Origin of the sequence: Mesorhizobium sp. M0136 (genome assembly GCF_040322515.1) — a bacterium.
In the GTDB taxonomy this organism is placed as follows: Bacteria; Pseudomonadota; Alphaproteobacteria; order Rhizobiales; family Rhizobiaceae; genus Mesorhizobium.
The window spans coordinates 1-53,063 of the sequence record NZ_JAMYTP010000023.1 but is presented as its reverse complement, the minus strand read 5'-3'; the positions used below and the strand labels follow the sequence as shown (position 1 = coordinate 53,063).

At 63.7% G+C, this 53,063-nt stretch carries 66 protein-coding genes (1 of these 66 running past the window's edge); 56 read left to right on the top strand and 10 right to left on the bottom strand.

Annotated features, from left to right (window positions below; translation table 11 throughout):
- Positions 1 to 189: the final stretch of a hypothetical protein gene (locus NKJ35_RS24425; protein WP_352649882.1), read on the top strand. The gene continues 198 nt to the left of window position 1, outside the view; only the last 189 of its 387 coding nucleotides appear in the window; its start codon lies beyond the left edge, outside the window; it ends in the stop codon at positions 187 to 189.
- 119 nt (positions 190 to 308) lie between these two features.
- On the opposite strand, the gene NKJ35_RS24420 is transcribed toward NKJ35_RS24425, so the two are convergent.
- Together NKJ35_RS24420 and NKJ35_RS24415 are read right to left on the bottom strand one after the other, a co-directional pair.
- Positions 309 to 578 carry a hypothetical protein gene (locus tag NKJ35_RS24420; RefSeq protein WP_352649881.1) on the bottom strand — a complete coding sequence of 90 codons (270 nt, stop codon included), beginning with the start codon at positions 576 to 578 and terminating at the stop codon, positions 309 to 311.
- 419 nt (positions 579 to 997) lie between these two features.
- On the bottom strand, positions 998 to 1,384 hold the full coding sequence (locus NKJ35_RS24415; RefSeq protein WP_352649880.1) for a helix-turn-helix domain-containing protein: 387 nt from the start codon (positions 1,382 to 1,384) through the stop codon (positions 998 to 1,000).
- Positions 1,385 to 1,457: 73 nt separating this feature from the next.
- On the opposite strand from NKJ35_RS24415, the gene NKJ35_RS24410 reads away from it, so the two are divergent.
- The 11 genes from NKJ35_RS24410 (at position 1,458) to NKJ35_RS24360 (ending at position 9,137) form a co-directional block, all read left to right on the top strand.
- Positions 1,458 to 1,748, top strand: coding sequence for a helix-turn-helix domain-containing protein (locus NKJ35_RS24410; protein WP_352649879.1), 291 nt, complete (start codon positions 1,458 to 1,460; stop codon positions 1,746 to 1,748).
- Complete coding sequence (locus NKJ35_RS24405; RefSeq protein ID WP_352649878.1) at positions 1,745 to 1,942, top strand: hypothetical protein; 198 nt, start codon at positions 1,745 to 1,747, stop codon at positions 1,940 to 1,942. Before NKJ35_RS24410 ends, NKJ35_RS24405 begins: the two co-directional genes overlap by 4 nt.
- A gap of 112 nt (positions 1,943 to 2,054) precedes the next feature.
- Positions 2,055 to 2,546 carry a hypothetical protein gene (locus NKJ35_RS24400; protein ID WP_352649877.1) on the top strand — a complete coding sequence of 164 codons (492 nt, stop codon included), beginning with the start codon at positions 2,055 to 2,057 and terminating at the stop codon, positions 2,544 to 2,546.
- Positions 2,543 to 3,046: a GcrA family cell cycle regulator gene (locus tag NKJ35_RS24395; RefSeq protein WP_352649876.1), complete on the top strand. Its 504-nt coding sequence runs from the start codon at positions 2,543 to 2,545 to the stop codon at positions 3,044 to 3,046. The genes NKJ35_RS24400 and NKJ35_RS24395 overlap by 4 nt, the downstream gene beginning before the upstream one ends.
- Positions 3,043 to 3,276, top strand: a complete 234-nt coding sequence (locus NKJ35_RS24390) for a hypothetical protein (RefSeq protein ID WP_352649875.1) — start codon at positions 3,043 to 3,045, stop codon at positions 3,274 to 3,276. The genes NKJ35_RS24395 and NKJ35_RS24390 overlap by 4 nt, the downstream gene beginning before the upstream one ends.
- Entirely contained in the window at positions 3,273 to 5,984 is a 2,712-nt protein-coding gene (locus tag NKJ35_RS24385; protein ID WP_352649874.1) for a DNA methyltransferase, read from the top strand. The genes NKJ35_RS24390 and NKJ35_RS24385 overlap by 4 nt, the downstream gene beginning before the upstream one ends.
- A complete protein-coding gene (locus NKJ35_RS24380; protein ID WP_352649873.1) occupies positions 5,981 to 6,241 on the top strand; it encodes a hypothetical protein in 261 nt (86 codons plus the stop codon). The genes NKJ35_RS24385 and NKJ35_RS24380 overlap by 4 nt, the downstream gene beginning before the upstream one ends.
- Complete coding sequence (locus tag NKJ35_RS24375; protein WP_352649872.1) at positions 6,234 to 6,533, top strand: hypothetical protein; 300 nt, start codon at positions 6,234 to 6,236, stop codon at positions 6,531 to 6,533. Before NKJ35_RS24380 ends, NKJ35_RS24375 begins: the two co-directional genes overlap by 8 nt.
- The gene (locus NKJ35_RS24370; protein ID WP_352649871.1) at positions 6,526 to 6,819 is read left to right on the top strand and encodes a hypothetical protein; all 294 of its coding nucleotides are present in this window, start codon (positions 6,526 to 6,528) and stop codon (positions 6,817 to 6,819) included. The genes NKJ35_RS24375 and NKJ35_RS24370 overlap by 8 nt, the downstream gene beginning before the upstream one ends.
- A complete protein-coding gene (locus NKJ35_RS24365) occupies positions 6,807 to 7,052 on the top strand; it encodes a hypothetical protein (RefSeq protein WP_352649869.1) in 246 nt (81 codons plus the stop codon). Before NKJ35_RS24370 ends, NKJ35_RS24365 begins: the two co-directional genes overlap by 13 nt.
- Positions 7,053 to 9,137, top strand: a complete 2,085-nt coding sequence (locus tag NKJ35_RS24360) for a DNA cytosine methyltransferase (RefSeq protein WP_352649868.1) — start codon at positions 7,053 to 7,055, stop codon at positions 9,135 to 9,137.
- 8 nt (positions 9,138 to 9,145) lie between these two features.
- On the opposite strand, the gene NKJ35_RS24355 is transcribed toward NKJ35_RS24360, so the two are convergent.
- Complete coding sequence (locus tag NKJ35_RS24355) at positions 9,146 to 10,126, bottom strand: DUF6161 domain-containing protein (RefSeq protein ID WP_352649867.1); 981 nt, start codon at positions 10,124 to 10,126, stop codon at positions 9,146 to 9,148.
- Between the two features lie 404 nt (positions 10,127 to 10,530).
- Between NKJ35_RS24355 and NKJ35_RS24350 the strand changes: the two genes are divergently transcribed.
- From NKJ35_RS24350 to NKJ35_RS24200, 31 genes are all read left to right on the top strand, one after another.
- Positions 10,531 to 11,775 (top strand): P4 alpha zinc-binding domain-containing protein, encoded by a 1,245-nt coding sequence (locus tag NKJ35_RS24350; protein ID WP_352649866.1) that lies wholly within the window; start codon positions 10,531 to 10,533, stop codon positions 11,773 to 11,775.
- A 17-nt stretch (positions 11,776 to 11,792) separates the two neighbouring features.
- Entirely contained in the window at positions 11,793 to 13,595 is a 1,803-nt protein-coding gene (locus NKJ35_RS24345) for a DNA primase family protein (protein ID WP_352649865.1), read from the top strand.
- A gap of 354 nt (positions 13,596 to 13,949) precedes the next feature.
- Positions 13,950 to 14,786, top strand: coding sequence for a hypothetical protein (locus NKJ35_RS24340; RefSeq protein WP_352649864.1), 837 nt, complete (start codon positions 13,950 to 13,952; stop codon positions 14,784 to 14,786).
- Between the two features lie 93 nt (positions 14,787 to 14,879).
- On the top strand, positions 14,880 to 15,416 hold the full coding sequence (locus NKJ35_RS24335; protein ID WP_352649863.1) for a phage tail protein: 537 nt from the start codon (positions 14,880 to 14,882) through the stop codon (positions 15,414 to 15,416).
- 142 nt (positions 15,417 to 15,558) lie between these two features.
- Positions 15,559 to 16,197: a hypothetical protein gene (locus NKJ35_RS24330; protein WP_352649862.1), complete on the top strand. Its 639-nt coding sequence runs from the start codon at positions 15,559 to 15,561 to the stop codon at positions 16,195 to 16,197.
- Positions 16,194 to 18,308 carry a phage terminase large subunit family protein gene (locus NKJ35_RS24325; protein ID WP_352649861.1) on the top strand — a complete coding sequence of 705 codons (2,115 nt, stop codon included), beginning with the start codon at positions 16,194 to 16,196 and terminating at the stop codon, positions 18,306 to 18,308. The genes NKJ35_RS24330 and NKJ35_RS24325 overlap by 4 nt, the downstream gene beginning before the upstream one ends.
- Positions 18,290 to 19,900 (top strand): phage portal protein, encoded by a 1,611-nt coding sequence (locus NKJ35_RS24320; RefSeq protein WP_352649860.1) that lies wholly within the window; start codon positions 18,290 to 18,292, stop codon positions 19,898 to 19,900. The genes NKJ35_RS24325 and NKJ35_RS24320 overlap by 19 nt, the downstream gene beginning before the upstream one ends.
- The gene (locus NKJ35_RS24315) at positions 19,900 to 20,187 is read left to right on the top strand and encodes a hypothetical protein (protein ID WP_352649859.1); all 288 of its coding nucleotides are present in this window, start codon (positions 19,900 to 19,902) and stop codon (positions 20,185 to 20,187) included. Before NKJ35_RS24320 ends, NKJ35_RS24315 begins: the two co-directional genes overlap by 1 nt.
- Complete coding sequence (locus tag NKJ35_RS24310) at positions 20,178 to 21,101, top strand: S49 family peptidase (RefSeq protein WP_352649858.1); 924 nt, start codon at positions 20,178 to 20,180, stop codon at positions 21,099 to 21,101. Before NKJ35_RS24315 ends, NKJ35_RS24310 begins: the two co-directional genes overlap by 10 nt.
- Before the next feature lie 137 nt (positions 21,102 to 21,238).
- On the top strand, positions 21,239 to 21,643 hold the full coding sequence (locus NKJ35_RS24305; RefSeq protein ID WP_352649857.1) for a hypothetical protein: 405 nt from the start codon (positions 21,239 to 21,241) through the stop codon (positions 21,641 to 21,643).
- A 46-nt stretch (positions 21,644 to 21,689) separates the two neighbouring features.
- Complete coding sequence (locus NKJ35_RS24300; RefSeq protein ID WP_352649856.1) at positions 21,690 to 22,358, top strand: head decoration protein; 669 nt, start codon at positions 21,690 to 21,692, stop codon at positions 22,356 to 22,358.
- 93 nt (positions 22,359 to 22,451) lie between these two features.
- Positions 22,452 to 23,480 carry a major capsid protein gene (locus NKJ35_RS24295; protein ID WP_352649855.1) on the top strand — a complete coding sequence of 343 codons (1,029 nt, stop codon included), beginning with the start codon at positions 22,452 to 22,454 and terminating at the stop codon, positions 23,478 to 23,480.
- A gap of 14 nt (positions 23,481 to 23,494) precedes the next feature.
- Positions 23,495 to 23,926 carry a hypothetical protein gene (locus tag NKJ35_RS24290; protein WP_352649854.1) on the top strand — a complete coding sequence of 144 codons (432 nt, stop codon included), beginning with the start codon at positions 23,495 to 23,497 and terminating at the stop codon, positions 23,924 to 23,926.
- Entirely contained in the window at positions 23,923 to 24,678 is a 756-nt protein-coding gene (locus NKJ35_RS24285) for a hypothetical protein (protein WP_352649853.1), read from the top strand. Before NKJ35_RS24290 ends, NKJ35_RS24285 begins: the two co-directional genes overlap by 4 nt.
- A gap of 3 nt (positions 24,679 to 24,681) precedes the next feature.
- On the top strand, positions 24,682 to 24,888 hold the full coding sequence (locus NKJ35_RS24280; RefSeq protein WP_352649852.1) for a hypothetical protein: 207 nt from the start codon (positions 24,682 to 24,684) through the stop codon (positions 24,886 to 24,888).
- A complete protein-coding gene (locus tag NKJ35_RS24275) occupies positions 24,888 to 26,402 on the top strand; it encodes a phage tail sheath subtilisin-like domain-containing protein (protein ID WP_352649851.1) in 1,515 nt (504 codons plus the stop codon). The genes NKJ35_RS24280 and NKJ35_RS24275 overlap by 1 nt, the downstream gene beginning before the upstream one ends.
- Before the next feature lie 36 nt (positions 26,403 to 26,438).
- On the top strand, positions 26,439 to 26,804 hold the full coding sequence (locus NKJ35_RS24270) for a phage tail tube protein (protein WP_352649850.1): 366 nt from the start codon (positions 26,439 to 26,441) through the stop codon (positions 26,802 to 26,804).
- 2 nt (positions 26,805 to 26,806) lie between these two features.
- On the top strand, positions 26,807 to 27,112 hold the full coding sequence (locus NKJ35_RS24265) for a hypothetical protein (protein WP_352649849.1): 306 nt from the start codon (positions 26,807 to 26,809) through the stop codon (positions 27,110 to 27,112).
- Between the two features lie 139 nt (positions 27,113 to 27,251).
- Positions 27,252 to 29,051: a phage tail tape measure protein gene (locus NKJ35_RS24260; protein ID WP_352649848.1), complete on the top strand. Its 1,800-nt coding sequence runs from the start codon at positions 27,252 to 27,254 to the stop codon at positions 29,049 to 29,051.
- Entirely contained in the window at positions 29,051 to 30,187 is a 1,137-nt protein-coding gene (locus NKJ35_RS24255) for a DNA circularization N-terminal domain-containing protein (RefSeq protein ID WP_352649847.1), read from the top strand. Before NKJ35_RS24260 ends, NKJ35_RS24255 begins: the two co-directional genes overlap by 1 nt.
- A gap of 48 nt (positions 30,188 to 30,235) precedes the next feature.
- A complete protein-coding gene (locus NKJ35_RS24250) occupies positions 30,236 to 31,297 on the top strand; it encodes a phage baseplate assembly protein (protein ID WP_352649846.1) in 1,062 nt (353 codons plus the stop codon).
- Entirely contained in the window at positions 31,294 to 31,743 is a 450-nt protein-coding gene (locus NKJ35_RS24245) for a phage baseplate assembly protein domain-containing protein (RefSeq protein ID WP_352649845.1), read from the top strand. The genes NKJ35_RS24250 and NKJ35_RS24245 overlap by 4 nt, the downstream gene beginning before the upstream one ends.
- Positions 31,743 to 32,282, top strand: a complete 540-nt coding sequence (locus NKJ35_RS24240; RefSeq protein WP_352649844.1) for a phage GP46 family protein — start codon at positions 31,743 to 31,745, stop codon at positions 32,280 to 32,282. Before NKJ35_RS24245 ends, NKJ35_RS24240 begins: the two co-directional genes overlap by 1 nt.
- Complete coding sequence (locus tag NKJ35_RS24235; protein WP_352649843.1) at positions 32,254 to 33,330, top strand: baseplate J/gp47 family protein; 1,077 nt, start codon at positions 32,254 to 32,256, stop codon at positions 33,328 to 33,330. Before NKJ35_RS24240 ends, NKJ35_RS24235 begins: the two co-directional genes overlap by 29 nt.
- On the top strand, positions 33,323 to 34,069 hold the full coding sequence (locus NKJ35_RS24230) for a putative phage tail protein (protein ID WP_352649841.1): 747 nt from the start codon (positions 33,323 to 33,325) through the stop codon (positions 34,067 to 34,069). Before NKJ35_RS24235 ends, NKJ35_RS24230 begins: the two co-directional genes overlap by 8 nt.
- A 111-nt stretch (positions 34,070 to 34,180) precedes the next feature.
- Positions 34,181 to 34,945 carry a phage tail protein gene (locus NKJ35_RS24225; RefSeq protein WP_352649840.1) on the top strand — a complete coding sequence of 255 codons (765 nt, stop codon included), beginning with the start codon at positions 34,181 to 34,183 and terminating at the stop codon, positions 34,943 to 34,945.
- 128 nt (positions 34,946 to 35,073) lie between these two features.
- Entirely contained in the window at positions 35,074 to 36,483 is a 1,410-nt protein-coding gene (locus tag NKJ35_RS24220; RefSeq protein WP_352649839.1) for a hypothetical protein, read from the top strand.
- Positions 36,484 to 36,864, top strand: coding sequence for a hypothetical protein (locus NKJ35_RS24215; RefSeq protein WP_352649838.1), 381 nt, complete (start codon positions 36,484 to 36,486; stop codon positions 36,862 to 36,864).
- A 3-nt stretch (positions 36,865 to 36,867) separates the two neighbouring features.
- Positions 36,868 to 37,230, top strand: coding sequence for a hypothetical protein (locus NKJ35_RS24210; protein ID WP_352649837.1), 363 nt, complete (start codon positions 36,868 to 36,870; stop codon positions 37,228 to 37,230).
- Between the two features lie 292 nt (positions 37,231 to 37,522).
- Positions 37,523 to 40,624 carry a hypothetical protein gene (locus tag NKJ35_RS24205; RefSeq protein WP_352649836.1) on the top strand — a complete coding sequence of 1,034 codons (3,102 nt, stop codon included), beginning with the start codon at positions 37,523 to 37,525 and terminating at the stop codon, positions 40,622 to 40,624.
- Positions 40,625 to 40,781: 157 nt separating this feature from the next.
- A complete protein-coding gene (locus NKJ35_RS24200) occupies positions 40,782 to 41,579 on the top strand; it encodes a hypothetical protein (protein WP_352649835.1) in 798 nt (265 codons plus the stop codon).
- Here the strand turns inward: NKJ35_RS24200 and NKJ35_RS24195 are convergent.
- Positions 41,539 to 42,744: an O-antigen ligase family protein gene (locus NKJ35_RS24195; RefSeq protein WP_352649834.1), complete on the bottom strand. Its 1,206-nt coding sequence runs from the start codon at positions 42,742 to 42,744 to the stop codon at positions 41,539 to 41,541. The genes NKJ35_RS24200 and NKJ35_RS24195 overlap by 41 nt on opposite strands.
- 679 nt (positions 42,745 to 43,423) lie before the next feature.
- On the opposite strand from NKJ35_RS24195, the gene NKJ35_RS24190 reads away from it, so the two are divergent.
- The 9 genes from NKJ35_RS24190 (at position 43,424) to NKJ35_RS24150 (ending at position 47,386) form a co-directional block, all read left to right on the top strand.
- Entirely contained in the window at positions 43,424 to 43,924 is a 501-nt protein-coding gene (locus NKJ35_RS24190; protein WP_352649833.1) for a TIGR02594 family protein, read from the top strand.
- A complete protein-coding gene (locus NKJ35_RS24185) occupies positions 43,921 to 44,247 on the top strand; it encodes a hypothetical protein (protein WP_352649832.1) in 327 nt (108 codons plus the stop codon). Before NKJ35_RS24190 ends, NKJ35_RS24185 begins: the two co-directional genes overlap by 4 nt.
- Complete coding sequence (locus NKJ35_RS24180) at positions 44,247 to 44,618, top strand: hypothetical protein (protein WP_352649831.1); 372 nt, start codon at positions 44,247 to 44,249, stop codon at positions 44,616 to 44,618. Before NKJ35_RS24185 ends, NKJ35_RS24180 begins: the two co-directional genes overlap by 1 nt.
- The gene (locus NKJ35_RS24175) at positions 44,599 to 44,844 is read left to right on the top strand and encodes a hypothetical protein (protein ID WP_352649830.1); all 246 of its coding nucleotides are present in this window, start codon (positions 44,599 to 44,601) and stop codon (positions 44,842 to 44,844) included. The genes NKJ35_RS24180 and NKJ35_RS24175 overlap by 20 nt, the downstream gene beginning before the upstream one ends.
- A gap of 61 nt (positions 44,845 to 44,905) precedes the next feature.
- Positions 44,906 to 45,235: a hypothetical protein gene (locus NKJ35_RS24170; protein WP_352649829.1), complete on the top strand. Its 330-nt coding sequence runs from the start codon at positions 44,906 to 44,908 to the stop codon at positions 45,233 to 45,235.
- Positions 45,232 to 45,744, top strand: coding sequence for a hypothetical protein (locus NKJ35_RS24165; protein ID WP_352649828.1), 513 nt, complete (start codon positions 45,232 to 45,234; stop codon positions 45,742 to 45,744). The genes NKJ35_RS24170 and NKJ35_RS24165 overlap by 4 nt, the downstream gene beginning before the upstream one ends.
- A 57-nt stretch (positions 45,745 to 45,801) precedes the next feature.
- Positions 45,802 to 45,987 carry a hypothetical protein gene (locus NKJ35_RS24160; protein WP_352649827.1) on the top strand — a complete coding sequence of 62 codons (186 nt, stop codon included), beginning with the start codon at positions 45,802 to 45,804 and terminating at the stop codon, positions 45,985 to 45,987.
- Positions 45,988 to 46,114: 127 nt separating this feature from the next.
- Positions 46,115 to 46,441: a hypothetical protein gene (locus NKJ35_RS24155; protein ID WP_352649826.1), complete on the top strand. Its 327-nt coding sequence runs from the start codon at positions 46,115 to 46,117 to the stop codon at positions 46,439 to 46,441.
- Positions 46,442 to 46,540: 99 nt separating this feature from the next.
- On the top strand, positions 46,541 to 47,386 hold the full coding sequence (locus tag NKJ35_RS24150) for an ATP-dependent DNA ligase (RefSeq protein ID WP_352649825.1): 846 nt from the start codon (positions 46,541 to 46,543) through the stop codon (positions 47,384 to 47,386).
- 1 nt (position 47,387) lies between these two features.
- Here NKJ35_RS24150 and NKJ35_RS24145 read toward each other — a convergent pair whose 3' ends face one another.
- Positions 47,388 to 47,600, bottom strand: a complete 213-nt coding sequence (locus tag NKJ35_RS24145) for a hypothetical protein (protein ID WP_502904671.1) — start codon at positions 47,598 to 47,600, stop codon at positions 47,388 to 47,390.
- A gap of 96 nt (positions 47,601 to 47,696) precedes the next feature.
- On the opposite strand from NKJ35_RS24145, the gene NKJ35_RS24140 reads away from it, so the two are divergent.
- Complete coding sequence (locus NKJ35_RS24140) at positions 47,697 to 47,933, top strand: hypothetical protein (RefSeq protein ID WP_352649824.1); 237 nt, start codon at positions 47,697 to 47,699, stop codon at positions 47,931 to 47,933.
- Complete coding sequence (locus NKJ35_RS24135) at positions 47,933 to 48,295, top strand: hypothetical protein (RefSeq protein ID WP_352649823.1); 363 nt, start codon at positions 47,933 to 47,935, stop codon at positions 48,293 to 48,295. The genes NKJ35_RS24140 and NKJ35_RS24135 overlap by 1 nt, the downstream gene beginning before the upstream one ends.
- Here the strand turns inward: NKJ35_RS24135 and NKJ35_RS24130 are convergent, their stop codons facing one another.
- Positions 48,296 to 48,661: a thermonuclease family protein gene (locus tag NKJ35_RS24130; protein WP_352649822.1), complete on the bottom strand. Its 366-nt coding sequence runs from the start codon at positions 48,659 to 48,661 to the stop codon at positions 48,296 to 48,298.
- 300 nt (positions 48,662 to 48,961) lie between these two features.
- A complete protein-coding gene (locus NKJ35_RS24125; protein ID WP_254817132.1) occupies positions 48,962 to 49,429 on the bottom strand; it encodes a YidB family protein in 468 nt (155 codons plus the stop codon).
- A 158-nt stretch (positions 49,430 to 49,587) separates the two neighbouring features.
- On the opposite strand from NKJ35_RS24125, the gene NKJ35_RS24120 reads away from it, so the two are divergent.
- On the top strand, positions 49,588 to 49,845 hold the full coding sequence (locus tag NKJ35_RS24120; RefSeq protein WP_254817133.1) for a GlsB/YeaQ/YmgE family stress response membrane protein: 258 nt from the start codon (positions 49,588 to 49,590) through the stop codon (positions 49,843 to 49,845).
- Between the two features lie 49 nt (positions 49,846 to 49,894).
- Here NKJ35_RS24120 and NKJ35_RS24115 read toward each other — a convergent pair whose 3' ends face one another.
- The 3 genes from NKJ35_RS24115 to NKJ35_RS24105 all read right to left on the bottom strand — a co-directional run bounded on the left by NKJ35_RS24115 (position 49,895) and on the right by NKJ35_RS24105 (position 52,044).
- The gene (locus NKJ35_RS24115; protein ID WP_352649821.1) at positions 49,895 to 50,554 is read right to left on the bottom strand and encodes an N-acetylmuramoyl-L-alanine amidase; all 660 of its coding nucleotides are present in this window, start codon (positions 50,552 to 50,554) and stop codon (positions 49,895 to 49,897) included.
- Positions 50,555 to 50,657: 103 nt separating this feature from the next.
- The gene (locus tag NKJ35_RS24110) at positions 50,658 to 51,113 is read right to left on the bottom strand and encodes a GFA family protein (RefSeq protein ID WP_352649820.1); all 456 of its coding nucleotides are present in this window, start codon (positions 51,111 to 51,113) and stop codon (positions 50,658 to 50,660) included.
- A 43-nt stretch (positions 51,114 to 51,156) separates the two neighbouring features.
- The gene (locus NKJ35_RS24105) at positions 51,157 to 52,044 is read right to left on the bottom strand and encodes a DMT family transporter (protein ID WP_352649819.1); all 888 of its coding nucleotides are present in this window, start codon (positions 52,042 to 52,044) and stop codon (positions 51,157 to 51,159) included.
- 271 nt (positions 52,045 to 52,315) lie between these two features.
- Between NKJ35_RS24105 and NKJ35_RS24100 the strand changes: the two genes are divergently transcribed.
- Positions 52,316 to 53,063: elongation factor Tu (locus tag NKJ35_RS24100; protein WP_352649818.1), on the top strand; the 748-nt coding region annotated here is incomplete at its 3' end.

Below are 53,063 nucleotides of genomic sequence, written 5' to 3'. Positions count from 1 at the left end.
GTTCGGGCCGGTGTGCACGAGACCGATCCGCAAATGGTCCTTCGGTTGATGGCCTGCATTGCCAAGAAGGGTGACCACGCGGTGATTGTCGGGCGTGCTGGCGTTGCCGCAAAGACCGTCCTGGTCATTGACGGGGAGCAGAAGGGCTGTCGCGGCTTTGTGACCGACGAGGATCTTGGATTGCGATGACACCGAGAGCGCTCCACCGTTGAGACGATGGGCAAAGTGTGAATTACTCACATCATAGTGTCAAGCGGAAATGTGATAAACTCACACTGCACGAAGCGGGAGTGAGAATCAGCTAGAGCTTATGGAGCGCGTTTGCGCGGCTTGGCCGCAAGCACGGCCGCCAGTTCGCTGGCTAGCCGCAACGCCTTTGTACGGTCTTCTTCGTCGAGCGGCGCCAGGTAAGCGGCGATGATCTCGCCGAACTGCATCGCGAGGTCTTCGCCGAAGGACCGCTCCAGCCTGTCGTTGACCTCGCGGTTGAGGCTCTTGCGCCCCCGAACCTCTTCCAGCCTCGACTTGAGTTCTGGCGACAGGCGGACATGGAAACTGGGGCGTGGCGGTCGTGACATGCCCCGACTTATCGCCGAAAGGTCAAGCCTTCGAAATGGTTCCAGATTTAGCCGAAAACTGGTACTACTTTCCCCGCTATTCACAGGGCATGGTTACAGGTTGAAATATTCTGGTGATGAAACGGCAACGGTTGTGTACGTATCAAAATGGGACAACCAGACGGCAGTAAAAACTGATTTGACAAAATCAGAGGAAATTGTTCCTATTTTCGCGCCGTTCGGTTTGGGAGAAGAGAGAAAGTGATCCAGTACGAATCGCGCGAAGCGGCGGGCGAGCAGGCGATGGCGAAGTTGCGCGCGATTGCGGAATCGCCGCATTCAAGGGCGGCGCTCATAGCCAAGCGGATCGACAGGGACACGCGATCGATCGCTGCGGCGATGAGGGAAATCCACGGCGGTCGCTGGCGCGTGCTGATCGATCACGATTCCGGGGTGGTTGCGGTTTCGCGGGATTTCTCGGCACCGCTCGGCTCGCCAAGCGCGAATCTGGCGTAGGTCAGCACGGCGGCCTGGACCTCCCGCGGCGCCGCCGCCAGACGCGTGAAAACCTCGCGCAACTCGTCGCTGCCATCGATATCCTGCGGTAAACCTTCGCCGGTAATGAGCCAGGCCTCCCTGACCTTATAGGCGCGAGCATAGTCCTTGGCCGCGCGGGTGATGCCGGTCCTGCCGCTCTCGTGCTGGATATAGGTATTGTAGTTAAAGCCGAAACGCTTCGCGGCGGCCTTCGCATTGTCGAAGCCGCGCATCTCGCGGGCCTGGCGTAGGCGCGCGGCCTGCTCGTCTATTCGGGTTACATCCGTCATGGCGTGACTTTTTCACATTTCCGCTGTGAGTTTCTACTTGACAGATTGATGTGACTTTCTCACACTACCGCTCATGTTGGATCATTCGTTCGAACTAGAGACGGACAAAGCAGTCGATGTGGTCGCCCTGCGGGGCGCGCTCGGTTGGACGCAGCAGCAGCTCGCGGACCATTGCGGCGTCGATCGTTCGACCGTCTCCACCTGGGAGACGCGGCCGCCGGCCAAGGGGCCGGCTCTGATCCTTCTGCGCCAGCTCCAGGCGTCGCTTTCCGATGCTGCTCGCCCCGGCGGCGTCGCGGCCGGTCCCGAAAAATTCCCCCAAGCCGGGACCGGCCACCCCCATTGCAGCGAGGCGGCCGAATGACCGCGCTCCGCTGCTCGCCTTCGCTGACGTTGCTGCCGCCGCCGGCAGAACCGGTGCGCCGGCTGCCGCCAAAGACGCTGCGGATGTTGAAGCTGCTGTCCGCCTTTGCCCGCGAGCACCCTGCCGATCTCTTGGCGCGCCTGTTGCGCGACGAGGCGAGGCGGATGCTGCGCCTGCCGAGAGAACCGCCGTGAGGCTGTGAATGCGGGTTTTCATGCCCGCGAGTTGAACCCTTTCCACTTCGTCCCGCCATGGGAAATGCAGCCCGCATTTCCCACGCCGGGAAAACTGTGCCCGGAGCCAGACATGGCCGAAATTTCCAGTCAGTGGTTTTACCGCCTCAAGGCAGCGCAGCGCGACCTGATCGAACGCTGCGGCACGATCGAGCGCGCCGCTTCCATCGCCTCGCTGTCGAAAAGCCAGATGGGCCGCTTCAACAATGCCGGCGATCCCGAGCTGATGCCGCTTTCGGCGGTGCTTCTGCTTGAAGCCGAGTGCGGCACGCCATTGGTCACCAGCGTCATGGCGGAACTGAACGGACGCCGTCTTGCGGATGCCGATGCGCCGGGTGCGGCCAACGCCACGATGATGGCGGCGCATGCCGATGTCGTCGTGCAGTTCGGCGAGCTGATCGCCGCCGCAGCCATGGCCTTCGCCGACGGAAGGCTGACGCCGGCCGAGCTTGCCGGCATCGACCGGGGCGCTTCGAAACTGGAAATCGCGGTTGCCGAACTGCGCAAGGCAGCGGCCGCGGCGCGCGGCGCCGGTGGCCTCAGCCTGGTCGGCGGTGCCGCATGAGCGACTGGTCCACCGAAGACCTGCAGGCGCTGCGCGATCTGGCAGGCCAAGGGCTTTCCGCCGCGCAGATTGCGGCTAGCCTGCCGGGTGATCGCAGCCGTAATGCCGTTATCGGCAAGCTCAAGCGCGGCAAGGGCAGGCTCGGTCAGTTGCTCGGCCAGCCGAAGAACCAGGCGATCGGGCGGGCCACGCCCAAGACCGAGAAGCCGCCAAAGCGGAAGTATCGGCCGGTCCGTCGCATCGTCAACGCGCCGTCGATCGAGGCGCCGGTCGAGCGGCTGTTCGAGGCCGAGCCGGTCGCCAATCTGCCGGCGACGCTGCCGATGACTTTTCTCGACGCGGTGATGACGAACCGCTGCCTGCACTTTGCTTGCGACTGGTTCGCGCCGGGCGGTCCCGACATGCCGGTCTGCGGGGCCGAACGCGCACAGGAAGTGCTGGAGACGCGCTACTGCCGCCGGCATTTGCTGAGTGAACGCCAGCCGAGGGTGGCGGCATGACCACAGCGATGCTCGCCGCGCTCAAATGGTTGCGCAACCGCAATGGCGATGGGGTCTTTGACCGCAACCAGGTGCTGGTCGCCGGCGGCGATCGCGCGCCGATCATGCGGGCCACCTGGAACAAGCTAGAGGCCGGCGGCCTGATCGAATTCTACCTCGATCGGCGGCGTGTGCGCGTCACCCAGGCTGGTTATCTCGCCGATCTTTCGCGTGTCGAGGAATCGGCATGACGGCGCATCCCGACTATGCCGAATTCCTGAAGGCCAAGGTGCGCCTGGCGCCGGCGCTCGGCTTCGATGTGGACCCGGCAACGGTCAACCCGCTGCTGAAGCCGATGACGCAGGCGATCGTGCCATGGGCCTGCCGCGGCGGCCGGCGCGCGCTGTTCCTGCGCTTCGGCCTGCACAAGACATCGACGCAGCTCGAGGTGATCCGGCAATGCCTGGTGCATGCCGGCGGCCATGGGCTGATCGTCGTGCCGCTTGGCGTGCGCCATGAATTCTTCCTCGAGGTCGAAAAGCGCCATCCGAACATCCGGCTGAAGTTCATCAACCGGCCCGGGCAGATGGAAGCGCCGAACGAGATCGGCGCCGAGACCGTGCTGATCCACCTGACCAATTACGAGACGATCCGCGACGGCAAGCTAGACCCCTGCCTGTTCACCGCTGCCTCGCTCGACGAGGCTGCCGTGCTGCGCGGCTTTGGCGGCACCAAGACGTTTCGCGAGTTCATGGCGACCTTTGCCGGCGACGATCGTAACACCGGCCGCAAGCACGCCGGCGTGCGCTATCGCTTCGTCGCCACCGCCGTGCCCGATCCGAACGAATATATCGAGCTGCTCGCCTATGCCGCCTTTCTCGGCGTCATGGATGTCGGCGAGGCCAAGACCCGGTTCTTCAAGCGCGACAGCGAGAAGGCCGATGCGCTCACCCTGCATCCGCACAAGGAGGAAGAGTTCTGGCTGTGGGTCGCGAGCTGGGCGCTGTTCGTCCAGAAGCCGTCAGACCTCGGCTATTCCGACGAAGGCTACGACCTGCCGCCGCTTGATATCCGCTGGCACGAGATCCCGTCCGACCATAGCGCTGCCGGCGAGGAGCGCGACGGGCAGGGCAGACTGTTCGCCAATTCGGCGCATGGCGTGACCGAGGCTGCGCGCGAGAAGAAGCGCAGCCTCGACGCTCGCATCGCCAAGGTCATGGAAATCCGCGCCGAGGATCCTGGCGCGCATCGCATCCTCTGGCACGATCTGGAGGCCGAGCGGCACGCGCTGGAGAAGGCGATCCCGACCGTCAAATCGGTCTGGGGAACGCTCGACGACGATACCAAGGAAGAGCGCGTCGTCGGCTTCGCCAGGGGTGAAATCGACGAGCTGGCGACCAAGCCGGTCATCAACGGCTCGGGCTGCAATTTCCAGAACTATTGCAGCTGGGCGATCTACACCGGCATCGGCTTCAAGTTTCACGACTTCATCCAGTCGGTGTTCCGCATCCAGAGATTCGGCCAGACGTTCGGCGTTCGCCTCGACCTGGTCTACACCGAGGCCGAGCGAGAGATGCGCCGCACGCTGGAACGGCGCTGGCGCCAGTTCGAGGCGCAGTCGGAAAAGATGGCGGAGATCATCCGCCGTTTCGGCCTGGCCGAACAGGCGATCGAGGGCGCGCTGAAGCGCTCGATGGGTGTTGTCAGGCGCGAGGTGCGCGGCGAAAACTACCTGGTCGTGCACAACGACACGGTCGAGGAAACCCGGTCGATGGCGTCCGACAGCGTCGATCTGATCGTCACCTCGATCCCGTTCTCGACGCAATACGAATACACCCCGTCCTTCAACGATTTCGGCCACACCGACGACGACGCGCATTTCTGGGCGCAGATGGATTTTTTGACGCCGCAGCTGCTGCGCGTTCTGAAGCCCGGCCGGCTCGCCGTCATCCATGTCAAGGACCGGATCGTGCCGGGCGGCGTCAACGGCTTCGGCTTCCAGACGGTCAATCCATTCTCCGACGATTGCTCCGCGCATTTCCGCCGGCACGGCTTCGCCCTCATGTCGCGCGTGACGATCGGCACCGACGTCGTGCGCGAAAACAACGGCACCTATCGGCTCGGCTGGAGCGAGCAATGCAAGGATGGCACCCGGCAGGGCAACGGCATGCCGGAATACACGCTGACCTTCCGCAAGCTGCCGACCGACCGCTCCAACGGCTACGCCGACCAGCCTGTAGTCAAGCAGAAGCCGCTGTCCTTCACCGATCACACCGAGCAGCCGGACAAGGCGCTGCCGCTGGGCGAGGGCGTGCGCACCCAGACGTTCGAACGCGCGCTGCGCAGCGTACCCGGCACCGGCTATTCGCGCGGCCGCTGGCAGATCGACGCGAACGGCGTGTGGCGCTCCAGCGGCGACCGGCCGCTGCTGCCCGACGAGCTGCGCCGCCTGGTCAAGCTCGACGCCAAGCAGATCTATCGCGGCTGGAAGAAATGGGCGGAAGAGAACGTCTACGACCACGCCCTGCATGTCGAATTCGCCGAGGTGCTCGACGCCGAAGGCAGGCTGCCTCCGACCTTCATGATCGCGCCGCCGCATAGCGACCATCCCGAGATCTGGACCGACGTGGCGCGCATGCGAACGCTCAACATGCTGCAGCAGCGCAAGGGCCGAGAGATGCATCTCTGCCCGCTGCAGTTCGACATCGTCGAGCGGGCGATCGAGCAGCATTCGATGCCCGGCGAGACGGTGTTCGACCCGTTCGGCGGCATCATGACCGTGCCCTATTGCGCGCTGCGCATGGGCCGCAAGGCTGTCGCGGTCGAGCTTAACCCTGACTATTTCGCCGACGGCGTCACCTATGCCGAGATCGCATCCGGAGGCGGGCAGGGGCCCGGCCTGTTCGACCTGATGGCGGCCGAGCAATCCGCTGCTGAAATGGATGAGGCTGCGGAATGAACCTCGCGCCGATCGTCACCGACGCCTTCGATCCCAGCCATGTCGATTTCGACGTGTTCGCCATGTTCCTCGAGGCGCGCCGCGTCCATCGCGGCAAGACGCAACGGCGCGTCGCCAAAGAGGCCGAAGTCGAGCTTGACGCCGTGCTGCGCGCCGCCCGCGGGCGCAATCCCGGCAGCTATGAGTTCTTCGCGTTGTGCGACTGGATCGGCGAGGAGCCGGCGCTCTTCCTGAAAAGGGAGTACCGGCATGGGTAGGCTGGCCCAATACGACTTTCGCGGGCTCGGCCGCCTGCTGCGCGCGCGGCTGGAGGATGACGGTCGCGGCTGGCGCGTCTGCGCCGCCGAGATCGGCGTCTGCGCGTCAGACCTGTCGCGCATCTGCAACGGCCAGAGCGTGTCGGCGCCCAAGGCCATCGCCGTCTGCGACTGGCTGAAGCTCTCCTTCCGCGCCTTTTACGACCCGCCGCAAACCGCCGATCCGGAGCGTGAAACACCGGATGTGTTTCACGGGAAGAGCACTGAAACGGAGGGGCGGGCAGATGGCTGATGATCCCAAGCGCTACGTCTATTGGGTGCAGCTGGTCAACGGTTTCGGGCCCAAATCAAGAGCCTTCGTCGTCGTCTTCGAATGCCTGCATGCCACGACGGCCGATATCGACCGCGAGATGCGCCAGCACGGTGTCGTCAACGGCTCGCGGCTCGACACGGTCGACGACGGCAAGGGCGGCCGGCTGATCCGCAACCGCGCCGATTTCATGTTCGGCGTCGCCGGCCTCGTCTCCATCCAATCCTATCACAAACCATGCTGGGAGCCCGACGAATGGCCACTATGACCAAGCCGCTGCCGGGTTTCGGCAAACCAGGCAGCATCGACCCGAAGCAGTTGTTCAAGCTGCCGCTCGCCATGCAGGCGGAGGGCATCCGGCTGCTGTTCGAGATGGGGCTCAGCCCGAACCAGGTGAAGGCGCGGCTCGGCCTGTCCGGCGGCACGATCGACCAGATCCTCGACAAGGCGCGCCCGTTCACGCGGGGCGGCGACATCAATGTCGTGGCGGAGGGCATGTGAATGCTGCTCGACTTCGAGGCGCCGCTTGCCCAGATCGACTATCCGCCCTTGATCCTCGACAGCTTTGCCGGTGGGGGAGGTGCTTCGACCGGCATCGAGATGGCGCTTGGCCGTTCGCCCGACATCGCCATCAACCACAATCCGGCGGCACTCGCGCTGCATGCGGCGAACCATCCCGAGACGCTGCACCTGTCGGAAAACGTCTACAAGGTCGACCCGCTCGACCATGTCGCTGGCAAGCATATCGGGCTCGGCTGGTTTTCGCCCGATTGCAAACACTTCTCGAAGGCCAAGGGCGGCAAGCCGGTCGAGCGCAACATTCGCGATCTCGCTTGGATCATTCCGGGCTGGGTCGAACGTATTCAGGAAAGCGGCGGCAGCATCGATGTCGTCATCCTGGAGAATGTCGAGGAGTTTCAGGATTGGGGACCGCTGCTCGATACCGAGCGCGGCCTCATGCCCGATCCCGAAGCGCGCGGGCTGACCTTCCAGAAGTGGTGTCGTGCTCTCCGGCGGCTTGGCGGACGGATCGAGCATCGCGAGCTCCGCGCCTGCGATTTCGGCGCGCCGACCATCCGCAAGCGGCTGTTCGTCATCGTCCGCTTCGACGGGCAAAAGATCGTCTGGCCGAAGCCGACGCATGGCAAGCCGGACGATCCGGACGTCATTGCCGGCCGCAAGCTGCCGTGGCGGACGGCTGCGGAAATCATCGACTGGTCGCTGCCATGCCCGTCGATCTTCGGCACGTCGGCGGAGATCATGGACAAGCTCGGGCTGCGCGCCGTGCGGCCGCTCGCCGATGCGACCATGAGCCGGGTGGCGCGTGGCGTCGACCGCTATGTGCTTAAGGCCAAGAGGCCGTTCCTGGTCGATGTCGCGCATGGCGAGGTCTCGCCATCCGGCGTGAAGAGATGGAGCAAGGGTTTCCGCTCGGTCGACGATCCGCTGTCGGTGGTGACCGCCGGCGGCATCAATCATGCGGTGGTCGCGCCATCGGTCATCCGCTTCAACACCGGCGCCACTGGCCACGATGCGCGCGAGCCGCTGGCAACGGTGACCGCCAACAGCTTCAAGAAGCGCCCAGGTGGTGCCGCGCCGCTCGGCGTGGTTGCTCCGGTGCTGACCTATGGCCAGCAAGGCGGCGCGAACCGTAGCGTCGAGGATCCGGCGCATACGATCACCGCCAGCAAGAAAGATCAGAACGCGGTGATCGCGCCGACATTGATCCAGATGGGCTATGGCGAGCGGGAGGGCCAAGCGCCTCGGGCGCTCGATATAAGCGCGCCGATCGGCACTGTCGTCGCCGGCGGCGTCAAGCACGCACTGGCGGTGCCGACGCTGATCGGATGCGGCGGGCGCGCCGGACAGAGCCGGCCACGCGGCGGCGACGAGCCGATGGCGACGCAGACCGCCAAGGCGGACGTTTGCGTCACGGCGGCCTTCCTTGCCCAGAACAACTATCAGGAACCGGGTCACGACGCTCGCGAACCGCTGTCGACGATCGTGCAGAAGGGCAGCACGCAAAGCGTCGTCGCGGCCTTCGTGTCGCGCCAGTTCGGCACCTCGGTCGGGCACGACATGGAAGAGCCGACACATACGGCGACGGCTAAGGTCAACAAGTCGATGCTCGTCGCGCCGTTCATGCAGAAATACTACGGGACCGGTGACGGCGCCCGCATCGATGATCCCTGCCACTCCGTCACCACGAAAGACCGCTTCGGCTTCGTCGAGGGCGAAATCGGCTGGCCGCCTTTCACCGAAGAGCAGGCCGCACGGGCGCGCCAGGTCGCCGACTTCATGCGGGTGCATGGCTTCTGGGATGAGCGCGAGTTCGTGACGCTCGACATCGATGGCGAGACCTTCACCATCGTCGACATAGGCATGCGCATGCTGACGCCGCGCGAGCTGTTTTCCGCCCAAGGCTTCCCGCCGGATTACATCATCGATCTCGACTTTAACGGCAAGCCGCTGCCCAAGAGCGACCAGATTGCCTGTTGCGGCAACAGCGTCTCGCCGCCGATGGCGGCGGCGCTGGTCGCGGCCAATTGCGGCCACCTGATGCGCTACCGGGAGGCGGCGGAGTGAAAACTACATCAGCTGGCCTTCGGTGCATTCTCTTGGCCATACCTGAGCAATTCGGTAAAGCTTGGGGCATCTACGCTGTCGGCTCCGTGACCGGGAGGGCGGCGGAACAATGCTTCCAAGATCACCCCTCTATCCTGTTTCACAGCGGCATCCTGCTCGATCAAGAACAGATAGGTGTTGAGCATGGTTACCCTCTGTCGCGCATCATCCATCAAGAGCAACGAGCGTGTGTTGTACCTGACCAGCAGTCGGATCAGCCAAACGACAAAGCCCAGAGGCGACGTAATGAGAACAAGTCTGCCGAGCGCACTGACCGTGGCTGCTACTTCGCTGTTTCCAGTCGCCCCTGCCACCATCGCGCTCTCGATGTTTTGCAGAAAATCAAGAATGCCTTGCCGGAACCAGAAAGCGCCGATTGGAATGCTGGCCAACGTCAAAATCAGAATAGTACCCGAAAGGTAGAATGCAAAAGCCGCCCAGGCCCCGTTTTTTCCCCACAGTTTGGTTGCTTCGCGCAGCTTAAGGCGTTCTTCGATCGAGGCCTTGAGGCCGTCAAACTCAGCATTGAGGCTCGCCACCTTATCGGTGAATTCGGGGCCATAGCGGGAGAGGCTTTCAAACCGTATTTGCAGGGCCGAGATGTTTTCCTTCTCGGTCTCGACGGCAGTGCTGAATGCGCCAAGCTGCGTCTCAAGTACTCCCAAACGGGCGGAGACTTTCGCAATGGGAAGGTCAAAATCGACCGGGTTCCCGTTGACGAGCAGGAAACTTTCAATCCGTGCGGATGCCATAGCAATACTCACGGAGAGCTGTCGAACATTGTTGTACAAGTCAATTGCAGCCCCGCTAAGCCTGGTTGCTCGCAAGTATGCCGCAATCATGAGAACTACCAATTCTTGGTAGAGGTTCTGACCCGCGTCTCGGCTATCAAGCCTCAAATCGGTAACGAACGCGACAACATCTTCGTCTGTCAGCACGGGAATGCTCAATCTATTTCGTACGATCCATTGCCCCCCCTCCGCATCATTCAAATCGAAGGGCACTCTCCCACTGTGAACCTCGGCAACATAGTTCCCGTTAAAAGCGTCAACTGCACCCTTGATCCCCGCACCATCCAAGGACCTGCTAGCCCAGCTGCTGACGCGGCTGAAGAGATTGGAATGAATTGTCCTTTGATCACGGGCAGCAGCTTCGGCCGCTGCCCTAGCATGCGGACCCTCGAAAACTCGATCTCTATACGTAAACAACTCAATAATTCTGCCGATTTCCCAGTTGCCAAGTGTGGGACCCGGTATTGGCGCTTGGATCGTAGAGGTATCCATAGCTTAACTTCCCCCGATATTTTGGGCGATGATATAGCTTCGGGCGGCATCGCGACAGCGGCAATGTCGCCATGAGCGAAGCGATCAAGCTCTTCATCGAAGACGCGCGCGCGGTGTCGATCGAGGATGCGGCCAAGATCCTCAACCTCAAGTTCAAGCTGCGCGGTGTCGAGCATCCGCAGCCCTGTCCGCATTGCGGCGGCACCGATACGTTCGCGTTCAACACGCGCAAGGAAAAATGGAACTGCCGCGCCGGCGGCATCGGCGGCAACGATTCTATCGGCATGGCCGCCCATTGCGAAGGCCTGGATGTCAGGCGACGCGATGGTCTCCTCGAGGCCTGCTCGATCGTGCTCGCCCGCGACATTCCGGACGAGGGCGAGCGTGAAAGCGATGAGAATCGCGCGGCGCGCAAGCAGCGGCTGGAAGAGCGTCGCCTGCAGAATGAGGCCGCCTTCGCCGAGCGGGCTGCCAGCCAGGGCGAGTTTCGGGAACGCGAGCGGCAGAAGGCGCGCGGCATCTATCAGTCGCTGACGGCCCTGCGCACGGCGGCACAGATGCATGGCCGCTTCTATCTGCAGCATCGTTGTGGCGGCTATCCCGACGCCACCTGGCTGCGCGTCGGCGCCGACGTGACCTACTGGCACGGCCAGGACGAGCGCGGTAGTCCGGCCGCGCTGTATTCGGGCCCGGCGATGGTCGCACCCTTCATCATGCCCGACCTGGTGCCGATCGGCTGCCATATCACCTGGATCGACCTTGATCGGCCGCCGAAGTTCCGACCGCAGCTGGTCGACCCGTCGACCGGCGAATTGCTGCCGGCCAAGAAGATGCGCGGCTCGAAGAAGGGCGGCCTGATCCCGATCGCCGGCCATCCGGACTGCAGCCGCTGGGTCGGTGGCGAAGGCATCGAGAACGGCGTCGCCTTCGGTGTCTGGGAAGGTTTTCGCGCCGACACCTTCTATTTCGCCGCCGGCGATCTCGGCAATCTGGCTGGTCCGGCCGAGGCCTCGTCGCGCTTTGCCCATCCGGCTCTGAAGAAGCCGGACGCCAAGGGCGTCTCGCGGCCGGTGATGATCGCCGGGCCGGTGCCGAAGGCTGACCAGGACGCCGATGATGCCATGTGGGTGGCGGACCACGTCGACGAGCTGGTGCTGCTGGCCGACGGCGATTCCGAGCGGGTGATGACGGCGGCCGCCATGGCCCGGGCCCGCGCTCGCCATGCGCGGCCGGGCCGGCTGATCCCGATCGTGTGGCCGCGCGAGGGGTATGATTTTTCGAGCATGGCGGCCGCGGCCGTTGCGGGGGATTTGTGACCAAAAAGAAGAAAAGCATGCCCGACGAGGTCGCGGCTGTTCTCGAAGAAGCTTCGCGCCAGGCGGCGGCCGCCGGCCTGCCCCGCACCCCGCTCGATCTCGATGCAGGTGTCGCGGAACTGGAGGATGGCGAGCCGGGCACCGGCCCGCGCCTTGGCAGCAAGGTCGATCTCGAGGTGGTCAAGGCCTGTGCCGGCCTCGATCACTCCGACACCGACAATGCCGAGCGGCTGCTTGCCCATTTCGGCGAGGATCTATTGGTGCGGGCCCAGTCCAAGGCGCGCAAGGCTGCCTATGCGGTCTGGACGGGCACGCATTGGGATATCGACACCGGCGAGCCGCGCGCGCTGGCGGTGGCGCAGAATGTCGGAGGCCGCATCGCGCTCGAGGTCGAATATATCGACCACACACCGGCGGAGAAGCACGCGATCGAGCGCGGCGCCGAGGCGTTGAAGATCGCCGAGGAGGAGCGCACGCCGGTGCAGCGCAAGCTCGCCAAGCTGGCCGCGACCGCCAACGCCAACCTCGCCAAGCGCGTCAGCCGGCGCATGAACCATGCCGTTTCCTCGAAGAACAAGGGCCGCCTCGAGGCAATGCTGGCCTGTGCTGCGCCACATATCCAGCGCGGGCCCGACGAATTCAACGCCGACCCGCTCAAGGTGGCGCTTGCCGGCCACACGTTGTGTTTCCGGCGCACCACGAAGCGCGTCCGCAACCCTGCCTTCGACGATCCCCCGGATTTCGAAGAACAGGACAGCCGCGACGACCTCCCAGAGTTTATCCACATCGCTGATGCCGAGCTCAAGGTTGTCGAGGGCCATCGGCGGCAGGATATGATCACGCAGCGCGTTCCGGTGCCCTATGACCCAAAAGCGAAATGCCCGCGCTGGGATGAATTCCTGCGCGACAAGCTGCCGCTCGACGAAGTGCGCCGCATGGTCCAGGTCGCCTCGGGCCTCGGCCTGGTCGGCGTCACCGTGCAGAAACTGTTCTTCCACTATGGCAAGGGCGCCAACGGCAAGTCGGTCTACATGGAAACGCTGTGCCGGCTGCTCGGCGAGGTCGCCGTCACCCTGCCATCGGAATCGTTCATCGGCGAGGGTAAGGCGGGCGGTGCCGCCAATCCCGACATGGCGCGGCTCTATGGCCGGCGCTTCCTGCGCGTCAAGGAACTGCCGGAAGGCGAGGATCTCCGGGAGAACCTGGTCAAGGACCTGACCGGCGGCGAGCACTTCACCGTGCGCGACCTGTTCGAGGGCTATTTCGACTTCAAGCCGGTGTTCACCGGCCATATGTCGGGCAACGGCTATCCCAAGATCACCGGCACCGACAACGGCATCTGGCGGCGCATGGCCGTCATCCACTGGTCGAAGATCATCGCCGAGGCCGACCAGCGCGAGTTCGAGGAAGTGGTGGCCGAGTTCGTGCCCGAATATCCGGGCATTCTCAACTGGCTGATCGAAGGGGTGATGATATTCCTGCGCGAAGGCCTGGTCATCCCGGACGCGGTGCGGCTGAAGACGCAGGAATACCGCGACGAGATGGATCGCACCTCGGCCTTCTGCGCCCGCTGCGTCGTGCCCGACGGCGCGGCCGAGCTGACCGCCAAGGAGTTCTATCAGGCCTATGTCGACTTCACCGTCGACGAGGGCGGCAAGCCGATCTCGCTGACCGCCTTCGGCCTGATCATGAAGAAGAAATACGACCGGATTGATGGCCGCATCGTCGTCTATCGCGGCGTCAGGCTGGTCGACGTGCCGGCCTCCAGACAGGGCAATCTTGGCTCGGGCTCCAGCGATTTCGAGGGCCATTTGCGATGATCCCCGCAACCCCTTCCAGACGTGTTGTGCGTGTCCGCAAACCCATGCGCGCCTTGAATTCATTACGTTTTAAGCCGCGACAGTTGCGATAGTCAGCGACACTCAGCGACAGTCTAGCCAGCGAGAATAGGTCAATGAAAACAAACGCTTGCACCAGTTTGCACCAGTTTTCCGCCGCCTATAGAGGTGGGGAAGGGGAGCGGGGAAACGAATTTCTTGCGCCTATGGGCAGCAATAACTGTCGCAACTCCCGCGTATTCCACACAACGGATTGAAATCCCTCAATAAACTACCCTCTACAACTATCGCTAAACTATCGCAAAACTCTCGAAAACTGTCGCAAGGGATAAGACAATGAAAACCGTGACCATTGAGGAATTGCTGACATGGGCCTTTGTCCATGAATTGCCGAAGGGCGGCGGGGTCGACGGGCTGGACAATGCCAATTCGGCCTGGCGGATGCTGGAGGCCTCGTCATGGGGCAAGATCACCAGCTTTGCCGAGCTTGGCGCGATTATCGACCGGGGCAGGGGCGATACCGAGAATTACTGGATCGAGCAGGGCGAGCCGCATGACGATGCGGTGGCAGTCGGGCGCGCGGTGGCCGGCCTGTCGCGCTGCGACGTGGCGGTACCGGCAGGCTGGAACGCCCTGGCCGACTGGCCGGACACCGAAGGCATGGCAGAGGCGGCCGTCGGCAAGGCCGTTGAGCGCTACATGGTCAGAACGCCGCAGCGTCGCGCTGCCGGAATCGTCAGCCTCGTCGTCGGCACGGCCATCCTCGGCCGCGAGCCCGACGTTGTCGCGGAGCCGTCCAAGGTCCGGATGATCGAACGCGGCGGCAAGCCCGCCTGGTTCGTGACCAAGCGGGTAACCGACATCAATGGCCAGACATACGATCTCGAGGTCCACGGCTATGATGAGCGCAAGCAAAGGCCGTTGAAGGGGGCCTATCGCAAATTCGAGTTCTCGACCGATCCGACCGGTGACATCCTCGGCCGGCTCGACTACCAGATCTGGGTCGCCGCGCTGCGCCGCCTCGAGGCCGAGATCGCGCTGCAGCTGACCGGGCACAGGCTGGTGTTCTCGGACCGCTCGATGACGCCGTGGCTGGATGCCGATCGACCGGGTGTAGCCATCGTCGAAAGGGCGGCAGACCGGCCCGCGAAAAAAACTGCTGCTGTCTGTTGACGTGCGGGAGAAACTTGACATACATCTGAACACGGTAAAAAAGAAATCACCCCGGCGCCCCAAGCGACCGGGGTTTTTCATTGGGAAAGCCGCGTGACCGTCGAGCTTCATGTCGATGCGTCCGACTTTGCGGATCTTGGACGCGCCATTGCGCGTCTGCCCGAGCAGATCAAGGCCAAGGCCGCTGCTCGCGCCATGCGCCGCGTCACCGAAATGGCGCGCAGCCGCATCATCAAGCGCGATGCCGAGCGCATCGATATCCCGCCATCGCGGGTCAGGGCGGTGACCACGGCGCAGTTCAATGCCGGCGGCAACACGTCGGATGTGATCGTCCGCTCTGGATGGATACCGCTCTATAAGCTCGGTGCGACCCAGACGGCCACCGGCGTGCGCGTGCGATTGAGAGGATCATATCGCTCCGCCTTCATCGCCGGCATGAAGAGCGGCCATGAGGGTGTGTTCAGACGGCAGGGCAAGGCAAGGCTGCCCATCCGGGAGCTGTTCGGGCCGAACCCGGCGCACGACATCACCAACAACCCGGAGGTCTACCTCCAAGTGCTGACCGAGATCATCGAACAGAACCTGATGCCTCGGTACCTGCATGAGGTCGATCGCCTCTTGCCCCGCTGACCCCACCCCCGGTGTAGGGACCGTACCAGCGTCTTCGACCCATACGGGCCCGGGGGAGCCCGGGATTTTTCTAGTAGGCGCGTCGGAAAGCGGTACACGCAAGAACGTGTGATGCACGCGTGCCGCACGGGACACTGCACGCATGGACATCGAGACCGACGCCGACGCCGGCGAGTGGATTTCGATCACGGATGCTGCGGCGCGTTTGAGCGCGGCCGGTGACCGGATCGACCGCTCGACCTTGTCGCGCTACCTGAAACAGCACGCACAAGCGTTGCCGACGCGAGAGGAGGGCAAGTCCCACCTGGTCGAGTTCGGCGCGCTGGTGGCGCACCGCGGCGAGAACATCCGCCTTCGCACGGTACCGCCGATTGCTGGTCAGCCGCCGGGTGTCGGCAGGCTGCCAGCCAAGCCGCCATCAAGGTTCGCCGGCAGCCAGTCCGACGGTTTCGCTCGCAAGGCGCAGGCCGATGCCGAGATGCGCGAGATGGACCTCGCCAAGCGCCGCGGCGAACTGACGCCGACGGCAGAGGTCGACAAAGCCGGCCGCGACGCGATCGCGCTCATGCAAAGCGCTTTCGACCGGGCGATCGAAAGCGAGGCGGCGAGCCTTTCGGTCAAGTATGGCTGGGACGAGCGCGTTGCGCGCATTGCGCTGAAAGGATTTGTCCGCGTCGGCCTCGACGACTTCAACCGAGAGATCCGCGAGCGTCTCGATCAGCGAGAGCGGGAGCGGGCGGCAGGCGACGTCGGTCCGTTCGACCAGGCGCCCCTGCAATGAGCTATCACGACGCGCGGCTTTCCTTTCCGGAGCTGCCGCATGGGGCGGAAGTCCTGTTCGCCGGCCTCGAGGCCGCAAGCCGGCCCGTCGCAGACCTGACGATCTCGGAATGGGCGGACCGATACCGCGTCGTCTCGCCGGAATCGGGGTCGCCTTGGCCCGGCCCGTTCAAGACCGACCGCGTTCCCTACCTGCGCGAGCCGCAGGATTGCCTGCATCCCGACCATCCGGCGCGGCGCGTCACCTGCCGCTGGGCGGCGCAGCTCGGCAAGTCGACGGCAATCGAGAACTGGTTCGGCTTCATCGTCGACCAGGCGCCCGGCTCGATGATGATCGTGCTGCCGACGCTCGAGGAAGCGACCAAGTTCAACCGGGTCAAGCTGCAGCCGACCATCGAGGCCAGCCCGCGCATCGCGCACAAGGTGATGCCGGTCAACAGCCGCGACGAGCAGGGGTCGACCACCTCGTTCAAGCGCTACGCGGGCGGCTTCTGCCAGATCGTCAACGCAGGCTCCTCCAAGGGCCTGCAGATGGTGTCGATCAAGTATCTCGCCATGGACGAGGTCACCGGCTACCCGCGCGATGTCGACGGCCGTGGCAGCCCGCGCGACCAGGCTCGGGCGCGCCAGAAGATGTATGGCGATCTCGCCAAGGAATGGGAGGGCTCGACCCCCGGCATAACCGGGGAATGCGCGATCTCCGGTGACTTCGAAGCCGGCGACCAGCGCTACACCTACGTGCCTTGTCCGCATTGCGGCATCTATCAGGCGCTTGAATTCGACCAGATGCGCGAGGCCGACCCGGCGGCCAATCTGCCGGTGCACATGGCCTGCATCGCCTGCAACGGCGCCATCCTCGACGGTCACAAGGCCGAGATGAATGCACGGGCGCACTGGATCGCCCGCCGCGTCCATGACGGCGAGGAGAAGGTGCCGGAGGCGATCGCGCCCGAAGATATCGGCCGGTGGCGCTGCGACCCGTGCGAGGGCCGCTGCCGCGAATGGCAGCCGAGCTACCATCTGTGGGCCGCCTACGCGCCGCGCGAACGCTTCGCCGACATCTGGCACCGCTTCAAGGACGCAGAAGGCGACACGACGAAGCTGCGCACCTTCTACCAGCAGGATCTGGCGCTGCCTTATGATCCCGGCGGCGTCGCCGTCGAATGGGAAAAGATCGTCGAGGCGGCGCGCAAGTTTCCGTTCCCGCAAGGGACCATCCCGGCCGAAGCGGGCATCATCGTCTCGGCCGCCGACGTCCAGGGCTACGGCATCAAATGGTCGGTCTGGGCGGTCGGGCCGCGCGACCGCGCCTGGCTGATCGACCGACAGATCTTCATGGGCGCGCCGGACCAGGTCGACGACGCCTGGATCGAACTTGCCGACGCGCTAGGCAAGACCTATCGGACGGCCGGCGGCGGCGAGAAGGGCATCGACATTTCTGGCGTCGATTCGGGCTTTGCCACCGATCGCGTCTACCGCTTCTGCGCCTCGCGCCCGAACGTCTACGCGCTCGACGGCCGCCACCAGATCGGCCTGCCATGGCTCGGCACGCCGGTGAAGAAGGACATTCGCGACCAGCGCAAGCGCATCATCGCCAAGGTGATGCTCTATCCGGTCGGGCTTTACGACATCAAGACCTCGGTGATGGCAGCACTTGCCAATTTCGTGCTCGGTCCCGACGAGAAGGGCAGCTGGCCGCGCAACACCATCCACCTGTCGAACGAGCTCTGCGACGACGAGTTCGCCAAGGAGATGACGGCCGAGCGGCTGGTCGATCCGGACGAGGAAGCGCGCGCCACGGTCTCGCGGCGGGCGCGCAACCTGATCAGCCCGAAGGCGCCGCGCGAGTGGAAGAAGATTTTAGGCCGCGCCAATGACTGGTTCGATACCACGGTCTACGCCTTCGCGCTGGCCTGGCATCTCAAGCACAAGCGCCGGCTCAATGCCGAGCGCTGGGCCGATCTGTTGACCGAACTGCACGGCAAGCCGGCCGAACCGGACCTGTTTGAAGCGGCCGAGGACGGGCCGTTCAAGGGCAAGACCAGAAAAGCCGATCCGGAGCGCGACGCGCGCCGCAAGGCAAACCGTGAAAAATGGGCGAAGCGAACGTGAAACTGATCGACCGGCTCCTGGGACGAAAGGCGGGCATGGATGTTTCCGCGCGTCCGCTTCCCGGCGCCGCGTTCCTGCGCGATTCTCGCTCGGCCATCATCAACACGCGCCCGGCGATCCTGCGCGACAGTCGCGATGAAATCCGCCTCGCCTGGCGACGCGCCGCCGGGCTGGCCATCGACCTGATCCAGAATTCCGGTCGGCTGAAGGGCGCCGCCGACCAGGTGCTTGCCGATACGGTCGGCGTCGAGCTGTTTCTCAACCCGACGCCGGACCTGTCTGGGCTCGGCTACAGCGATGCCGAGAAGGCGGAGCTGATCAAGCTCATCAAGCGGCGCTGGAAGCGCTATGCGTGGAACCCGCGCGAATGCGACATGCGCGGCAAGTTCACCGTGCCGCAGATGATCGACATCGCCTTGCGCTGGGACATGGCCTATGGCGAGGCCACCGGCGTGATCTCCTACATGCCCATCGCGCAACGCCGTGGCTACGGCATTTCGACCGGAACCAAGGTCTGCATGGTGCCGCCGACGGCGCTTGTGCAGGACACCAACGAGTATGAAGGCCTCTATCAGGGCGTCATCCATGAAGCGAACGGCAGGCCGATAGCCTATCGCTTCGAGGAGAAAGAGGGCGGCATCAGGACCAAGCGCGATTACCGCGCTTACGATGCGACGGGCCGGCTGCAGGTGATGCACGTCTTCGATCCATGGGACGCAACAGACGTGCGCGGCATCTCCCGCATCGCACCAGCCTTCCGCAAGCACATCCAGCACGAAATCCTGGTCGACGCCAAGATCCAGACTGGCATCCTGCAGACGGTTTTCGCCGCCGCTCTGACCAGCCCAAATCCGTCGAAGGAAGCCTTCGAGGCGATCGAGGCGCTGCCGGATGACAGCGAATTGCACGGCGATTTTTATGACTATTTCGCCGGCGCTCTCAGCCGCGCCGCGGAAGGCAAGATTTCGATCAGCGGCGATCCGCAGGTGTCGCATCTTGCGCCCGGCGAAGAACTCAAGCTGTTGACCACGCAGACGCCGGGGCCTGAATTTCTGCCGGTGTCCGACGAACTCTCGCGCGACATGGCGCGCGCCATCGGCATCACCTTCGGCGGCCTGACCATGAACCACACCGCGGCCACGTATTCGAGCGTGCGAATGGAGAATTCGTCGATCTGGCCCGTAGTCACCCGCCGCCGCGAGCGGATCGCCGCGCCGATCGCGCAGTCGATCTACGAAGCCTGGCTGGACGAGGAGATCGGCGAAGGCCGCATCCCGTTCAAGGGTGGCTATGAGGCATTCGCCGCCAATCGCGACCGCGTCAGCTGGGCGCTGTGGCAGGGACCGGCCAAGCCATCGGCCGACGACGGCAAGAGCGCCAAGGCGGCGACCGAGCGCCTGGTCAACGGCACCTCGACGCTGGCCAGCGAATGCGCCGAACTCGGCTACGATCCCGATGAGGTCTTCGAGCAGCGAGTGCGCGAGCACCAGAAATATGTCGCGGCAGAAATGCCTTCGCCCTTCGTGCCGCGCAATGCCGGCCCGCCCGACACCGCCGCGCCCGAAGAGCCGGTTAAAAAGGCCGCCGCATAATGCCAATTCTGGTCAAGATCGCCGGCGTCACTGTCGACGCGGAAGACCCGTGCGCGCTCTACCAGGCGCTCTATGCAGCCAAGTTGAAGCTGATCGCCGGTGAACGTGTCGAGGAAACCGAGGTGCGCTCGCCGGTCACCCATCAGCGCGTGCGCGTTTCGGTCGGCAGCGTCGCCGCCCTTGATGCCGAGCTGATGCGGCTTGCTGCGGCCTGCTCGGCCAAGAATGGCAAGCGTTCGCGCTACGCCAAGACGATACGCTTCGTCGGAGGCGGCTCATGTCAGTAGCCCTCGACAGGATTTGCGGGCAGGTGTTCGACCAGCCGCTGCTCTATCATCCGCAGAAGGCGGAGACGCTGGCGCGGTTGCTCGGGCCGCGCCTGACCGGTCATTCGATATCGCTGGTCAATGGTGAAGGCGCGGTCGATCACGTGGCCTTCGCCAACGGCCGCCCGTCGACCGGGGTGATCGGCGACGGCCTTGGCCGGGCCTTCGACCGCAAGGGCATTTCCACCTTCGACATGGTCGAGGGCGTGGCCATCATTCCGATCGAGGGCACGCTGGTCCACAAGGGCGGCTATATCGGCTCGTCTTCCGGCGAGACCTCTTATCAGGGCCTGCAGACGCAGATTGCCCGCGCCAAGAAACGCGCCGACGTCAAAGGCATCGTCTTCGAGGTCGACAGCTTCGGCGGGCAGGGCAACGGCGCTTTCGATACGGCCGATGCCATTCGCGACCTGTCGAAGGCCAAGCCGACGATCGCCATCCTGACCGACTTCGCCTATTCGGCTGGTTATATGCTGGCCAGCCAGGCGCGCCAGGTCATCATGCCGGAATTCGGCGGCGCCGGCTCGATCGGCGTGGTCATGCTGCATGCCGACTTTTCCGGCAACCTCGAGCAGGACGGCATCAAGGTTACCTTGATCCATGCCGGCAAGCACAAGGTCGACGGCAATCCCTACCAGCCGCTTCCGGCCGGCCTCGCTGAACGCTGGCAGGCCGAATGCGAGGTCATGCGCGACCGGTTCGCCGGCATCGTCGCGGCCGGGCGCGGCAAACGCTTCAACAAGGCGGCGGCGCTGAAGACCGAAGCCGAATGCTTCAACGCCGCAGAGGCCTTGCGGCTCGGCCTGGTCGACGCAATCGGCAACGGCCAGGAAGCCTTCGCCGCCTTCATCTCGGCAGTCAACGGAAAGGACTGATCATCATGTCCAGCATTCTGGCGGCGGTGCGCGAAGCCATGTCCGCACCGGCCGACGAAATTCCCCCGATCGGGGATGCCACCGGCGCGCAAGCGTCAATCGAAACCCAAAGCCCCCCGCGGGCGAAGGAGACCGGAATGTCCGGAAATCAGGCGCCCGCCGCAGCGGGCATTTCGCAGGCAGATCATGACGCAGCCGTCGCGGCGGCTGAGACCAAGGGCCATGCCGCCGGCATGGCCGCTTCCACCGCCCGCCTTACGGCGGCGCTTGGTGCCGACGGCGTCAAGGGCGATGCCGGCCGCATGTCGGCCGCCCTCGACCTGGCGGCGAAGTCGCCTTCTATGTCCGGCGCGGATGTCGCTGCCTTCGTCGTCGCCAATGTCGCGGCAACCAAGCCGGCAGGCGGCGCCGATGCCGCCGCCTATGAGCAGACCCGCCTGGCCGCTGCCAGCCTGGCGCAGCCCGGCAATGCTCCGAACCCCGCCGATGCTTCGGCCGGCTGGAAGAAGGCGGCGGACAGCATCAACAAGCGCAACGGCTGATCGAGCCTTTCGCGCACCATCCTCAAAATCGTGAAAGGCTGAAGCCATGACGACTGTTACCGAAGGCCGGCATGCCGGCGAATTCCTGCTCAGCGAGGCGAATTTCCACCGCTCGCGCGATAACGCCACCGTCGCCTTTTCGCAGACGCTTCTTGCCGGCACCGTGCTCGGCCGCATCGCGGTCGTTGCCGGTGTCGTCGCCACCGCGGCCGCCGATGCCGGCAACACCGCCGGCTCCGGCGCGCTGACGCTCGCCAATCCGGCCGTCTCGTCCAGGGTCAAGGACGGCGTCTACAACATCATTTGCACCGAGCCGGCGACCAATGGCGGCACCTTCGAGGTGACCGATCCGACGGGCAAGTCGATCGGCAAGGCGACGGTCGGCGTCGCCTTCAACAAGGAAATCAAATTCACCATCGCCGACGCCACCGACTTCGTCGCCGGCGACCGCTTCACCGTCACGGTCGCGGCCGACGCGGATGATTTCCAGTATGTCGCCTACAATCCGGCCGGCACGGACGGTTCCGAGGTCGCGGCGGCAATCGCGCTGTATCCCGTCGTCACGCCGGCCGACGCCACGGCGGCCATCGCCATCATCGCCCGCTCGGCGGAAGTCAACGGCCACCAGCTCGAATGGCCGGCCGGCATCGCCGCAGCCGACAAGGCCGACGCGGTCCAGGCGCTCGAGGCGCGCGGCATCATCATCCGCAACTGACGGTGCGGCGGGTGACCGCCGGCCTTTGAATTGAGCCCGCGGCCCGCCGCGCCGACCATCTCCTGCCAGCCAGGATTTCCAAGGAAACCCAAAATGGACAACATCCTCGACATCTTCAAGAATGACGCGTTCAGCTGCACGTCGCTGACCGATTTCGTCAATGACCTGAAATACCGGCCCGGCCGCATCGGCGAGATGGGCCTTTTTTCTTCGCATCCCGTCACCACCACGACCATCGCCATGGAGCGCGTTGGCGACATCCTGCAGCTGGTCAAGCCGACCCCGCGAGGCGGTCCCGGCGAGACCCGCGACATGCCCAAGCGCAAGATGACCGATTTCAAGGTGCCGCACTTCCAGCGCGACTGGGGCGTGCTCGCCGACCAGGTGCAGAACGTTCGCGCAAAAGGGACGTCTGACCAGTTGGCGACGGTGCAACAGATAGTCGGTGCCGTCATTGCGGCCAATACCTCGGACTTCGACCTGACCGAGGAGCAGGCCCGCCTTGGAGCCGTCACCGGCATCATCACCTATGCCGACGGCTCGACCCTCAATCTGTTCACCGAATTCGGCATCAGCCAGGTCGCCGAAGTCGATTTCGACCTGGATAACCCCACCCCTGCCGATGGCGCCCTTCGCCTTGCCTGTACGAAGGTGATCCGAGCTGAGAAGAAGGCCCTCGGCGCCGTGCCGTTCGCCTCCGTGCACTCCTTTGTCGGCGACACCTTCTTCGACCAGTTGCTGACCCATAAGGAGGTTCGCGATACCTACAAGGGATGGTCCGAAGCCCAGATCCTGCGAGACTCTTTCGTTGGCAAGAACCGCTCATCGAACCCGACGTTTGAATTCGGCGGTATCGTCTGGGAGAATTACGGCGAGATCGACGGCGAGGGCGTCGGCATCGCCACGACCAAGGCGCGCTTCTTCCCGGTCGGCGTGCCGAATCTGTTCAAGACCTACATCTCGCCGGCCGATTACATCGAGACCGTCAACACGCTCGGCGAGCGTCTCTACGCCAAGCAGTGGCAGATGCCGAACGACAAGGGCATCAATGGCGAGTTGCAGATGAACGCGCTGCAGCTCTGCACCCGCCCCGGCACGCTGATGGGCGCGCGCAACACCTGATTGGTGCTGACACAATGATCGACTGGAACGAGGCTTCGGCGGCGCTCGAAACGAACGTCGCCGAAATCTTCGACCGCGAGACTTTCCGCGTCCTGCCGACGGCGCGGCGCGTCGGCGTCAACGATACCCGCATGGCCGATCCAGACCGTGTCGGCTTTCCATTCCTCGGATCGATCCATTTCGGCCCGGCCGCACTGGCGCCGGGCTTCTCGCATCCCTCGACACTGTCATCGGACCGCGACCGGGCGCGTGAAATGCCGGCGCATGAGGCAGTCGTCACCGCGCTGTCGACCGACTGGCCCGAGCCGGTCAAGGTCGAAGACCAGATCGTCTGGCTGGACCTCGAGACCGGCGTTGAGAAGGGCCGATTTCTCGTCGCGGCTATTCCGGTCGACGGCGGCAAGCGTCTTGCCATCTTCGTCAACCGCACCAAGGGCCGGCCATGACAATTGCAGCCGAAATCACCCGGCTGGCCGCTGTCGAGAGCCTGTGCCCGACCGTCGCGATGCTGGCCGGCACCGCGCTGCCGACCTTGGCGCGCCATCGCGTCTTCGACAGCCGCCGTCCGGCGATCGACGAACTCGACGCTGGCGAGGAATACACGCCGGTGCTGTCGCTGTTCACCCGCAAGTCGGAATCGCCGCGCCGCGGCCAAGGGCAGGGCAGCGTCGCCCGAAACGGCCGCACCATGCTCGAGGTGGTGGCGGAGCTCTGCGTGTCGGCGCAGGACGAGGACGGCTCGCCTTATACCGACGCCATGGTCGGCTCCGATCCGAAAGCGCGCATCGTGCTCTCGGCGCTCTGTGCCCAGGTGCGCTACGTGCTGACGCAGGGGCCGACCGGCACTCTCTTTCGCCAGATCGTCATGGCCGTCGAGAGCATCGACGAGGAGGGCTTTGCCGTCCCCGAACTCGGCCTGCGCTGGCAGCGCACGACCATGCTGTTCGACTGCCAGATACCCGACGACGACTTTTCAGGCGGGGCAGGGCTGCCGCAGCCGGCCGCACGCATCGCGGCACTGCTGCCGGCGAACTCCTACGCCAGGGCGACACTCGACAACATGGCCGCGCAGTTCGCGGCCGCCGCTCCGCTGCCGATCATCGATACGATCGCCTTCGAAGTGAAGCAGGCAGGGCTGTCCGGCGAGATGGGGCCTGCAGCGTCTATCGCGCAGCCGTTTCCGGAAATCGAGGATTAGACCATGGCCAATCTTGTTCACGTCAAGCTCGCCGATTCCGGCCACCGCATGCCGCACCCGTTCAACCCCAGCGTCGACTTTCCGGCCGAAGGCCTGACCGTCGACCGTGAGGACCCGGCCTGGCTGCAGCTGATCAATGACGGCTCGCTGATCATCGACAAACCAATCGAAGCGCCTGCCTCGGCAGGAAAGCGCAAGGAGAAGAACTGATGGGCATCCTGTTCAACAACATTCCGGGCGCCGGCCTGGTCGCGCCGCTGTTTGCCTTTGAGGTCACCTCCGGCGGCTCCTACCAGTCGGCCTCGCGCCTGCTTCTGATCGGCCACAAGAACACCGGGGCGGCGATTGCCGACAATGTTCCGACGCCGGTCGGCTCGGCGCAGGAGGCTGTCGCGCTTGCCGGCGCCGGTTCGATGCTGGCTGAAATGGCGCGTGTCGCGTTCTTGAACGCGCCGACGCAGGAGACCTGGATCTTGGCGGCGCCGGCGACCGGCACCGCGCGCGTCGATACGATCAAGGTCAATTCGGTTCCGGCCGGCGGCGGTGTCGCCACCATCGAGATCGGCGGCGAGCCGGTGCAGGTGCAGATCGCGGCGGGCGACAGCGCCAATACCGTGGCCGCCGCCCTTGCTGCCGCCATCAACGCCTATTTCAACGCGCTGACAGGTGCGGCGCTGTCGGTCACCGCCACCGTTGCAACCGACACGGTGACCGTCACCGCCCGCCATCTCGGCCTGATCTTTGTCGACCACGACATCTATGTGCCGACGATCGTCGCCGGCAACGCCTTCGCCGGTGCGGCCGTCACCATCACCAACACCGTCGTGCCGACCGGAAGCCCGGATTTGTCGGCGGCCTTGGCGGCGCTCGGCGACGATCCCTTCGACTGGATCGTCTCGCCCTTCTCGGATGCGACCAACATCACCCGCTACACCACGGCGATGAACGACGTGTCCGGCCGCTGGGCGTATAATCGACAGGTCTATGGCCATGTCTTCACCACCGCGGCCGGCACGCTGTCGGCGCTGACCACGATCGGCCTGGCGCTCAACGACCGGCATCTGACAATTCATCCGCGCCTGCCTGTCGCCGCCGGCAACCCGACGCCCGCCTGGCTGGCCGCCGCTGCCCGCACGGCGCGCATCGTGCCATGGCTGTCCGACGATGCCACGGGCAACGTCTCGCGCAACCAGAAGGGCCTGGTCGTCCAGGGCGAGCGGCCGCCGCGCGACCGCTCGCTGGTGCCGACCTATGCCGGCCGCAACACCATGCTGCGCTCCGGCATTTCCAGCGTCATCGTCAACACCGATGGCGGCGTGGCGATCGACAAGATCGTCACCACCTACCAGAAGGACGCCAATTCGCAGCCGGACGAGACCTTCCGCGACATCCAGGCAATGGGTCAGCTCGTCGCCATACTGCGCTATTTCAGGGCGCAGCTTTCCTACGAGCATGGGCAGAAGTCGCTTGCCGACGAAAACCCCGGCGGCCTCGGCGCGATCTCGACGCCGAAGTCGATCAAGGCGACACTTGTGCACGCCGCCGACACGCTGGAAAACCGTGGCGTGCTGGAAGACGCCCGCGGCTTTGCCGACCGGCTGATCGTCCAGCGCAACAGCCAGAGCGCCAACCGCGTCGATATCATGGCGCCGATCGACCGCGTCAATCCGCTCGACGTGATCGCCGCGAACGCGATGCTCTACAGCCAGTATCGCGCCGCCTGATCGTCCAGCCATCAATTCAACTGAGAGGAAAAACCGATGCAGAATTTCGGCGGAGAAATGACGTTCGGTCTTTCGACCGGTGAGACGATCAAGGTGCGCGGCGCGGCCGAGATCATGCCGTCCAATGTCGATATATCAGGCGCCGCCAACCAGGACGGCTCGGTGTATCGCACGGTCGAGCCGACCGGCTTCAAGGCCAACCTCACCTTCGAGGATCTGCCGACCGACGACTGGAACCGGCTGATGCGCGCTTCCGGCTTCAACGTGACGTTGAACGAGGTTTTCAGCGGCGCCCAGCATTTGTGGACCGAAGCTGCCTTCACCGGCACGCCGACCATCAACCGGGCGACCGGCGAAGTCACCGGCGTGGCGCTGATCGCCCGCGTCTACCGGAAGATCTGACGATGGCGGAAACGGTTGTTCCGCTGTCGAAGCGCTATGAGGCGCATGGCGAAGTCTTCGAAAGCGTCACGCTGCGTGAGCCGCGCTTCGAGGATTTGCTGGCGCTGGGCGAACCCTACGAAATACAGCGCGCCGCCGGCAACAATGTCGTCATCGAGAACGTCGACACCGTCGCCGCCTATGTTCGCCGCTGTGTCGTGGCCCCGGGGATCGAGAAGCTGGGCGTGCTCGAGCTGGCCGATGCCAGGCAGGTGCGCGACGCGGTGATCGGTTTTTTTATGCGTACCGCGCCGGCGGTCACCGAGTAGGCGATGTCATCGGCATTCAGGCCGATGATCTGATGTTCTTCTTCAACTGGCAGCCCGGCACGGTGCTGCCGATGCCGTTTTCCGACATCGCCATGCTGCACAGGCGCGGCATTGAATTCCTGAAGCGTAGGTCGAAGACATGAGCAACCGCACGATCGAGGCCATATTGCGCCTGTCGGCGAAGCTCGGCCCGATGGGTGCCTTCGGCCAGCTGTCCAGCAAGCTCAACCAGGTCAATCAGAAGGCTCTGGCGTTCAACCGCACGCAAGGATTGATGGCGCGCAACAGCATGCTGGCGGCAAATGCCGTCCGCGGGCTCGTCGCCTATGGCCTGGTACGCGGCGCCGGGCAAATGGTGACGAACTTCGCCGGCGCCGAACGGCGGCTGAACCGAATCGCCATCAACGCCGATGCCGGCAAGGACAAGCTTGGCGAGATGTTCCGCACGGTCGATCGTGCTGCGCTCGACTATTCGATGACGCAGGACAGCATCACGGACGGTCTCGAATCGCTTGTCGCGTCTGGCCGCAGCCTCGACGATGCGCTTTCGTTCCTGCCCTCCGTCGCCGCCACGGCGCAGGCGGCCGGTGCTGAAATCGCCGACATAGCCACTACGGCCGACGCGATCGGCAACTCTTTCCACTTCGCCGGCAATAACATGCAGCGCGCCTTCGACATCCTTGTGACGTCGGGCAAGCAGGGCAAGTTCGAGCTGAAGGACATGGCCCAGTACCTGCCGTCGCTGGCGCCGGCCATGGCTTCGCTCGGCTATGAGGGTGAGAAGGGCTTGGGCAAGCTCGCCTCCATGCTGCAGACCGTTCGGCTGCAGACCGGTGACGCGAGTTCGGCCGCCACCAATTTGCAGAACGTCTTGCAGAAGATGGAATCGAACGAGACGGCGAAGAGTTTTTCGAAATTCGGCGTCGATCTGCGTAAGGAAATGGCCAAGGCACGCAAGGAAGGCCGCGACCTTATCGATGTGTTCATCGAACTCACCGAACGGGCGCTCAAAGGCGATCTGTCGAAGATCCCGCAACTGTTCACCGATGCGCAGTTCCAGCAGGGCATGCGCGCCCTTTTGCAGGGCCGCGACGCCATGGAAGGTTTCCAGAAGGCGCTCGAAAATGTCGACGGCGCGACGATGCGCGACCTCGGCCGCGTCCTTGATGACAACCAGTCGAAGATCGACCGCATGGGCGCATCGTGGGAGCGCATGGTGCGCGCGATCGGATCGGGTATTGCACCCGCCGCCACTGGCGCCATGGACTTCGTCAGCTCCAACATGGACAAGGCGCAGTTCATCAACGCCGAGCTCGACAAGCAGGGCATGGGCTGGTGGGAGAAGCGCATGTGGTGGCTGCGCAACGGCTTCGACAACCAGGACCAGGGGCTGACCGCGTTCAAGGGCGGATGGCGCTCGCCCGAAGGCCTGGTCGCCGCCAAGGGGCCGATGAGCGCCAGCCCGGAATTGCCGTCGCGCCGTCAGGACCAGCCGGGCCGCACGCCGATTCCGACACCACGTCCGGTAGCGCCGAGCGTGGCGGAGCAATACCGGCTCTACGGTCGCGGCCACGCTGCCGCCATGCGCAACAGTGTTCAGGTCGAGAAGCCGGCCGGATACTTCGGCAACGAAATCGATTTCAGCGCGATGGAACGAGCTACGGACGCCGCAGCCGCCGACCTGAAGGGTGCCGGCGTCGAGACGGCATCGTCCGTGGCTGACGGCGGCAAGCAGGCCGGCGACAGCATCAAGTCAGGTGCCGACACTCTGGCATCAGTCGCGGGCAAGCTGGAAGCGGCAATCGTCGCCGGCGCCAATGCGCTTGCCGGCGCTGCCCGCAGTGCTGCCGCCGACCTGTCGCGACCAATCGGCTCGTTTAAGGCGGTGCGCGCCGACACGGGCAAGTCCAATGCCGGCCATCTGATGGGGCCACGTTGATGCGCGACTGGCTGAAAGCCTTCCGGCCCGCGTCATTCCGCGGCGTGCCGTTCTTCGTCGAATACGAGACGGCCGAAGGCGGCCGGCGTGTCGCCATCTCGCCGATCGCCTATTCCGACCTGCATGTCACCGAAGACATGGGCGGCGATGTCAGGCGCTTCAGCCTGTCGGCCTATGTCGTCGGCGATATTGCCGATGCCGCCGCGCGCAACTTCACCGCTGCGCTCAACACGCCTGGCGCCGCGACGCTGGTGTTGCCGATGGGCGGCCCTGTGCTGGTGCGGGTGCCGCGCTGGTCGCTGTCGCGGGAGCGGGCACGCGCCGGCTATGTCGGCTTTGAAATTGACTTCGTTTCGGCTGGCCTGGCATCGCTGCCTTTCGCTGCGGTGCCCGGCGCCTTTGCCATTGCCGGCAAGATCGCTGCCGCCATTGACATGATCGCGTCTGCCGCCGCTTTCCGCATGCGCGATGTCGCGCCCGGTCAGGCGGCACCCTCGGCACTCGCTGCCGCATCCGCCGCCGTGGCGATGGCCTCGGTAGCCGATGCGGCGGAGATGCCGGCCGAGACGCGGCCCGTCATTGCCGATCAGATTGCGACGATTACGCGTCTGTCGTCGGAGCCGGTCGCCCAGGCCGGGCCGATCGCCGCGGCGATCGTCTCCACGGTCGGCGCCATTGCCGATGCGGCGAGCCCGACCGAAGCCACTGAAGCTTTTGCCATTGCGGCCGCACCTTCCGGCAACGATGTTTTCGCCCTGGTGTCGGCCGCCGCCTTCGCCGCCGGCTTTTGCCAGGCGCTTGCCGCCGGCGATTATATTTCGCGCCAAGATGCGCGCCGTGCCCGTGACCGCATTGCGCCGGTCGTCGATCCCGTCCTTGACGCCCTGTCGACAGGTCTCGACGTTGCGGTCAGCGAATGGCTGTCGGATATCGCGGCGACCGCGGCATCGGACCTCAGTGCCGTTGCCGCCAATCGGGCGCCGCTGGTCAGCGTTCAGACCGAAATATCGCTGCCGGCGTCGGCGCTGGCCTACGCGCTTTATGGCGATGCTGGCCGCGCCGGCGAGCTGGTCCAGCGCAACAGGGTCGCCACGCCTGCCGCCATGCCGATCAGCTTCGAGGCCATCGCGCCTTAGCCTACGTGTACACGCTGCCCTCACAGGGCAGCCTGAGAGGATCGTGCCTTGCCGCTTGAGACCATTGCCATCCAGGCAGGCGGGCTGTTCCTGCCTTGGCAGGATGTCTCGATCTCGATCTCGGCCGAAGAGGCTGTGCGCAGCGCCGTCGTCACCGGCCACATACCGCCAGGCGCCTCGCCGCCTTGGCCGGATGACAAGGCGACCCTGACGGCGAACGGCACGCTGCTGCTGACCGGCTATGTCCGCGACCTCCGGCCCGACCAGGGATCGGACGACTGGCGCGCGACCATCTCGCTGGTTTCGCGGACGGTCGACGCGGTCGAGACCTCGATCCTGCACAAGACCGGCCTGGTCGAGAACAAGGACATCAAGGGCATCGGCGAGGCCTTCGACAATTGCGGCATTGGCATCGAGGCGAAGGGGTCGTTCGAAACCATCGCCAAGCACCAGATCGAGCCGGGTGAATCGCTTTATTCGACGCTGGAGCCGCTGGCGCGCGCCGAGGCGGCGATCATCCACGACACGCCGGAAGGCAAATTGCGCATCGTCCAGAAGCCGGAGGGGTCGCATCGCGGCGGCCTGGCGGCCGGCGTCAACATCATCTCGGCCGCAGCGGAATTTTCGGGCGAGGGCAGGTTCGATCCGGTGATCGTGCGCGGCCAGCAATCGCGCGGCACGACACCGCAGGCGATGCGGCCGGAGGCCAAGGCGTCCGACCCCTCGGTCGGCCGCAGCCGCCCCAAGATCGTCGTTCTCGATGGCGAGGCGACGACGAAGCATATGAAGAATGCCGTCGAATGGGAGGCGCGCGCGGCGGCCGGCCTTGCTGTCAACGCGACCGTCACCGTGTCGGGCTGGCGTGATGCCGGCGGCACTATCTGGACGCCGAACTTTCTGGTCTATGTCCGGCATCCGCGCATCTATCTCGACCAGATGATGGTCATCAAATCGGTGGAACTGACGCAGGACACGCAAGCCGATGGTGACGGCACGCGGGCGACCTTGACGCTGACCGATCCGCGCGCGCTCGGCGGCTCTTCGTTCGGTTCGAAGTCTGGCAAGGGCTGGTCGGCGCCGGAGCCGAAGGCGGAGTATTCGGCGCAATGAAATCCTCCGCGCACCTGACGCGTTTCGAGATCGACAGCTCGCGCTTCGACAATGGCCAACTGCTGATCTCCGGTCGCGGTCTTGCCGGCGAAACGTTCAAGGATCTGCTCTACGTCCAGCCGCATGGCGCCGCCAGCCGTCCGCCCAAGGGATCGATTGGCGTGGCCATGGTCATGCCCGGCCGCCGCACGCAGGCGATGCTCATGGGCATAGAGCACGCCTCGCATCGGCCCGACCTGCCGGACGGCGCCGCAGCGCTTTACGACGCGTCGGGAAACATCATCAAATTGTTCGCCGGAGGCGTGACCATGGATTTCGGCTCGCGAACCATCACGCTCACGGGCGGCACATGGAACCTGAAAGGCGACCTTAACGTCGACGGCAACATCACCGCCACCGGCTCGATCATCGACGCCGGCGGCAACACGCCGCACCACACGCACTGATGATCAGGATCGTTCCACTTACCGGCGACGGCGAACCGCTTTTGTCGCCCGACACCCTTTGGGACGGCACGTCGGGCGACTGGGCTATCGCCGGCGACGACAAGGCAAATGCCGGCGGCCTGCGCGCCAAGGCGGAACTTGCCACCGCGGTGCTGCTCTGCCTGATGACCGATGCGCGCGTCGAGCCCGACGAGCTGCCGCCCGAAGAGCAGAACCGCGGCTGGCCGGGCGACAGTTTCGACCTGCGCACCGATCTCGGCGAAACCGTGATCGGCTCAAAACTCTGGCTGCTGCGCCGCTCGACGGCAAACGACGCGACCGCGTTGCGCGCCGAAGACTACGCCCGTGCCGCCCTGCAGACGCTGATCGATCAGGGCGCGGTTTCGATGGTCGATGTGACTGGTACGGCCGACCCGGCGCAGCGGCGCATCGATTTGAAAATCACCTTGAAGGACCGCGATGGCGCGGTCGTCTTCGATCGCCGCTTCGGCGTCCTGTGGGAGCAATTGCGTGGCCTGGACCGTCCTCTCGCCAACTGAGATTTCGACCCGGCTGCGCGGCACCTTGCGGCGCTACCTGCCGGGCACCGATGCGCTGGTCTGGCCGAACAATCTGACAGCGATCGTCAAGACCGTCGCCGCGGGCATGCACGACATGCATCTGCGCGCCGCCTGGCTTTACGATCAGATTTTCGCGACCACGGCGAGCGTTCAGCATCTGGAACGGCACGGCGCCGAACTCGGCATATATCGCCGGCCGATGGCGCGGGCCGAAGGCGTCGTGACGCTCAATGGCTATGCCGACACCATTTATCCGGCCGGCATCGCCTTTATCGCCGGCAACCGGCTCTATCGCTCGGTTTCCGATGCGCGCTCCGACCTGGCCGGGCAGCTCGCGCTGACCATCCTGTCCGACGATTATGGCGTCGCCACCAACATCGCTGCCGGCGAGACGATGCAGCGCGCCGACCCGACGCAGTTCCCGAACCTCGAGCTGGAAGCGACCGTGGCCAGCGGCGGCATTGGCGGTGGTGCCGACACGGAGACGGATGCCAGCCTCCGCGCGCGCATCCTCGACCGCAAGCGCAGGCCGCCGCAGGGCGGCGCCTATTCGGACTACGAGCAGTTTGCCCGTGCCGTGCCCGGCGTCACTCAGGCCTGGGCCTTTCCTTTCGCCGACGCGCCCGGCACGGTCGGCGTCTGGTTTCTGTTCGAAGGCCGCGTCAACGGCATTCCGGAGGCAGGCGACATCGCCCTGGTGCAGGATGCGCTGGAAGCGCGGCGATTGATCCGTGCCGGTCTGTCGGTTTCCGCGCCGATCCCGTCGCCGCTCGACATCACCATCGCCAATCTTGTCGTCGACACTGTGCAGACGCGTGCGGCGATCGCCGCCTCGATCGCCGCCATGCTGGTCAGGCGCGCGCGGCCGGGCGTCGCCTCGGCACCCTTCACACTGTCGCGCTCGTGGATTTCCGAAGCGATCAGCCTTGCGGTCGGCGAGGACCGGCACTTTCTGATCAACCCGTCCGGCGACATCATCTATGTAGGCGGCGAAATGCCGGTGCTGGGCACGGTAAACTATGTCTGATGCTGTGCCCATTCCTGCTAGCGATAGATGGCCGCGCTATCCGGGCGAGGACGAGCTTGCCTTCTTCCACTTCGCCCCGGACGATCCGTTCATCGGTGCGCCGCCGCAGGGCGATGTCCTGTCTGATCCTTCGGACGAGGCCGCAGAAGGTTTTCTGACGGCGCTGCTGCCGAAAGGTGCGGCATGGGGGACGCCCGACAACCAGGCGCTCGATCCTCTGTCAGTGCTGTCGCGGTTCTGGCGCGCGATCGGCTCGGCCTTTGCCGACGCTTATCGGGCGCTGTTCGGCGTCGTGCTGGAATCGACGGCGGTGACGCTGGTCACTTCGCTGGACGACTGGGAAATCGAATACGGGCTGCCCGATCCCTGCCTCGGGCCGGACCAGACGATCGACGCGCGCATGCGCTCGCTGCTCCTGAAAATCCGTTCCGGAGGCACCATCACGCCGGCCGATTTCATCAAGCTTGCGGCCGATGCCGGCTATGCCATCTCGATCGAGGAGCCGACGCCGTTCCGGGCCGGTGTGTCGACTTGTGGCGGCCCTGAGGCAATCGCCGGCGGCGAGGTCGTCGAATATGTCTGGATCGTCAGCGTGCCTGGCGTTTCGGTCGAATTCTTTCGCGCCGGCGACGGCCGTGCCGGCGAGACGCCGCTCGGCCGGCTCGGCCTGCCTGACGATCTGATCTGCCTGTTCAACGCGCTGAAGCCAGCCTGGACCACCATCGTCTTCTCTGTTTGACCTCACGCCGCGCACCGGCCGCTTCGCGGCCTGCGGCTCCGGCAGGGCGCGCCATCAGGCGCGACGGCCGGTCGGCCTTGCGGGCTTCGCCCGATCACGAAGGAGTGCCACATGAAGTTCGTCAATCCGCGCAATGCTCCCGTATCGAGCGAGCGCATCCCATACTGGAACGAGAACCGCGCGGCTGGCCTGACCGGCGCGATCCCGCCGGCCGATGTCTTCAACGATCCGCAGGACGAGATCCTGAAGGTGATCGTCGAAGCCGGCCTCACACCCGATCCCGCGGACAAGACGCAGCTCTGGCAGGCTCTGCAGGCGCTGATCGCCGACATTGTTTCGGGCAGCACGCCGTCGATAGAAGTGCCGCCAGGCTCGGTCTCGATGTTTGCTGCTGCGACAGCGCCGACCGGCTGGCTGAAATGCAATGGCCAGGCGGTCAGCCGCACCACCTATGCCGATCTGTTCGCGGCAATCGGCACCAGCTGGGGCGTCGGCGATGCGGTCTCCACCTTCAACGTGCCCGACTTCCGCGGCGAATTCCTGCGCGGCTTCGATGACGGGCGCGGCATCGACACCGGACGCGTCTTCGGCAGCTTTCAGGATTACGCCACGGCGCGTCCGCAGACGGACGATGTCGCGCGCGTCAATGGCGACGGGTCGCTGGGAACGCTCCGGCAAGCCGGCAATGCGACGCCATCGACCAACCCGTCCGAGGTCGGCTTTGCCCGTGTCGCCAAGACCGGCGAGCGCAATGTGAATGACGGCTGGGACCCGGGCGGCGGCGGCAACCCCTATGTCGACATCGTCAATGTCACGACAGGCGATGCCGAAACGCGGCCGCGCAACCGAGCGGTGCTCTACATAATCAAAACTTAGCTTTGCCTCGCGGGCCGCACCGCCGCCTGCCGGCGGCTGGCCCTCCGGCGGGGCGCGCCACTTGGCGCGACGCCCGGTCGGGCTTGCGGCCTGATGGCCGGTCCTTCTCCTTCAACGGATTGTGAAACATGGCCGCACCCGACCTGTTTGGGATACTCGATGTCGTCAAGAAACTGACGCCGCCGGCGGGCATGGGCACCGCCCATGTCGATGGCTTTTCCTGGGCGCGCAACGGCCTGTCCTATGGCGATTCGACCAAGCTGACCGCCGACGACTGGAACCGCATCATCGCCAATCTGCGCGTTGTGCTGATCGCCTCCGGGGTGAATCTTTCAACCCTCGACCCGGCCGACCCGGCGCTGCTGAAGACCGTGCTGGAGCTCTATCTGGGGGCGGCGGTCACCGACATCCTGTCCGGCGTCGATGTCGGCGGCTACGGCATGATGGCCAAGGCCATCTATGACGCCAACAATGACGGGCTGATCGATATCGACCATGGCGGCACCGGTGCTTCGAGCCTGATCGATGCCGCCGACAATCTGTCGGCCATGTCGACCGACATGGCCAGTGGGGCGACCACCGATCTCGGCGACGCCACCGGCATCAATGTCCGTATCATCGGCACGGATGCGATCTCCTCCTTCGGTTCGGCGCCGGCCGGCGCCATCCGCCGCCTGACCTTCGCCGCAGCGCTGACGCTGACCCATAACGCCACCAGCATGATCCTGCTCGGCGGCGCCGATCTTGCGATCGAGGCCGGCGATACCGCGTGGATGCAGTCGCTCGGCTCCGGCAACTGGCGCATGCTCGGCTTTTTCAGGGCCAGCGGCGCTCCGCTCAGCAGCATTTTGCGGCAGGGCTCAAACCCGCTGCCGACGGCAGAAGGCGATATCCGCTGGGATACCGACGACAACGTCATCGTCGTCGGCGCCGGCGCTGGACAGAAGCTGTTCCTGGCGATGCCGGTCGGCCTGGTGGCGGGTGACCTGCTTTATGCCACAGGGCCGAAGGTTCTGGCGCGAGTGCCCAAGGGCGCGGCGCGGCGCACGCTGCGCATGAATGCCGCGGCGACCGCACCGGAATATGGCGGCGGCAACGGCCTGCCTGATGCCGTGCTGGAGGACCAGAAGGCCTCGGGTGTGAGCGGCGGTTCTTCGGCGCCGGGCAATGGCGCCTGGGTGACGCACATCCTGAACACCAAGGTTCGCGATCCCTACAATCTGATGGCGCTGGCCAGCAACGTCTTCACGCCGGCGAACGATGGCCAGGTTGAATGGCAAGTCGTCGGCTATGGCACCGAACTGCAAGTTCGCCTGTTCGACGTGACCGCCGGAGCCGAGGTCGGCATCGGTATGGGCGCTGGAGGTAACACGTCTCCGGATACCGGTTGCATCGCGGTTGGCGGGGCGATGGTCATCGGCGGCCACGCCTATCGCCTGGAATGGCGCACTTCACACACACACGCCAACGGCCTCGGCCTCGCCTTCGGCTTCGGCTCGATCGAGGTCTATGCCCGCCTGAAATATTGGGGAGACTAGATGAGCAATTTCGTCCTCGTCGAAAACGGCATCGTCATTCAGTCCGACCGTACGGGTGCTGAACCGGAAGGCTTTATCGAAGCCGATGACGCGGTCTGCCCTGGCTTCCTGTTCGACGGCCAAATCTTCACCGCGCCGCCAATCGAGCCGCTCATTCCCGATCGGGTTTCGGCACGACAGTTCAAACTGCAGCTGCTCAATGCCGGCCTGCTGACCGAAGTCGAGAACTGGATCGCGGCGCAAGGGCCTGCCGTGCAGATCGCCTATGACAATAGCGGCAGCTTCGTGCGCGCAGATCCGACGATGCAGGCGGGCTTTGCCGCTCTGGATTTCACCGGCGCCCAGGTCGACGCCTTCTTCGTCGCGGCGGCGGTGCTTTGAACCATGGCCAAATATGTCTTTCCCGATGTCGAGCCGATCCGGCCCGGCTACGATTTCCAAATGCGCCTGCAATTCCCGCAGGATCTGTGGGATGCCGAAGAGATCGGCAGCGGCCGGCTGGTGGCGCAGTTCCGTGTCGCGGTGCCTGGCCCGGTGCTGTTTGAAGCCGACACGCTTGATCTGACGATCCAGCGGGAGGCGCCACGTACACTGGCCTTCTTCCTGTCGGAGGATGCGACCAAGCCTTTCGTCGCCTCGACCATCGTCGTGTTCGATATCGCCCGCATCGACGGCGACGACAGCAGCATCGTGCTCGACAAAGTGATCTGGCCAGTTCTGGAGACGGTGACCCGCGATGTCGTATAACGCGATCCTCGAAATCCCCAATGTCGTCGTCGTCTCCGGCCCGGCCGGCCAGTCGTTCCTGCCGGTCGACGATGCCGCGCAGCTGACGGCCGATTTCGGCCGCGACGGCGACCGCGCCATTATCCGCGCCAATGGCGACGAGTGGCTGAAGACGGCCGGCGCGTGGGCCGCGACCGGCGAAAATTTCTGGGGCACGCTGCTGGAGCAGGGCGCTGCCCAGGTCGACCAGGCGCGCCAGGCGGCCGAGCAGGCCGAGACGATCGCTGAACAGTTCGGGGACCTGGAGACCGGCGTGACGCTGGCGCAGGCCGCTGCAGCATCGGCTGCGCAGGATGCTGGCCAGACCGCTGCCGATCGTGCGCAAACCGGCGCCGATCGCACGCAGACCGGCCTCGATCGCGCGGCGACCGGGGCCGACGCCGCCCAGACCGCTGCCGATCGCGGCGCCACCGCTGCCGATCGCACGCAAACCACGCTGGATCGCGCGGCGACCGGGACCGATGCCGGCCAGACCGCAGCCGATCGCATCGCCACAGCCGCCGACCGTGTGGCTGCGGCCGGCAGCGCTTCCACGGCCTCGAGCAAGGCCGACCAGACCGCTGCCGATGTTGTTTCGACCAATGCAGCCTTGTCGCTCACTCTGTCGGCGCGTGACGCCGCACTTGCCAAAGGACCATTTGCAACAACTGCCGCCGCGATCGGCTTCGGCGTCGGAAGCTTCGGCCCGATCACGCCGGGCGCTGGCGGCACCGATGGGACTTTCGACCTGGCCTTCACCGGCGGCGCAGGATCCGGAGCAGCCGGCCGCTTTATGGTGGCGGGCGGTGCGCTGGTTTCGATCGTGCTCACTGCGGCGGGCTCCTATACTGTCGTGCCTGCCTTCAGCTTCGCGGCCTCGGCCGGGCTTGCCGGTGCTGCTGCCACGCCGATCTTGACCCGCAATGTTGATGTTGGGGAACAGTTTTGGGCACCATCGCCGCTTTCGGCGGTAAGTCTCGCTCTCTATCGTGTCGACGCCGGCCCTGTTGCCACAGACACAGGCATTCGGCTGGCTCCCGGTTTGAACGTCTGGCCCGATCCGTTCGGCGAGCAACTGGACGAATTTCCGTGGGTGCGGTTGAGCAGCTCCCTGTACGTTTCCACCTATACCGGCGTCATCAACAAGCCGTCCACCTACCCCGGTTTCGGCAAGACGGGGCTTATGACCGCCGCGGGCATCATCGCCAATCGCCGCATATCGCTTGCGGAAATCGGCGCTGTCGTCGGCGACGTGTTCTCGTTTGCCATGGCCGCGAATTTCGCCGGCACCGGCAACACCATGCAGATCGTTTTTCTGAACTCTGCTGGCGGTGCGATTGCGGGAACGCTCACGCTGCTTTCGGCTGGCACTGCTGGCTATAAAGACCTGTTTACGTCTGGCCCCATCCCCGTAGGAACGGTTGCTATCGAGCCGCGGGCATTCAGCACCACCAACACAACCGAATTGCTGGCGGTCGCCTGCGCCAAGGGTGACGTTCGGCCGCTCTATATGTCGAACGTGCCGCCAGCTTCGATCTCCAATCTGGCCGGCCCGAACAAGCTCAATATCGATCCGTTCTTTAAGCTGGCTAGAGCGGGAATGACCAGCGATGCGGCCGGCCCATTGATGGGTGTGCCGACTGGCGGCACGGCCAGCTTCGTCCCGGCGCCGGCTCTCTCGCCTTTCGGCCTTCCGGCAGTTTCATTGAGCCCTGGAACTACGCTATGGGACGTTCGCATACCTGCGGCTGATCTAGGCCTGAAGGTGAACGAACCGATCTTCGTCACTCTCGATCTAGAAGCGGCGCAGAGTGTCCAGATTATCAGCAGCATAGCTGTATCTTCGGGGGTGGCACACAACGAAAGCAACAATTTCAATCCGGCCGTTGCAGGCGGGCTGGGCTACAAGAGCCTTGGGCTGATCGTCACGCCAACGGCAAATGATGTTGCATTCGCGACCAGCCTGCTGGCGCGGCTCTCGATAGCTGGCGGCGTTGGTGCCAACGGTCTGCGCATCTATGGGTGGTCCGCCCAAAAATCCCGCTCCAGACTTTCGGGAACGGAAGGCCCCAGGGCATCCACGGCCCTGATGGCGTCGGACGCTCATGCGAAACTGAACTACGACCCGGTTTTCAGGCTGGCCGCAGCCGGGCGGACCATCGATTATTTGGGCAACCCCTTGATCGGTGCGACGGCTGGAGGGTTTCCTCCTGTGCTGGTCAATCGGCCTGCCGGATCGCCGTTCAGAACCAAGGCTGTGAAAATCCCGGCCGGCGCGACGCTCTACCAGGTCTTCACGCCGGCAACAGAGGTCGGCCTTACGGTCGGCGAAACAGTGTGGGCCGTTTTCGCCTTCATGACGGGCAGCCCGCAATCGATCAACTTCCTGCATCAAACGATAGTGTCATCCGGCGTCGGTCAAACCGGTCAGATTACCAAGACCGTGAACGGGCTGGAGTACATTTCGCTTCCGATCGTGATCGATCAGAACGGTGTCGACTTCTGCACGGCGCACATGCTCCGGGCGGTGCCTTCTGGACCCTTTGCGGCAGACGCACATTTGTTGGGCTGGTCGATCCAGAAAGCGCCGGGTCGGTTCGTTGACAACCAGGGTCCGTTTGATCGGTTGGCGGCGGCGGTCGCGGCTGTTCCTGTTTCGCCATTCGCAGCGAAGAACCAAGTCAGCATCGGCGATAGCTTCACGGCAGAGGGAACATATATAGGGGCAAATGCTGGACCGGGACCTGTCGCAATCATGGCGGAACGCACTGGCTGGCTGTCTCAAAATTGCGCCCTTGGCGGCACTCGCGCGGGGGCACACGGTGCGAACTACAACGAGTTTTCAGGTTACAAGCTCGCCGATATCATAGCTGGCGGCAGCACTGCAGCATTGATTGCCGCTGCGGCCGCCCTTGGGGGCGTAGCACCTGCTGTCGCTGCAAAGATAGCTGCGGTTGATTGGGCCGCACAAAACTATCTGCACATCGCTTTCGGGCTAAACGACTATAGCGGAACAGGGCCACAAGTTCCCATCGGAACGAACGCAGATTTCACAGGTGCTACCTTCAAGGGTGCGCTGCGCTACATGATTGAGACGATCTTGACAGCTCGTCCGCTGTATAAGCTCTATTTCACGACGATGTGCTGGCGTCCGGGTGAAGTTGCCTTACAGCAAACAGCACCGGCAATTGCCTATGTCGATGCGACGATAGAAATTGCTCAGATGTATCATCTTGCGGTGCGTGATATGTACCGCAACTCGGGCTTCAACGACTTCAATCAGGCACAGCATTTTAACGGCGGGCATCTGATCGATTTCGGCCAGAGGAATTTTGGCAATCTTTGGGCGGATGGTGCCTTCCAACTGCTAGGATAGTAACTGACGCTGTTAGGTGAGCAGAAGCTTCTCAAGGGCAAGATCCAGGTCCGCGCGCTCATGGGCTACGGCCGCCAGGGTTTATCTAGCCGCTCATTTGCCGCGGCGCTTGAATTGCCTTACATCAGCAAAAGGCATTCAGGGCGTGGAAGCGGCGATGAACTTCACCAAGGCGTGTTTGGTTGCTGCGTTCCTCTGGGTTTCGCAAGGCCACGCTGCTGAGTTCAAGGTTTTCGAGCACCTTAATTTCGACGGCGGCCCGAAGGACTTCCGACAGTTCGGCATGGAACGTTTGACCATTGTGGACCCCCATATCCTGGGTCCGGACATCCCGAACCCGGCCCAGATTGATGAGGCTAAACGGCAGCCGAGAACCAACGAGCATCTTGTCATCGACATAGAAAGCTGGCCGCTCGAGGGCGAAGGCCAAGCTGTCTCCATAGGCAAATACCAGCAGACGCTAACCGCCTTCAGGAAGGCCGATCCGAATATTCGGCTTGGCCTCTACAGCGTATTGCCGGTGCGTGATTACTGGAGGGCAAACGGCCACCACGGCGAAGCTGGTGTGGCGGCGTGGCGGAAAACGAACTCCGATATCGCCGCTGGTCTCATTCCATATGTTGATGACCTCTACCCGTCGCTCTACACATTCTACGGGGATAAGGATGCGTGGATCGTTTATGCCGAAGCCAACCTGAGGGAGGCGCGTCGAATTTCGGCAGGCAAGCCGGTTTACTGCTTTCTCTGGCCGCAGTTTTTCAAGACGTTCGCGTTTCTGCCCGGCGACTACTGGTACGCCGAACTGGACACGTGCCGACGGATGGCTGACGGGGTTGTCCTGTGGGGGACCATCCGGGATGCCGGCCCTCCACACCGCTCTGCCGAGTGGGACGACAAGGCAGAGTGGTGGCAGGCTACCTTGCGATTTCTGAGCGAGGTACGAGGAACCCGTTAGGACTGGGAACATAGTTCCGTCGTTGTTGAACCGACTTGATCGCATTGGACCTGAAGATCATCACGCAAGTGACTATCCAAAGCGAACTGTTGCCATAGATCGAGCCGGAGAACTGAGCCCCGACAAGAAACTGAGTTGTAAGAAGGGGCAGCAGCGGCAGGCGCATGTGCGCCATGAAGCTTGTGGCTTGATAGATTCTGAAAAGCACCACGGCAAAAATGGCCATGCCGATAATGCCCATGGCCTGAAGAACTTCCATGAACAGATTATGAGGGTATCCGACGAACGGAAGCTGTGTTCCGTAGCCTAGCCATGGGTGCTCTGTGAACAGGTTCCATGACATGGAGATGGCGCTTAGGCGACCCTCTGAAGATCGGTCTTCTCCCAAATCGATGAGATTGAATTTCTCTAGAAGCGGGGTGATGTCGGTCAGCGCAAGGAACAAGACGCACCCGCCTGCGACAACGAAGCAGCCGAGCATGACCGAGAACCTTGGCCGCAGGATGTAGAACAAGGCACAGCAAGCAGCCAGCGCCACCAAAGGACCGCGAGCGCCAGAAAGATACAGAGTAAAGAATGCCCCGCCTGCTGCCGTGTAGATGACCATCCGCGCGGACTTTCGGTCAACGTGCTGGAGCAGCGCATAGCAAGCAATGAGCGTCGTGACCGCCGCGTGACCGACTGAGATTGGGTTTAGCCGCTCGAAAGAGACTCGCCCGCTATTGTCCAGCAGCAGCATTTCCGAGCCGTTGTAATCCAACCATAGGATAGCGGCGACAGAGAGAGCGCCGACAACGAAGAGTGCCAATGAGGTGTTCGCCTCAAGCCAACGTGGCGTGGAAGCCGCCAAGAGAATGGCCGGGACGACGCCTGTAACAAGCGCGAACTGCATAGCATCCGCCGAGCCGTCGACCTCGTACTCAACGTCAAGCCAGAGTTTTAGAAGGTAGAAGCTGGCAAGGACAAGCAGCCAGATACTGCCGAACCCGAAGCCTTTGCGTTGATCGACCAAGAAAAAGCACAGGAGAGATAGGCACAAGACCGCCGCGCGGAAGGCGATACTCAAAGTCTCATCACCAGTGAGAGATGAAGCCACTCCTATCAGCGGATAGCCAGCGATGGCCAGCGCGAACGTCCACGCCCACAAGTCCTTGTAGATCGACATTTGAAATAGCCCCCTAGCCAACTTCCGTTTATCACTGGTAGGCGAAGTAGCCAAGCCGGAGACTGGCTGCTACGTTTGCACCAGTATTCGATCTTAGGGGTGCGAGTTTTTGTCGCTCAAAAAGTTGGCACTTCTGACATTCTGCCTCCTGTCATTTGCGTGCGCATTCTTCGTACTTCTTCGCGGAGTTGGCACGAAGAGATATCCCGACCGTCCAGTGGCGGAGGAGGTCCTTAGGCCGTTCAGCGGTTATTTCACCGTTCGGGCTATCGATGATCTCTGGGTCGGCAATACCCGAATGATCCTCTGCGGCGTCGAATCAAAACCGATTGCGCGCGCCACGGCAACAATGTCGGCTAGACGCGACCTTCAGGGCAAAAACCTGAACTGTCGGCCGGTCGGCATGGGGACCCCATGCGATGGCAAAATCCCGGCAAAGTTCGGTAAGTCTGTCGTTGCCCAGTGCTTTTTGCCTGACGGCACTGACGTAGCGGCGACGTTGGTTGACAGCGGACTAGTATGTGGCCTGCCGGGTCAGGCGGGCTCGACTTATAAGGCTTGCCCATAGGCAGACGGGCCATCTGCCTCCCTCCTAAGTTTGGCACCCACGCCAACTGCAAATTCTTATCTAAAAGCCGAAACCGCACAAACCTGCCCGTGAGGGCGGAAAGGACTAGCCATGTCTGATCCCGCATGGATTGCGACTGCCAAGAAGTATCTCGGGCAGCGTGAAATTCACGGCCCGCAGCACAATCCCCATGTGCTTCAGTGGTGGAAGAACATGGGCGCGCCGTTCAAGGACGATGAAACGCCCTGGTGTGGCGCCTTCGTCGGCGGCGTCCTGGTCGAAACAGGGATCAGGCCCGTCGCCGGCGGCGCCAGCGCGCAAGCATGGCTGAAGCTTCCGGTGAAGCTCGACAAGCCGGCTGTCGGCGCCGTTGTCGTGTTCTGGCGCAACTCGCCGAGCAGCGGCCTTGGTCACGTCGGCTTCGTCGTCGGCAAGGATCAGTCCGGCCACATCATGGTGCTCGGCGGCAACCAGGGCGACATGGTGTCGATCAAGCCGTTTTCGACTGACAGGGTGAAGGGCTATCGCTGGCCGGGCGTCTATCCCTATCCGGATCGCTTCAATCTGCCCGTTATCAGCAGCGACGGCCGCGTTTCCACGAACGAGGCATGAGAATGGCCGCGCCAGGCGAGCCGTCATGGAAATGGCGGCGGATCATCATCTACGCCGTGCTGGCGTGGGCCTGCTACCAGCTTTTCATTCTCGTCGATGCGCAGGATACGCGCTTGAACGAGACGATCGCTTGGGGCTGGCAATTGGTCGTGATGGTGCTGGTCACCGGCTATACCGGCTTTGCCACCGCGCAGGACATTGCGGCGATCTGGACCACACGAACAGCCCGTCCTTACTCCGATCCGCCGCAAGCGCCGACGCCACCACCGCCAGCTGATCAAACCATCGTCGTGGTGCCGCAGAAACCCTCGGGAGGCGAATAATGGCTGCTATCTTCTACATGCTGCTTGGCGGCGTCGGTGGGGCCTTGCGGCTCGCCGCGGGCGCTGCCGCCGGTATCGCGCTGGCCTACGTGACAATCGTTCCGCTGGAGCGCGCCGACGCCCGCAAAGGCTATGTCCAGGAGGACCGCGCCATCGCCGCCGAAGCCAGGCTCGCCGAGGTGCAGCGGCAGGTCCATGCCGGTGAGATCGTGATCGCCTCCTATCAGGAAATCCTCAAGAACGCTCGCGCAAAGGATGCCGCCGATGACGCTCAACTCGCCAAGGACCGCAAGGACTTCGAAGCCAAGCTTGCTGCTGCTGATCGCAGTTGCGGTATTGATTCCGGGGATCTTGAGTGGCTGCAGCACTGACGCGGCGCTCAGGAAGGCGGCGGCCGGCAAGGGCATAGCGCAGGCTCGCGTCACGCTTCCGCCACTGCCCGACGACTGTCGGGCGCTGGAGCCGCACGCGGCGGTCAATGTCGGCGACGAGGTTCGCTCCGTCCTGAAAGCCGAACGCCGGCAGCTCGACAAGGCCAACGCCAGAGTCGGGCGGTGTGCCAGTCACTACGATGCTACCGCGAAGGCGCTGAAATGAAGAATTAACCCGGGCGGCGGGCGACCGTGATCCTCTTGAAGTGCATAGGGCGGCAGGGCGAATGGGCGAATCAGATCGAAGCGAGCTGCCGCAGCGCTGGCGGGAGCTCGACAAGCGCACCATCGAAATGGTGGCGCGCTGGAACGAGGAAGAGCGCGAGCGCATCATCCAGATCAGCCATCTATCCAGGAAGCAAATGGACCGGTTGGACCAGTTCCTGAAGCTCCCCGACGACAAATGGGAGGCGGGCTTCCGGATCGTCACCCGGTCGGTGATCTTCAACAAGACGCTGCGCTCGGCGCCCAAATTCGTGCTTGGGCTTGCCGCCGTGCTGGTGGCGCTCAACCAGCTCTGGGCGCTGCTGGCACCCTATCTGAGGTCGATCAAATGACGGTTCTGGAAAGAACGCGCGCCTTCGACTGGCTGTCATCGATCATCGCATCGCCCTTCGCCATCCTGCTGGCATGGCTGGTCATCACCATTATCGACCGCGAACCGCCGATCGTCTTCGAGACGGCGACCGTGCTGACACCGCAGGTGCCGCAGGGCGGCGTGCTCGATGTCCAGTACACGGTGATCCAGAACCGCATCTGCGCCGCGACAGTCGAGCGCTACGTCACCGATTCGGATGGCATCGTGCATGTGCCGTCGACCTATACGGTCGGCCGCCGGCCGCTGATCGACGGCTATCCACCGGAGGGCCGCGAGACCTATCAACGCTCGATCACCATCCCGCTGGCGACCGCGCTCGGCCGGGCGCATTACGAGGCGCGCTTCACCTACACCTGCAACATCCTGCAGAAGCTGGCCTTCCCGATCGTGGTGACGGCGCCGACGGTCTATTTCGACATCGTGCCGGCGCCGGCAACGCTGACGCCGCTGACGCCGGAAGCGCCTTAGCAATCCGCGCCCGGCGGATCCGGGCAAACACCCAAAAGCAACTCGAAAGGAACGGCCATGACAGTCACCGTCAAAATCCATGTGGGCGGCAACTATCGCGCCACAATCAAGCGCACCGTCGATGGTGTCGAAGACAGCGTTCAGATCGGCCCTAACGAAGAAAAGCCGGTCTACTTCCAGCACGGCAAGGCCAACACGTTCGAAATCACCGAGGAATATCTCGGCGAGACGAAATCCGCCTGAGTACCCCTCCAAGCTTTGTAATCCGTCCGCCGTGCCGAAAGGTGCGGCGGGCTTCTTTGCGTTCTTGGGCCGGGATTGACAACGCCGCCGGACCATGAACGGAATGAGAACATCTAAAGGGGTTCTCATGCATCTCGCCATCGATATTTCCGACATGCCGGCCGGCGACGCGGTCGACAGCTTCGTCGTCCTGGCCCCGTCCGGCGCCCGATCAGACGCCGCCTTGCGCGAGGTCGAGGCTTTCCTGAAGGGCTGCTTCCCGGAATACGATTTTCTCGCCAATGGCGAGGCCATGCCGTTCGACGGCGATTACCAGGTGCTGCCGATCCGCGGCGTGGTCAGCGACGAGCCGGACACGCTGCGCATGCTCGACTATCCCGAGCAGTCGGTGATGATGGGGATCGCCGCCGCGCTGAAGGGTTTCCGGCCCGGCCGGCCGCCGGCGCTGAACTAGAATCACGTTCCGTTCACTCTGGCTAATATAAGCTTTGTACCTAGTATTGACTGGGTGCGTAAAATTGTAAGTGCCGGTCGCCTCGAGTTCATTCCGCCGATGGAGCCCAAGCTGGTCGCCAAGCCGCCCGAGGGCGAACACTGGATGCATGAGGTCAAGCTCGACGGCTACCGCGCTCAGATCGTCATCAACAGTGCCGACGATATCCGGGTCTTCACCAAGTCCGGCGCCGATTGGACCAGCAAGTTCACCGGCCTCGTCGAAGCGGCGCGCGAGCTCGACGTTGAGAACGCGATCTTCGAGGGTGAGGCGGTGGTCACCAACAAGGCCGGGCTGCCAGACTTCGACGCGCTGCAGAAGGCCGTGCACAGCGATCCCTACGCGATGATCCTCGGCGCGTTCGATATTCTGCATCTGAACGGCCACGATCTGCGCGACATCGGCTGCAAAGCGCGCCGCGAAATGCTCTACAGCATCATCAAGCCTGACAGCAGGATACAGTTCAGCGAGGCGCTTCCAGGTGACCCAAAGGCGATCTTCTACCTCGTCGACCAGGCCGGAATCGAGGGGATCGTGTCGAAGCGCGCCGACAGCCCATATCGCAGCGGTCCGACGTCGAACTGGCTGAAGACGAAGAGCTTCACGGTCCAGGAATACGAACTGATGGGCGTCGAGCGCGAGCCGGGCAAGGCGGCATTCGCCTTGCTGGCGAAGCCTGGCACCGGACAATATGTCGGTTCGGCCTTCATCAGCCTGGGGCGCGACATGAAGGAACGCCTGTGGAAGCGGGTCAAGGACCATGCCGGCCCGCCTCCGCAGGGCGTCAAGAAGCGACCGGCAACGCAGTGGGTTGGGCCAGGCGTGAAGCTGCGGATCAAGCACCTTCGCGGCGAGCACAAATATATACGCCACGCTTCACTGCTGGGCTTCGGTGACGAGGCGTAGCCTATCGGGTCAGTCGCTCGACGGTCTCAATGATCGCCTTTGCCAGCGCCTCGCCCTCATGCACCGGCAGCGGTCCATAGAGCTGGTTGACCGCTTCCTCGCTCGGCAGCACGCCAGCCGGGCAGGTCAGCTCGATGGCCATGCGAACGAGCTGCAGGCCGGTGCGCTCGCCATAGATGTAGTTCTCATCCATCGTCAGGATACTGGCGCGCACCCGACGGGCGTCAAGACGGCTTGACCGGGAGCAGGAATTTGTTCTTATTCCGTTCTCATGGAAATCGAGACGTTGGGCGATGCCTGGAACCACGGCGTGAGGCTGACCGCGCGCTGCGTTTGGGGCAATCGCGAGGGGCTGAAGACCGTCCGCGAGTGCGGCAACCGCTACGAGCTGGACGTCTACACCATGCTGTGGACGCGCGGCCGGGACTTTCCGCTGGCCATGCTGTCCGGCCGGCTGCGCTGCCCGAAATGCGGTTCCCGCCGCGTCGCCGTCGGCATCACTATGCCGAGCAACGCCGGCACGGCCGCGGCGAGGATGGCACGGTGATGGACCGGCTGAAGGTGCGCCTGGCCTCCGGCTCCCATGTCGTCGACGGCAGCACGGTGCTCCAGACCTTCAAGGCGCGCGACGACGCCTTCAAATTCGTGCATGGGCAAGGTGCCCGCGTCTGGCTTGACTGGTCACGGACGGTGATCGGTGGCCGGACGCCGCCTTTCGACTTCACTGCGATGTTTCAGCAGGATGCCATCGGGCGGATATTCAAGACGGTGCAGGGCCCTGGCGCCGGCACCTGGTTCTGGACATGCTTTGAAGGCGGGGCGAGGGGAACAGTCGGGAACAAGGACGAAGCGGTCGCTGGCGTCGAGCGCGCCTACACGCGCTATCTCATCAAGGCCGATTGGCGCTAGCTAATCGCACCAGGGGCGGCGCTTGCCGGTCCACGGCCGCGCCAGGCCTTCGCCGATCAGGATGTCACCAACGTCATGCCCGTCGACGTCGATCGTCGCCAGCGTGCGGCCGTAGCGATCCTTCAGGCGGCCGCTTTTGGGATCGCCCGGATGCACCGTGACAGGGCCGCTGTTCAGCAGCTCCGTCATTCTGCGCTTGGCAACCAAGCCGAGCCGCAATTCGGCGTCGCAGTGGAAATCATGGATCTCCGGCGCGTCGATGTTGGCGATGCGGATATGCGTGCCGTCGAGCACGATCGTGTCGCCGTCCAGCACGACAGGCCAGCCGGTCAGGAGAGCGGCGGCAAGGATCAGGAGTTGTGACATGGCGGCCGACCCTATGCCACAACTTGACACGGCACGCGAGGTGTCGTGACACGGCGCATTGATTTCATTGTATTTCTAGGAGCCTTCCAAGCTGAATATGCGGGTTCGATTCCCGCTACCCGCTCCAGATTTCCCCAGGCCACGGCGCACTTCGCGCACGATCCCGAAGCAGGCGGCGCCAAGCGAAGCGCTTTGCCGATAGTTCAGAGCGTTCAATGCGCGTCCAGAAGGACGCGCATCTTAATCTGTGTTTTACGCATATCGTTGTCCCGAACCGCAGGCGGCGTTGGGCGACAGGCGTCAGCTCGCGAATTTGCTGAATATGGACGCGAGCTGGTTCTGCTGCGGCACTTGCCCGTTCGGCGTCAGCTGGTCGACAAGTCCCGGCAAGGCCGCGGACAATTGCTGGAGCAATTCCTGCTGATTCAGGCCCGTCCTTTGCGCGATCTCCTGAATGATTTGCGGCCCGAGAGCGCTGCCCAGATCGTTGGGGTTGATCGGCTGGTTCTGACCGGTGCCGACCCACGAATTGGCGACGTTGCCGTGGCCGGCGTCCTTCAGTTTGTCGAGCAGGCCGCCCAGACCGCCAAGCAGTCCGCCGTCGGCGGATGCGGTTGTATCCGGCGGGACGGGGGCAGGGCTCTGCGCTGCCTCCGGCTGGGCGGAACTTCCACTGCTCAGCATTTTTCCCACCAAAAGTGCGCCGAGCGCGATCATCAGCGGCTTGGCGACGTTGCCGCCGGGAACGGCATTGTCAAACAGTCCCATTGTGGATCTCCATGTCAAATTGCCCGTCCGTCTCCGACAATGACGCATTCATGGCGAATTTCAAGCCGGTTTGAGCTTTCCGTAATCATGATTTTCAAGTTGGCTTGAGCTTTGCTTAATAATGTGGAAGTAATCGGGTGCGGGGAACGGAGAGGAAAATGTCAATATTAAGCTGGATTATTCTCGGCGTCATCGCCGGCTTCATAGGCAGCAAAATCGTCAATAAAAGCGGGCAGGGCCTGGTGCTCGATATCGTGCTTGGGATTGTCGGGGCTATCGTCGGCGGACTGATCTTCAGCGCCTTTGGTGCGTCGGGCGTTACGGGGCTGAACATCTATAGTCTGATAGTGGCCGTGATAGGCGCGATAGTTGTCCTGTGGGCTTATCACCAGTTTACCGGCAGGCGGGCTCTTTAGAAACGGGCAGATCGGCAGTTGCGCCGGCATTCACCCGAATGCCGAGCGCCTATCTAATCCTTTTGAGGATCTGGCGGATCAGCGTGTTGAGGCCGGCTTCCAGCCCTCTCACCATGATCGGCCATAGTTCCTCCAGCAATCGCTGCCACACGGCATCGCGCCCAATCCTCACCGGCAGATTGGGCATCTCGCCCATTGCCGCCGTCATGTCGCGACGCAGCCGCTCGCCACAGGCGCTTGCGCCGCTGATCGTCGGATCGAAGGGCAGCCGGGTGAAATCCCATTTTCCGCGCTGCTCGATGCCCAGATTGCTCTCGACTTCGGCATGCGACAGCACCGTTTTGGGCGTGACCTTGATGCGGTAATATTTGCAGAGTTCGGCGATAACCGCGGTCATCGCGTTCCCCTGTGCCCTGGTCATCGGATAGCGGCCGGCATCGAACGGCCTTTCCTCCGCCCCGGCCATGCAGCAGAGCGAAACCCCGATCGAGCCGCCATTGCAGTTGAGCGTGTGCGCGGCATATCCCGGTTTTACCCGACCCGAATTGAGCGCGATCGAAGGCCGGCCCCTGACCAAACGGCCATTCCCCTCGACCAGTATGTGATACGCATCCCTATCGGTATCGCCGGCCGAATGCGAGCCTGCCGTCCAATGGCAAACGACGCGCTTCATCGCAACATGGGGCAACCAGTCGGGCGGCAATGCCACAGAAATCTCCGCGACATAAGTCAGTGACGGAGCACAGTATAGTTTCCTTGGCGGCGGACGCGAAAACGAAACGATAGTTTGGTTGAGCGTTTCTAACGGTCAGCTATTCGCCGGCATCTTCGGCGACCGCGTGTTCTCTGTATTGCGGCAGATCGTCGGTGATCGTGAACCACTTCGCCTTGGAGCCGACGAAGATGTGCTGCGTCGGGCGGATGGTTGGCTCGTCGACGAGGCTTCCCATGGCGACATGCACGAAGGCACCGTCGCGGACCACCGAATAGAGCAACGAGCCGCAAGTCTTGCAGTGCGCATCATGGCCGGATTCGTCGCCGAAGATCGTGAGATTGTCCTCGCCCCTCGTCAGGCTCAGCCTGTCCCGCTCGATGCCGGCGAACGGCTTGAAGGCCGAACCGGTGGTGCGCCGGCAGTTCGAGCAGTGGCAGTTCGCGGCATAGACGAACGCGTCCGCCACCGCGTACTGAACGGCGCCGCACAGGCATTTTCCGGCGAGCATGCGGTTGCTTGCATTCTGGTTGTTTCCGTTCTCCGGGCTTGCCATACGCTTCTCCACTCAGGCGATTGTCCCTACGCCGTTTCCAGCTCTAGGCGACGACGGTTAGCCGGCGCTTGCGCTCGTCGAGCGAGACGATGGTCAACCCGCTGGCGACCACCAGCAGGATACCGCAGATGGCCAGCGCATTCGGGAGCTGCCGGAAAACCACCAGGCCTGAAATCACCGCCCAGACGGTAAAGCAATAGTAGAACGGCGCCACCACACTGGTCGGCCCGACGCGATAGGCCATGAAAATGAAGAAGTGGCCGAAGATCAGGAACAGTCCGGCGCCGCCCATCAGCAGCAGGTGACGGGTTTCAGGCACCACCCACTGCTCGGAAACCAGATGCGCAACGCCGGCGCCGGCGAGTACCACAATCACTGCCGAAATAGCGACGACCATTCCCGGCACGTCGCCGGCGACCTTGCGCCCGGCCAGATCGCGTGCTGCGGACAGGGCTGCATTGCCTAGCGCCAGCAGGGCGTAGACCGAAATCCCCTGCATTGTCGGTTGTGCCACCATCACCGCGCCGACAAAGCCGAGCCCGATCAGCGCCAGGCGAACCCCGCCGATCCGTTCGCCAAACAGCATCGAGGAGCCGACCAGCATCAGCAAGGGCGTGATCTGTCCGAGCGCGGTCGAATCGGCGATCTGCATGTTGGCGAGCGCAACCACGTAGCAAAGGATCGCACCCAGTTCGAGCAGGTTCCTGCGCAAAACCTTGGCGTCGAGGATCAGCGGGATGTGCTTGCCATAGCCCAGCATGAACAGCAGCGGAATGCCCCACAATGTTGCCGCAGCGCCGCGCAGGAACAGCACCTCATAGGGCGGCAGTCCCGCGGTTGCGAGCTTCATCATCGTGTCGTTGACGATGTAGGACCCGGTCGAAACGACCATGAACAGCGGGCCTCGTATGGCAGTCGGGATGAAATGCATCGGCCCACGAAATCAGACCGGCGCCAAAGCGGCAATGGGCCAGATCCGGCTGTAAATCCGTCAAAGCCGTCAGCCGCCGCCGTAACCATTCCATTTGCCCTTGTTCGTTCCTATATCCGCGCCACATTCTCCGAAACCGGATCACGCGTTCGGGCGGGCGAGCGCGCTCGGCGACAAGGCACTTGTGTTTTTCGGCCTTAGTCGCTAATCGCCCCGCATTCGACTGAACTGAAGGTCCAGGCCGTCCCCAGGCCGTCCAAGGAAAGAGACTATGGCAAAAGGTAAATTCGAGCGCACTAAGCCTCATGTGAACATTGGCACGATTGGTCACGTCGACCATGGCAAGACGTCGCTGACGGCGGCGATCACCAAGTATTTTGGCGAATACAAGCGCTATGACCAGATCGATGCGGCGCCCGAAGAGAAGGCGCGCGGCATCACCATTTCGACGGCGCATGTCGAATACGAGACCGCCAACCGCCACTATGCCCATGTCGACTGCCCCGGCCACGCCGACTATGTGAAGAACATGATCACCGGTGCGGCGCAGATGGACGGCGCGATCCTGGTGGTGTCGGCCGCCGACGGCCCGATGCCGCAGACCCGCGAGCACATTCTTTTGGCCCGCCAGGTCGGCGTGCCCTCGATCGTGGTGTTTTTGAACAAGGTCGACCAGGTCGACGACGCCGAGCTGCTCGAGCTGGTCGAGCTCGAGGTGCGTGAGCTTTTGACCAAGAACGAGTTCCCCGGCGACGACATTCCGATCGTCAAGGGTTCGGCGCTTGCCGCCCTTGAAGATTCCGACAAGAAGATCGGCGAGGACGCCATCCGCGAACTGATGGCTGCGGTCGATGCCTATATCCCGACGCCGGTTCGTCCGCTCGACAAGCCGTTCCTGATGCCGATCGAGGACGTGTTCTCGATCTCGGGCCGTGGCACGGTGGTGACCGGCCGCGTCGAGCGCGGCGTCGTCAAGGTCGGCGAGGAGCTGGAGATCGTCGGCATCCGCCCGACCACCA

Bases quoted from the DNA above. Each gene is read 5' to 3' on its own strand.
- NKJ35_RS24230 (WP_352649841.1), top strand. From the start codon at position 33,323: ATGTCTGATGCTGTGCCCATTCCTGCTAGCGATAGATGGCCGCGCTAT.
- NKJ35_RS24215 (WP_352649838.1), top strand. From the start codon at position 36,484: ATGAGCAATTTCGTCCTCGTCGAAAACGGCATCGTCATTCAGTCCGAC.
- NKJ35_RS24365 (WP_352649869.1), top strand. From the start codon at position 6,807: ATGGCCACTATGACCAAGCCGCTGCCGGGTTTCGGCAAACCAGGCAGC.
- NKJ35_RS24190 (WP_352649833.1), top strand. From the start codon at position 43,424: ATGTCTGATCCCGCATGGATTGCGACTGCCAAGAAGTATCTCGGGCAG.
- NKJ35_RS24325 (WP_352649861.1), top strand. From the start codon at position 16,194: ATGAGCTATCACGACGCGCGGCTTTCCTTTCCGGAGCTGCCGCATGGG.
- NKJ35_RS24350 (WP_352649866.1), top strand. From the start codon at position 10,531: ATGAGCGAAGCGATCAAGCTCTTCATCGAAGACGCGCGCGCGGTGTCG.
- NKJ35_RS24415 (WP_352649880.1), bottom strand. From the start codon at position 1,384: ATGACGGATGTAACCCGAATAGACGAGCAGGCCGCGCGCCTACGCCAG.
- NKJ35_RS24225 (WP_352649840.1), top strand. From the start codon at position 34,181: ATGAAGTTCGTCAATCCGCGCAATGCTCCCGTATCGAGCGAGCGCATC.
- NKJ35_RS24345 (WP_352649865.1), top strand. From the start codon at position 11,793: ATGCCCGACGAGGTCGCGGCTGTTCTCGAAGAAGCTTCGCGCCAGGCG.
- NKJ35_RS24210 (WP_352649837.1), top strand. From the start codon at position 36,868: ATGGCCAAATATGTCTTTCCCGATGTCGAGCCGATCCGGCCCGGCTAC.
- NKJ35_RS24150 (WP_352649825.1), top strand. From the start codon at position 46,541: ATGGAGCCCAAGCTGGTCGCCAAGCCGCCCGAGGGCGAACACTGGATG.
- NKJ35_RS24245 (WP_352649845.1), top strand. From the start codon at position 31,294: ATGAAATCCTCCGCGCACCTGACGCGTTTCGAGATCGACAGCTCGCGC.
- NKJ35_RS24330 (WP_352649862.1), top strand. From the start codon at position 15,559: ATGGACATCGAGACCGACGCCGACGCCGGCGAGTGGATTTCGATCACG.
- NKJ35_RS24255 (WP_352649847.1), top strand. From the start codon at position 29,051: ATGCGCGACTGGCTGAAAGCCTTCCGGCCCGCGTCATTCCGCGGCGTG.
- NKJ35_RS24370 (WP_352649871.1), top strand. From the start codon at position 6,526: ATGGCTGATGATCCCAAGCGCTACGTCTATTGGGTGCAGCTGGTCAAC.
- NKJ35_RS24165 (WP_352649828.1), top strand. From the start codon at position 45,232: ATGACGGTTCTGGAAAGAACGCGCGCCTTCGACTGGCTGTCATCGATC.
- NKJ35_RS24135 (WP_352649823.1), top strand. From the start codon at position 47,933: ATGGACCGGCTGAAGGTGCGCCTGGCCTCCGGCTCCCATGTCGTCGAC.
- NKJ35_RS24395 (WP_352649876.1), top strand. From the start codon at position 2,543: ATGAGCGACTGGTCCACCGAAGACCTGCAGGCGCTGCGCGATCTGGCA.
- NKJ35_RS24130 (WP_352649822.1), bottom strand. From the start codon at position 48,661: ATGTCACAACTCCTGATCCTTGCCGCCGCTCTCCTGACCGGCTGGCCT.
- NKJ35_RS24195 (WP_352649834.1), bottom strand. From the start codon at position 42,744: ATGTCGATCTACAAGGACTTGTGGGCGTGGACGTTCGCGCTGGCCATC.
- NKJ35_RS24185 (WP_352649832.1), top strand. From the start codon at position 43,921: ATGAGAATGGCCGCGCCAGGCGAGCCGTCATGGAAATGGCGGCGGATC.
- NKJ35_RS24265 (WP_352649849.1), top strand. From the start codon at position 26,807: ATGGCGGAAACGGTTGTTCCGCTGTCGAAGCGCTATGAGGCGCATGGC.
- NKJ35_RS24120 (WP_254817133.1), top strand. From the start codon at position 49,588: ATGTCAATATTAAGCTGGATTATTCTCGGCGTCATCGCCGGCTTCATA.
- NKJ35_RS24420 (WP_352649881.1), bottom strand. From the start codon at position 578: ATGTCACGACCGCCACGCCCCAGTTTCCATGTCCGCCTGTCGCCAGAA.
- NKJ35_RS24405 (WP_352649878.1), top strand. From the start codon at position 1,745: ATGACCGCGCTCCGCTGCTCGCCTTCGCTGACGTTGCTGCCGCCGCCG.
- NKJ35_RS24385 (WP_352649874.1), top strand. From the start codon at position 3,273: ATGACGGCGCATCCCGACTATGCCGAATTCCTGAAGGCCAAGGTGCGC.
- NKJ35_RS24270 (WP_352649850.1), top strand. From the start codon at position 26,439: ATGCAGAATTTCGGCGGAGAAATGACGTTCGGTCTTTCGACCGGTGAG.
- NKJ35_RS24305 (WP_352649857.1), top strand. From the start codon at position 21,239: ATGTCCGGAAATCAGGCGCCCGCCGCAGCGGGCATTTCGCAGGCAGAT.
- NKJ35_RS24380 (WP_352649873.1), top strand. From the start codon at position 5,981: ATGAACCTCGCGCCGATCGTCACCGACGCCTTCGATCCCAGCCATGTC.
- NKJ35_RS24220 (WP_352649839.1), top strand. From the start codon at position 35,074: ATGGCCGCACCCGACCTGTTTGGGATACTCGATGTCGTCAAGAAACTG.
- NKJ35_RS24280 (WP_352649852.1), top strand. From the start codon at position 24,682: ATGGCCAATCTTGTTCACGTCAAGCTCGCCGATTCCGGCCACCGCATG.
- NKJ35_RS24410 (WP_352649879.1), top strand. From the start codon at position 1,458: ATGTTGGATCATTCGTTCGAACTAGAGACGGACAAAGCAGTCGATGTG.
- NKJ35_RS24295 (WP_352649855.1), top strand. From the start codon at position 22,452: ATGGACAACATCCTCGACATCTTCAAGAATGACGCGTTCAGCTGCACG.
- NKJ35_RS24180 (WP_352649831.1), top strand. From the start codon at position 44,247: ATGGCTGCTATCTTCTACATGCTGCTTGGCGGCGTCGGTGGGGCCTTG.
- NKJ35_RS24320 (WP_352649860.1), top strand. From the start codon at position 18,290: ATGGGCGAAGCGAACGTGAAACTGATCGACCGGCTCCTGGGACGAAAG.
- NKJ35_RS24315 (WP_352649859.1), top strand. From the start codon at position 19,900: ATGCCAATTCTGGTCAAGATCGCCGGCGTCACTGTCGACGCGGAAGAC.
- NKJ35_RS24300 (WP_352649856.1), top strand. From the start codon at position 21,690: ATGACGACTGTTACCGAAGGCCGGCATGCCGGCGAATTCCTGCTCAGC.
- NKJ35_RS24155 (WP_352649826.1), top strand. From the start codon at position 46,115: ATGCATCTCGCCATCGATATTTCCGACATGCCGGCCGGCGACGCGGTC.
- NKJ35_RS24360 (WP_352649868.1), top strand. From the start codon at position 7,053: ATGCTGCTCGACTTCGAGGCGCCGCTTGCCCAGATCGACTATCCGCCC.
- NKJ35_RS24375 (WP_352649872.1), top strand. From the start codon at position 6,234: ATGGGTAGGCTGGCCCAATACGACTTTCGCGGGCTCGGCCGCCTGCTG.
- NKJ35_RS24125 (WP_254817132.1), bottom strand. From the start codon at position 49,429: ATGGGACTGTTTGACAATGCCGTTCCCGGCGGCAACGTCGCCAAGCCG.
- NKJ35_RS24275 (WP_352649851.1), top strand. From the start codon at position 24,888: ATGGGCATCCTGTTCAACAACATTCCGGGCGCCGGCCTGGTCGCGCCG.
- NKJ35_RS24160 (WP_352649827.1), top strand. From the start codon at position 45,802: ATGACAGTCACCGTCAAAATCCATGTGGGCGGCAACTATCGCGCCACA.
- NKJ35_RS24170 (WP_352649829.1), top strand. From the start codon at position 44,906: ATGGGCGAATCAGATCGAAGCGAGCTGCCGCAGCGCTGGCGGGAGCTC.
- NKJ35_RS24105 (WP_352649819.1), bottom strand. From the start codon at position 52,044: ATGCATTTCATCCCGACTGCCATACGAGGCCCGCTGTTCATGGTCGTT.
- NKJ35_RS24240 (WP_352649844.1), top strand. From the start codon at position 31,743: ATGATCAGGATCGTTCCACTTACCGGCGACGGCGAACCGCTTTTGTCG.
- NKJ35_RS24340 (WP_352649864.1), top strand. From the start codon at position 13,950: ATGAAAACCGTGACCATTGAGGAATTGCTGACATGGGCCTTTGTCCAT.
- NKJ35_RS24290 (WP_352649854.1), top strand. From the start codon at position 23,495: ATGATCGACTGGAACGAGGCTTCGGCGGCGCTCGAAACGAACGTCGCC.
- NKJ35_RS24400 (WP_352649877.1), top strand. From the start codon at position 2,055: ATGGCCGAAATTTCCAGTCAGTGGTTTTACCGCCTCAAGGCAGCGCAG.
- NKJ35_RS24285 (WP_352649853.1), top strand. From the start codon at position 23,923: ATGACAATTGCAGCCGAAATCACCCGGCTGGCCGCTGTCGAGAGCCTG.
- NKJ35_RS24110 (WP_352649820.1), bottom strand. From the start codon at position 51,113: ATGGCAAGCCCGGAGAACGGAAACAACCAGAATGCAAGCAACCGCATG.
- NKJ35_RS24310 (WP_352649858.1), top strand. From the start codon at position 20,178: ATGTCAGTAGCCCTCGACAGGATTTGCGGGCAGGTGTTCGACCAGCCG.
- NKJ35_RS24390 (WP_352649875.1), top strand. From the start codon at position 3,043: ATGACCACAGCGATGCTCGCCGCGCTCAAATGGTTGCGCAACCGCAAT.
- NKJ35_RS24200 (WP_352649835.1), top strand. From the start codon at position 40,782: ATGAACTTCACCAAGGCGTGTTTGGTTGCTGCGTTCCTCTGGGTTTCG.
- NKJ35_RS24260 (WP_352649848.1), top strand. From the start codon at position 27,252: ATGAGCAACCGCACGATCGAGGCCATATTGCGCCTGTCGGCGAAGCTC.